Raw genomic sequence first — 57228 nt, 5'->3', positions numbered from 1 at the left:
TCATTTCCTTGGCGAGGAGCGGTTGCATGATGCCAAGGGCGGCGCGGTCGATGTAGTTCAGTGTGGTGGCGAAAAATACCAGGGCGAGCATGCCCCAGCGGGTTTTGCCGACGGCCATGGCATCGCGGATTTTTTCACCGATACCCGGGGGCGCCGCAGTTGTGCGGGAAGTTACTTCGGTTTGAAACATGGCTAAGGCCCTATTCTTGAAATTGTTATGAGCTGGCGGGTGACACGACCGGGGACGATTAAATTCCCAAGGCATTGGCTAACGGTGTTGCGGGCTCGTCCTATGAATGTGCAGCTAGTTTTGAGCAGCGAGCGAAACAGCGTCAATTGGCAAAGGCGGCTTTTGTTCGATAATCGAACACAAAACTAACTGGTTAGTACATTTGTGATTGTCGTGCTAATTTCACAAGCGAATAATTCGCTGCAGCACCCAGCATGGCCCCGAACAGGCTGATCAATCCGGTGCTTTAACAGGGCGGCCCGTAGCAGCCGCATTCATCCAGGAGCCCGCAGCATGCAGCGTTCGATTGCCACCGTTTCCTTGAGCGGCACCTTGCCGGAGAAACTCGAAGCCATTGCGGCCGCGGGTTTTGACGGTGTGGAAATCTTCGAAAATGATCTCCTTTACGATGATGGCAGTCCGCGCAACATCCGGCAGATGTGTGCTGATCTGGGTATCGCTATCACCTTGTTTCAACCGTTTCGCGACTTCGAAGGCTGCCGTCGTGATCGCTTGCAGCGCAATATCGACCGCGTCGAGCGAAAGTTCGACTTGATGCAGGAGCTGGGCACCGACCTGGTTCTGGTGTGCAGTAACACCGCTACGGATTCGCTGGGCGATGAACGTATTCTTCTGGATGACCTGAGCCTGCTCGCCGAGCGCGCCGGCGCTCGAAACCTGCGGATTGGCTACGAAGCGCTGGCGTGGGGGCGTCATGTCAACACCTGGCAGCAGGTGTGGAACCTGGTACGCCAGGTCGATCATCCGGCGCTTGGCGTGCTGCTCGACAGCTTCCATACCTTGTCACTCAAGGGCGACCCCAGTGCCATTGCGCAGATTCCCGGCGACAAGATTTTCTTCGTGCAGATGGCTGATGCACCGCTGTTGGCCATGGATGTGCTGGAGTGGAGCCGACATTTCCGCTGCTTCCCCGGCCAGGGGGAGTTTGATCTGGCCGGATTCCTCGCGCCAATCCTGCGTAGCGGTTACACCGGGCCGTTGTCGCTGGAAATCTTCAACGATGGCTTCCGTGCCGCGCCGCCTCGAGCCAACGCGGCGGATGGCCTGCGCTCGCTGCTGTACCTGGAAGAAAAAACCCGCAGGCTGTTGGAAAAAGACGTCGAGCCGATCAACACCGACATACTCTTCAACCCACCTTCGGCAAGCCGCTATGACGGCGTTGAGTTCCTCGAGTTCGCGGTAGATGAAGCCCAGGGTGCACGGCTGTCCACCTGGCTGGAGAACCTCGGCTTTGCCCATCTCGGTCAGCATCGCTCGAAAGCGGTCAGCCTGCTGGGTCAAGGCGATATCAAGATCGTGCTCAACGCCGAACCCTATTCGTTCGCCCATAACTTTTTCGAGGCGCACGGCCCTTCGCTATGTGCCATGGCGTTACGGGTCGAGAACGGCAGTGCGGCGTTGGAACGCGCGCAGATGTACAAGGGGCAGCCATACCGTGGCCTGGTCGGTCCCAACGAACGCGAGATTCCTTCCGTACGTGCGCCGGATGGCAGCCTGATCTATCTGGTTGAACCGACCGAGGCGGGCAAGTCGATCTACGACAGCGATTTCAAGTTGGAGCCACAAGCGATGCCGGGAGGAGGCTTGCAGCGCATCGATCACATGGCGATGGCGTTGCCTGCGGACAGTCTCGACAGTTGGGTACTGTTCTATAAAAGCTTGCTGGACTTCGAGGCCGACGACGAAGTGGTGCTGCCCGATCCCTACGGCCTGGTCAAAAGCCGGGCGTTGCGCAGCCAATGCAGCACCGTGCGTTTGCCGCTGAACATCTCGGAAAATCGTAACACGGCGATCTCCCATGCACTGTCCAGTTATCAGGGCTCAGGGGTGCACCATATTGCATTTTCCTGTGAGGATATCTTTGCTGAAGTCAGCCGCGCCAAGGCGGCTCAGGTGCCGTTGTTGGATATCCCGCTCAATTACTATGACGACTTGGCGGCGCGCTTCGACTTCGACGATGAGTTCCTCAGCGAGCTGGCCTATTTCAACGTGCTCTATGACCGCGATGCCCAGGGTGGCGAGTTGTTCCACGTCTACACGGAGCCGTTCGGCGACCGCTTTTTCTTCGAGATCCTGCAACGCAAGAAGGGTTATGTCGGCTATGGCGCGGCCAACGTAGCGGTGCGACTGGCCGCGATGGCCAAGTCCCGTAGAGGTGCCGTGCGCCAGGCCAGGCTCTGAATGAGACTTCCTTCCGGGAGACGCTCAGCCCATAATCGGGCGACTCCAACGCGGTCGTGAGCCCAGAATGACGAATTTCGCCGATGCCGGTGCACCTCAACCCCTCGAAGCACGGCACAAAGGCCGAAAAAACAACCCGGAACAAACCCGCAAGGACATCCTCCAGGCAGCCATTGTCGAGTTTGTCAGCCTGGGTTTGTCCGGGGCGCGGGTCGACGCCATCGCCGAGCGCACGAAAACATCGAAGCGCATGATCTATTACTACTTCGGTAGCAAGGAACAGCTCTACGTTGAAGTCCTCGAGAAGCTCTACGGCGACATCAGGCGAACAGAAAGTCAGCTGCAGCTGGCCGAGCTGGAACCACTGCAAGCCATCCAGCGCCTTGTGGAGTTCACGTTCGATCACCATGACCGCAATGTCGATTTCGTACGCATCGTCGGCATCGAAAACATCCACAACGGTGCCAACGTCAAGCAGTCCCCGGCGATTCGCTCGATGAGCCATCACGTCCTGGAGACAATCAAGGAAACGTTACTGCGCGGTGAAGCCCAAGGGGTTTTTCGTCGGGGCGTAGAGGCCATCGATTTGCATATGCTGATCAGTTCCTTCTGTTTTTATCGAGTCTCCAACCGGCATACCTTCAGTGAGATATTCCAGATCGATCTCTCCGAGGAACAGATCAAGCATCGGCACAAGGCGATGATTTGCGAGTCGGTGCTGCACTACTTGCAGGCCGGCATCTGATATTCACGCTCCCGCGCGAAGACCCGCGGCGGCGCGATTGATAGACGCACCGCCTCGGTTTTTCGGGCTCAGCTGTTCATGCTGTTAAAGTGCGCCTGCATGCGCTCGGCGTCGGCCGGGCACTCAGTGAACAGCTCGAAGGCCTTGACTGCCTGGAACACGGCCATGCTGCCGCCATCCAGCGTGCGGCAACCCAAGGCGCGAGCCTGTTTGAGCAGCTCGGTTTCGAGTGGGAAGTAGACGATCTCGGCCACCCATAACCCGGCGTGCAGAAGTGTCACCGGCAGTGGCGTGCCAGGCAGTTTTGCCATGCCCACCGGGGTGGTATTGACCACGCCATCGGCCGCCGCAAGGGCTGCTGCTAGATCCCGACCGACAATTGCCCGTCCAGCTCCGAAGTGTGCGTTCAGGTTATCAACCAGAGCCTGGGCGCGACTCGGATCGACTTCAAATATCGCCAGTTGCCCGACCCCTTCGGACAGCAACGCATGTGCCACCGCCGCACCGGCGCCGCCGGCCCCCATCTGTATCACACGGTGACGTGCGGCCTGGGCAAGACCACGGCGAAACCCCTCGGCAAACCCAAGGCAATCGGTGTTGTGGCCGATACGCTTGCCCTCCCTGAACACCACCGTGTTGACCGCGCCAATACCGCGCGCCTCGTCAGAAAGCTCATCGAGCAAGGGGAGGATGGCCTGCTTGCAGGGATAGGTGATATTGAGCCCGGTGTAACCCATCCGTTCAGCGCTCTTGAGCAGTTCGGGCAGCCCGTTGACGTCGAGTTTCAAGGCATCCAGATCGATCAGCCGATACACATAGCGAATGCCCTGGGCATCACCTTCCTGTTCGTGCATGGCCGGTGTACGCGAGGCTTGGATACCAGCACCAATCAGGCCGGCCAGTACGGATTTCTTGTTCAGGTTCATGGTGATCAGACTTTCAATAAGTGGGCGAAATGTTCAAGGGCGAGACGGTAGCCGTGGGTTCCCATTCCGCAAATCACGCCGACAGCAATGGCCGAGACAAATGAGTGATGGCGGAACTCTTCACGTTTGTGCACGTTGGACAGGTGCACTTCGATCACCGGTAACTCTGCGGCGATCAAGGCGTCGCGGATCGCCACGGAGGTATGGGTCCAGGCTGCCGGGTTGATCACGATGCCTCCACAGCGACCTCGGGACTGATGAATCCAGTCGATGAGTTCACCTTCATGATTGGTTTGGCGAAATTCGATTTGCAGACCGTGAGAGGCGGCCGTGCGTTCACACAGATCGGCGACATCAGCCAGTGTTTCGTAGCCGTAAGTGGCCGGCTCACGAGTGCCCAGCATGTTCAGGTTCGGGCCATTGAGCACCAGGATTACATGAGTCATTGCAATGACCTCCATTGTTTTTTCACGCATCGGCAGAGGCAGCCAAGCAGGCGTCGTGAAAATGTACCAAATGGTTAATTTCGTCAACGGGGTGGCGCATCGATGTTGAGCCTGAGCGAAGGCCGAAAAGCCAACGAGAGGGCACACGTCGGCCGCAAAGCGTGATGGGCAGGGAGGTTTGGCTCTGGTGCCGGGTTTGGGAGAGCCGTTTGAGTCAGAGAAAACCTGTGCGGTTATCGCCCATCTACGGCACCTCATGGCCCTGTGCCGAGCTCAGAAGCTCGAACCAGTGATCTTTCGTCAGCGTTAGCTGGCAGGCATCTACCGACTCACGTAGCACCTCGATGCGTCTCGAGCCCGAGATGAGCAGTGGCCGGCTGGGCAGTGCAAGCAGCCAAGCCATCAGGACCGTTGTAGCAGGCGCACCCAGTTGCTCTCCCAGGTGTGTCAGGGTCTCCCTGACTCGGCTGGCCACGGGGTCCGAATCGGTAAAAATACGCCCGCCACCGAGCGGCGACCAGAGCATGGGCGCGCACCTGAGCTGTTGAGCCTGGTCGAAGGTCCCATCATAGAGAGGGGCCAGTTGCAGCAGCGAACATTCGACCTGGTTGGTCACCAGTGACAGACCGTTGGCGACCATTCTGTCCTGGAGCAGGGCGAACTGGGAGGGGGTAAAGTTCGAGACACCGAAATCCCGTACTTTTCCTTCCTGATGCAACGCGTTGAAGGCCCGTGCAACCTCATCCGCATCCATCAACGGATCGGGACGGTGGATCAGCAGCACATCCAGGTACTCGGTATGCAGGGCGCGCAGTGAGTGCTCGGCCGAGGCGACAATGTGCTCGAAACCGGTGTCATAGGTCTTGAGTCGATGCTCCGGCCGCCGAGACGAGAGCAACTTGATTCCGCACTTGCTGACCAGTTGCATCTGTTCGCGCAAATGCGGGGCGGCGGCGAGCACTTCGCCAAACAAGGCTTCAGACTGATAGTTGCCGTAGATGTCCGCGTGATCGAAGCTTGTCACTCCGAGTTCGAGCGCGGCTTCAATCAGTTGCCGGCGCTCATGGACGGACAGCGACCACTCGCTCAAACGCCACATGCCAAAGATGATCCGTGAAAACTCCGCCCCTTGTGGGGTGAGGGATACTCGTGATGAGGTGCTCATTAATATTTCCCTATCATCCTTGCTCATGACGTTATGGACCAGGCAGCCCTTCGTGACACTCGGATTCAACTGAGCGGGAAGCCAGGCGCAAGCGCTCAGGATTCAGCATCGGCCCAGCGTTCGCGTATCTTGAGGATTTCAGGCAGGCAGTCCAGAAATATCCCTACCAATTCAGGGTCGAAATGCTGGTTGCATTGCTGGCGTATCAGTCCTACGGCGTCCTCGACAGACCAGGCGCGTTTATAGGGCCGCTCACTTGTGAGGGCATCGAACACATCGGCTATGGCGACCACACGGGCGACATGGGGAATATCTTCACCGGCGAGTCCACTGGGGTAGCCGCTGCCGTCCCATTTTTCGTGATGGCTCAGCGCGATAATTTGCGCCGTATGCAGCAGCCCTGAAGGGTGGTCACCGATAATTTTGGCGCCGATCACGGTGTGCTGGCGCATGATCTGCCATTCATCGTCCGTGAGCTTGCCAGGCTTTTGCAGGATGGCGTCCGGGATACCGATCTTGCCGACGTCGTGCATCGGCGCGGCATGCAGTAAATCATCCGCTGCGTAGCGGCTATAGCCCGCGGCCAGGGCCAGCGTCTGCGCATAGTGGCTCATGCGTATGACGTGCAGGCCGGTCTCGTTGTCCTTGAACTCGGCCGCCGTGCCCAGGCGCTGGATGATCTGCAAGCGTGTATCGCGCAGCTCCTGTGCCTGCACGAGCGACAAGTGGGTGCGCACGCGGGCTTTGACGATACCGGGATGGTAGGGCTTGCCTATGTAGTCGACCGCGCCCAGTTCCAGGCCGCGTGTCTCGTTGTCGACCTCGCTCAGCGCGGTGACGAAGATCACGGGGATGGCGCTTGTGCAGGGATCCTGCTTGAGTGCTGTGCAGACGTCGTAGCCTGAAAGGCCTGGCATCATGATGTCGAGTAAAATCAGGTCCGGGCGATCAGTGCGCACAAGTTCCAGGGCCTTGTACCCGTCTTTGGCGAAGAGTAGTCGGTAGTCATCCTGCAGCGTGTGGCGCAGGACCTGAAGATTGATTGCCTCATCATCGACCAGCAGCAAGGTCGGGCGTTGGTCTGTCATTCGCTTCATAGCCGGCTCACGCTTGGGGTTCCGTGGCATGGGTGGTGACGAGCTGCAGCAGCAGCGTGTGAGCGTGGTCTAACTCAAAGGTATCAACCGCAGTCCGCAAAGCTTGGACTTGCGCACGTTCGCCGAGACTTTCCAGGCCCGTGCACACCTTCTCCAGTACCGCATCGTTCAATTCACTGTGCTCAAAGCATGTCAGCAGAGTCTGCATGTGGGCGAGGAGTTCGGGCTCCAGCATGGGCGGTTGAGGTACTTTGTTATCGACGACGAGTGCCTCACTGGCCTGTAGCTCCTTGGCGGCTGACTGCAGCAAGAGGCGCAGTTGGGTGATTTGCGGTCGTGCTTCCTCGCGCCATCCTGTCCTGACCATGTCCTCCAGTGTGCTGGCCAACTCAGTCACGGCCGGTAGGGCAAGATTACCCGCTGCGCCGTGAATGCTATGGAGACTGAGCAGTGTCGCCTCCCAATCAACTGAGCGGTCTGCTTCATCCGGGAGTGGATGGTTGACCGCCGTTGCGCTCAGGAACTGGTCAAGTGCTTTGGCCAATCTCGTTTTACTGCCCCATAGCGAGGTGCCGGCTATCCAATCGATCAGCAGGGATGGCGGTGCGGTTCGATCCTGCTCGCGGGAGGACGAGGGGCGACGTTCGAGGTTCAGCACCTGCGCGATCTCATCGAATAACCGTGGCGCGTCCAGTGGCTTTACGGCAAAGCCGTCCATTCCGGCCTGGCGTGCGGTTTTCCGGTCCTCGGCCATCACGCTGGCGGTAAGCGCAATGACGGGGGTGTGAGGGCGAGAGTGGGTGCGTTCGTACTGGCGGATCAGCCGGGTGGCTTGCAGGCCGTCGGTGCGAGGCATATGGACATCCATCAGCACCAGGTCGAAGTGTTCAGTCCTGAATTTCTCTACCGCCTCATCCCCATCATGAGCCATCACGATGGTGTGTCCGCCGACGCCCAGTGTCAGTGTCAGGAGCTCCAGGTTTTGGGCGACGTCGTCGGCGATCAGGATCTTCAGGGGCGGCAGTGCCTGATGGTAGGTCGTGGGTTTAAGGGCCGGCGGTTTTTGTCCGATGGGCAGGGGCAGCAGCACGTGGAAGGTGCTACCGCATCCGAGCGCGCTTTCGACCTCGATACGGCCGCTCATCTGCTCGACCAACTGGCGCGCGATCGTGGTGCCTAACCCTGTGCCACCGAAACGACGGCTGATGGAAGCATCGGCCTGCGTAAACGGCGCAAATATCGACTCGGCCTGCTGGGGCGTCATACCGATGCCCGTGTCCTTGACCTTCACATGCACACCGTCGGGCTCATGGCTGAACGAGATATCGACGCGACCGTGTTCAGTGAACTTGATGGCATTGCCGACCAGGTTGGTCAGTATCTGCAGGATGCGCAGCGGATCGCCGCGGAAATATTCATTCATGTCGCTCGGGTAGTGCGTGGAGAGGGTCAGGTGCTTGGCGTGTGCCCCCAGTCGCAGGGAGGACTCGATCTGCAGTGCCAGACCTTTGAGCGAGAAATCTATGGCCTCAAGTGCCAAGCTGCCATGTTCCATCTTCGAGGTGTCGAGGATGTCGTTGATCAACCCGAGCAGGGATCTTGATGATTGCCGTACGGTGTTCAGGTGGTTGCGTTGGATCGATGTCAGATCCCCCTGCAACAAGAGCTCGGTGAAGCCGATGATGGAGTTCATCGGCGTGCGGATTTCGTGGCTCATATTGGCCAGAAAGGTACTTTTGGCCGTGGCCGCGCGTTCGGCCCGTTCAGCGGTCTCGCGCAGCGATGCCTCCAGTGTATGGCGTTCGGTGATGTCGGTCACGAAACCGACGAACAGCAACTCGTTGGGCAGATCAACACGGCCGACGGCCAGACGCATCGGCATCAGGCTACCGTCTTTGCGCAAGCCCATGACTTCTCGACCTATTCCGATGATCTTCGGTGTGCCGGATGTCTGGTAATTGTGGAGGTAACTGTCATGCCGAGACTGGTCGGGTTCGGGCATCAGCATCTTGATGTTACGGCCGAAGACTTCCTCGGCCGTCCAGCCGAACAGCCGTTCCGCCGAGTGGTTGAAGCTCTGGATCAATCCATGGCTGTCGATGGTGATGATGCCGTCGACGGCGGTGTCGAGGATGGCACGCATGCGTGACTTGCTGTCCTCGATCTTGAGATTGTTTTCCTCCATCGTCTGGTACAGCTTGCGTGAGTGCATCAGTCCATTGAGCGCAAATACCAGCACAGTCACCGTGACGGTGAAGGTGGAAAGCGCAAACGAGGCGAAGGTCGCGTTGATCAGTACGCTGGCGGTGGCGTTGTCCGGGGTGCCGATGAAGCGTACGGCGGCCATGCCGGTGTAGTGCATGCCGGCGATCGCCGAGCCCATGAAGGTGCCACTGATCAGTAACCGCCTGATTGAGTTGAGCGCGGTGTGTTGCAGCCCGTAACTCACCCACAGCGCAAACACCGCGAGGCTGATGGCCAGCAAGATAGAGAGGGCAAAGGTGAGGGGGTCATAGCGCATCTGCAACGATGTTTGCATCGCGGCCATCCCGATGTAATGCATCGTGCCAATGCCCAAACCCACCAGGGTGCCGCTCATGACCAGGTGCGGCAGCGTCACTTCACGCCTTGTCAGCATCAGCAAGGCGAACCAGGACGCCACGCAGGCGGGTAGCAGGGAGAGCAGGGTCAGGGCGGTGGCGTAGTTGACGTGGGTGTGGAGGTCGAATGACAGCATGCCGATGAAGTGCATGGTCCAGATGCCGCCACCCAAGGCGATTGCGCCAGTGCTGATGGCGACGTGCCGATACCAGGCGTTTTCAGCTTTGCGCGCGATCTGTGCCGTTTGCAACGACATCGTCGCCGAAAAGATCGACACCAGAATCGAGAGCAGCACCAGGCCCGAATTGTGGGAACCGTGCACATAGGGCATATCGATTGACGTGTCGATGAAAAAGGCTTTTAACCCTTCCATATGGTGTTCATCTCTTTGTAAGGAGGGTCATCGATTCCATGAGAAGGCGTCCATGGGAAGCCGTTCATTGGATTCGCCTTTTTCGAGGCGCAAGTAGCAACTTCCTGTGTCGGCGACCTCTTTAAGTTCTTGAATGCTTTTCGAGTGGGAAGACTCACCTTGAAGCGAGGATGCGCTCGCCAGGGGGATGCAACTGATCGGTTTGCTTTTCCTGCTGATCAGCTCGGCAGTCTGCATCTTCCTCCCTCATCACTCTGTTGCTGCAGCGATCCACGACTACTTGTATCCTTGTTCAAGAAAAGGACGAATGGCTGCCGCTATTGCCTTGGTCCAATAGTCGCTGAAACGGAAAACCGGACTTTCCATAAGGTTGTAATGTGAAGCGTGATACCCATCTGGTTGTGCTTTTGCTGTTGGTTATCGGTTGCTCCCTGGCATCACTGACGGTCTGGAAGGTGTTGGCCTCTCGAGATCGAGCGCTGGAAGAAGTGAACGTCCATGGCTTGAACCTTACCCAGGCGCTTGCTACTTATTCCGAAGGCATCGTCCGCCAAAGCTCGCTGCTTTTGCTCGGGCTGGTCGAACGGCTGGAAACCGAAGGTAGCGGGCCTGCGCAGATTCAACGGCTGAGTGCATTGGTCAGCCGCCAGGAGCCGCTGATGCCACAGCTCAGTAGTATTGCGATCTACGATAATCAGGGGCGCTGGTTGATGTCCTCCAACCGGCCGATTCCAGTCGGGGCGAACAGTACTGATCGTGCCTATTTCATTCATCACCGTGACGATCCATCCCGTGAGATCTTTATCGGTCCGCCAATCCAGAGCCGATCTAATCAGGAATGGGTGATCACCGTCAGCCGCCGTTTCAATAATCCTCACGGTGCCTTTGCCGGGGTAGTGGCGGTCACCTTGGGGATCGAAAACTTCCTGCGGTTGTTTGGAACGATCGACCTAGGGCAGGAGGGCGCTATCGGCTTGTCCTATACCGACGGTACGTTGCTGGTTCGCTATCCTTTCCGTGAGCAGGACATGGGACGCAACTTTTCCAAGTCGCCCATCTATGCAAAGTATCTTGTCGATCGATCAGTCGGCACTGCGTCGTTTACCTCCAGTCTGGACGGCGTGGAGCGGCTCTACGCTTTCCGAAAGAGTGACCGGCTGCCGCTGATAACGACTGTGGCACTAGGCAAGCGCGAAGCCCTCGCCGCGTGGCGAACGGAGGCACTGCTGTCGGCGGTGGTGGTGACGGGGTTGTTGGGGCTCACCGGTGTTATCGGCTGGTTCTTGATCCTGGATATCCGTCGGCGAACCCAGGCGGAAGATCAGTTGCGTGGAGCTCAGCAACAGTTGCTCTCATCGAATCGGCAGCTTGAGTTGCTCGCGATGAAGGATGCCCTGACCGGTTTGGCAAATCGGCGCTGCTTTGATGAGAGCCTCGCCATGGAGGCTCGGCGAGCACAGCGTGAGGGTACGACGCTGGCATTGATGATGATCGATATCGACTACTTCAAGCGCTTTAACGACTCGTTCGGGCATGTGGCAGGAGACGCATGCCTGCAGACGGTTGGCAGAATCTTCGAGGCGTGCGTAAGGCGACCGTCAGATCTGGTGGCACGTTATGGCGGAGAGGAGATGGGCATCATCATGCCTGACACCGACAGTGACGGTGCCGCGGTGGTGGCGCAACTTATCCTCGACCGTTTGAAGCAAGAAAACATTGCGCACAACACCAGCCCATTCGGACGGCTGAGTGTGAGCATTGGGATTGCCACAGCCACGGGGTCTCAACTGGACCATTTGCAAGGGTTGATTGAGGTGGCAGATCAGGCTCTCTATAACGCCAAGGCGTTCGGACGTAACCAGTTTGTGAGTGGCGGGTTGTGATCTGATTGATACAACAGGGCTATATGGAAAATGAAAGTGAAAATATTATTCATCGCGTCGCTGGGCATTTTATCGCTCATTCAAGCATCACTGTCTTTTGCGGATAACGCCAATGGAAAAAATCTCTATTCACAGAGATGTGCCATGTGCCACGGAGCAGATCTCAAGGGAACAGGACCATTGGCTAATAAAAGCAATCCTCCTGCACCTGACCTCACAACATCCGTTTTCAAAAAACGACTAAATGATTATCCGGGCGTTATTGTGTCATCGATAATACTTCGTCCAAATGGAGACTTGATTCCAAAAACGTTGCGAGAGAATGGTGTAAAACTATCGCCATTCGCTTGGAAGGTTCAGGATTTTCGCGATCTAAATCAATATATGAAGGGTGTAATTTCAAAAAGTCGATAATTTTTAGAGGTTGGAGATGGATCGCTCACTTAGGTGTGTTTGCCATTGGCTTACCGAGATCCGTCTAGCCGCTCCAGCTGACAGCATGCCTGCTGGCGCGGACATAATAATTATCAAACTCACCACTTTCGACGAACTCAAAGCCATGACGAATGTAAAAGCGATTTGAGGCGTTTTCTTTGAGTTCAACTGACCCAGAGCAAGGCGGGTGAGCCTTGGATCGAGACCGTTTCACAATTAATCCGCCCCCTTTCATCCTGGAACCAAATACTTAGAGCGATTGCGCCAGGAACTCGCTGATCACACCAAGCACTTGCTGCTGGATCAGCGCCCGCGGGCGGCCCCCATCACCATCCCGGCAGATGATCCCGTCACCGGGGTCGTTTTGCTCAATCAGTTGCACAGCGTCCGGTTTGCAGGGGGCCATGAAGCTGAAGTGGGTGGCGTCGCTGATTTCCAGGTAGCGCACTGACGCTTGAGGCAGGCGCCTGGCCAAGTCCGCTGACTCCAACCTTGCCGGCAGTTCTTCCGAGGGCCAACCAGCGGCAATCACCAGTACTGGTCGGTGCAGGTCCGCAAGGCTTTTATCGGTGAAGCCTCGGGACAGGCCGAGGTCCAATGAAACGATGGCGGCCACGCGCGGGTCGCTTAAATTACTCGACAAGCGCTGCCGGGATTCGGCGGTGGCCCCGGCCTGAATATCTTGATAAACCTTGCAGCCGGCAAGTACAGGATGAGCCGTGCAGTCCTCGGCAAAGCGTTGCGGATCCTGCGTGTGGGGACCCCGGCGTTTACGTACGGCCAATAAAATCGATCAGAGAACAGGCTGCATCCAGCCGACACGCTGTCATCAAGCTCCCGGCCGATAGACTTTTCATTCTCCAGTAGCTGGGCGGTCTGTCGCAGATCGTAGCAGCTGGTTCAGCCAGCTGACCATCAGGCGGGTAGAAAGCGGCTCACCCTGGTCTGCAACAGCTCGATCACTTCAGGCGCCATCATGTAGCCGAAGCTCGTCCGCTAGAACCAGGTTTCCATTTGCACCCCCAGTTGCCAGACGCCTCCAGACCTGAAGCCCTTCTGGCCGAAATCATCGGTTGAGCTGAAGTTATCGAGGTTCCTCGACCAGTTCATATAGGTGGCGAACAGGCGCAATTCAGGGCGGGTGAAGAAGTCGCCGGTTTGCAGCTTGAAGGTGGGCGCCAAGGTGAGTTTCCAATAGTCGCCGTCGGCTGTATGGCGGCCGGCATAGCCCCGCGCATCCAGGTCCATGGTCTGCCAGCTCAGCTCATATTGCATTTCGAAGTTGCGGCTCAGTTCATTGGCCAATCGCACGTTGAGCGTCAAGTAGCGATAGTCGTCGCCGGGGACATAGCGATCCTGGCTATGTTCGGCAATCAGGGTCGGTGCGATGCGCCAATCGTCATTCAGGCGAGTATGACCATAGAGTGCCAGCCGCAACGTCTGGGCCTGCTCAAGCAAGTCGCCATCGGCGCCAATGTTGTTGACCTCCGCTCCCAGTCCTTTGCCGTACAGCAACGCGGCTTTGAAATAGCCTTCACGACCGAAAAAGTCTGGTCGATGGTAGGCGAACAGGCCATGGGAGCCGCTTTCGGCAGGGCTGAACCCCGCCGCATTCAGCCGGGTGCCGCCGTCCATCAGCCTGGCGTCGTTCTGGCTTGAAGTAATACCATTGAGCATGAGCTGCCAGCGACCATCATCGAAAAATTGGTTGAGGGTCGCGACATAGCTCCGGATGTCCTTGTTTTCCTCTGTACCGAAATCACCGTAGGAACGGCTCATCAGGGAGGCATTGATGCGCCAGTTATCGGCAAGGCGGACGTCGTAGATCCCGCCACCGGTCCCGGCCAGGAACACAATGCCCCGGTCAAGCCAATGGATGTCGTAATTGTCTCGATCAAAGCGCTTGCCGGCCCATAAGGTCGCGTCGCGCAGCATGGGGGTGTTCTGGAATGACGCCAGATGGCTGAGCTCGGCATAGGACTGGCGCACGTTGAGCGAGCTTTGCGCCGCGGTCCAATCGTTGGGGGTTTCCACACCGTCCGCGATCTCAAACAGATACTTGGAGCGCGTGCCGTTATCGGCTTGGCTTTGCTTCGAGAATTTCGCCTCTGCGTAGGTGTCCACCTCATTGCCAAGGCGCCCAACCGACCCACCAATCGATCCGGCGGGGGTGATGTTGGGGCCGCCCCGACCGGCGCCGCCGCCATCGGTCATCATCCCGGAACGGGCATACGCGCTAAAGGAGAAACCTTGCGCGACGTCCTGGATCGAATCAACCGAAGAGGCGAGGGTCGAGGTGCGCTGCTCCATGGACTGCTGGCGTGTTTCAATCTGGGCGACTCTCTCGCCTGGAGGCAATTGCGTTGCCGTGGGTGACGCGGCATTGACGGCGAGCTGACTCTTGAGGCGCTCGACCTCCCTGTGCAATTGGACAACGTCGGTTTCAGCCGTCGCCGCCCGCTTCTCGGCGGCGGCGGTCCTGGCCTCCAACTGAGCGAGACGCTCCTCAACGGTCAAGGCCGGTTCGGCAAGCAGGTTGGTGGTTGAAAAAAGCAGGGCAAAGATACCCAGAAGCGGCGTATTACGCATGCTGACCCTCTTGTTTTTGTATTGGGGCACTACACACCTTTCAAACGAGTCCTTGTCCCTGGTCGAGCAGGCATTTGCGAGAGATCGCAAGTGTTCCTGGAGTCGCCGGCAGCGCGGCTTTTACCCAGGTTGCTTATCGCGATATCACCGGCAGTTGCACTCAACCCACTTGACAACGAGCCCGTCCAGGACGCGTAATGTGTTGCGATGTTAACGTTAACTAAAATAAAAACAAGAGGACTGTTCCATGTCGATCTCAATGAAACGTGAGTACTGGCTCATCAGTGGTTTGCTGTATTTCTTCTTCTTCTCGTGGTCATCCAGCTATTCGCTGTTCTCGATCTGGCTGCATCGAGTCATCGGCCTGAATGGCACGGAAATCGGCTTTGTTTTCGCGGCCAACGCCATTGCGGCGCTGCTGATTCAGCCGTTCTATGGCGCGCTGCAGGATCGGCTTGGCCTGTCGAAAAAACTGCTGGTGTGGATTGGCATCCTGCTCTGCGCGGCGGCCCCGTTTGCGATTTACGTATATGCCCACCTGTTGGCTCAGAACGTGGTGTTGGGGGCTGTGGTCGGAGCGGCTTTTCTGGCCTTGGCCATGCTCGCGGGCGTGGGCGTGATCGAGTCCTACACGGAGCGATTGTCGCGTCACGCGGGCCTTGAGTTCGGGACCACCAGAATGTGGGGTTCGCTGGGCTGGGCCAGCGCGACGGGTGTGGTTGGCGTGGTCTTCAACATTGACCCGGATATCGCGTTTTACCTGAGCAGCGCTGCCGGCGTTGCGTTCTTGTTGATCCTCTCCAGGCTGGATTTGAGCCGCTTCAGTCAACCCGGCGTAGCCGGAAAGGGGGCAGCGATGCCCGTGCGCGTGCACGATCTCTGGAAGTTGCTGAGGCTACCGCGTTTTTGGGCATTCAGCTTGTACCTGACCGGTGTGTGCGGGATCTACATGATCTACGAACAACAGTTTCCGGTGTATTTCTCCTCTTTCTTCCCGACCCCGGAGGAGGGTACCCGTGCTTATGGCTACCTGAATTCATCGCAGGTGCTGCTTGAGGCCGTATTGATGTTGTTCGCGCCATGGGTGGTCAGCCGTACAGGCGCCAAGTACGGACTGATTCTGGCGGGCAGCATCATGTTCGTCCGGATTCTGGGCTCCGGGCTGGCCATGCAGGCCTGGACCGTCGCCGCCTGCAAGATGTTGCATGCGTTGGAAGTGCCCATCCTCCTGGTTTCGGTATTCAAGTACATATCGCTCAACTTCGATTCGCGCCTGTCCGCCTCGATCTATCTGGTGGGCTTCCAGTTCGCCCAGCAATTGACCGCGATGCTGCTTTCGCCTCTGGTGGGCTACGGCTACGACCATGTCGGTTTCTCGAGTGTTTACGTGCTGATGGCTGGCCTGGTCGGCGGGTGCCTGCTGCTGTCATGGACCTTGTTGCGCACCGATCCAGCCGGCACCTCTTCTCCCGCCAAGGTTACCGAACCGCTGGAGCTTCCGGCCATTGTTCAATCCGCCACTCGTTACGAACCCTAGTAAGGATCACACCATGCACGCTGCACTGCTGGATGAAGCGCATCGCGCCATCGAAAGAACAATACCCGAACGCGGCGATGACTATCGCCTCGGCTATCACCTGTCGCCTCCGGCGGGATGGATGAATGATCCGAACGGGCTGGTTCATTTTCGCGGTGAATACCATGTGTTCTACCAGCATCACCCATACTCTGCGCACTGGGGCCCGATGTACTGGGGGCATGCCAAGAGCCGCGACCTGGTGCATTGGGAGCATTTGCCCATCGCCTTGGCGCCCAGTGATAGCTACGATCGGGACGGGTGTTTTTCAGGATCGGCGGTGGTCATGGATGACAGGCTTTATCTGGTCTACACCGGGCACACCTGGTTGGGTGTTTCGGGGGATGACCGGAACATCCGCCAGGTCCAATGCCTGGCCAGCAGCACAGATGGCCTCTCGTTCACGAAGCACGGGCCGGTGATCGAGACGGCACCGGATCCGGACATCATGCATTTCCGCGACCCCAAGGTCTGGCGGCAAGGCGAGCAATGGTGGATGGCCCTCGGGGCGCGCCAGGGAGACGACCCGCAGCTGCTGCTCTATCGCTCCGAAGACCTGCGTCACTGGCAATACCTGGGCTGCGCCCTGAAAGGTGCTCGCGAGTCGGACGGCTACATGTGGGAGTGTCCGGATCTGTTCGAGCTCGGCGGGTGCGACGTCTTTCTCTATTCGCCGCAAGGTTTGAAACCCGACGGCTACGATAACTGGAACAAGTTCCAGAACAGCTATCGGCTGGGCCAATTGGATGACCGCGGGCATTTGAGCGAGTGCGGCAAGCTGTACGAGCTTGACCACGGTCACGATTTTTATGCCGCACAGACACTGCTGGCGCCAGACGGGCGACGTTTGCTTTGGGCGTGGATGGATATGTGGGACAGCCCGATGCCGAGCCAGGCGCAACACTGGTGCGGCGCACTTTCGTTGCCGCGCGAGTTGAGTCGCGACGGTGAACGGTTACGCATGCGGCCGGCCCGAGAACTGAAAGCACTACGGCGAGCCAAGCGAACGCTGCAGATCGGCGTGATCGAATCACGCTGTTGCCCACTCGAGGTGCGCGGGGCGCTGCTGGAGTTTGAGCTCGAACTGGACCTCGCGGGTAGCACCGCCGAGCGCTTTGGCCTGGCGCTGCGCTGCAGTGAAGACCAGCAAGAACGCACATTGCTGTACTTCGATGCCATGGCCCGACGTTTGGTGCTCGACAGGCAATGCTCGGGCGCCGGCGTAAGCGGTGTTCGCAGCGTACCGGTGGCGCCAGGGCAGCAGCAGATCGCCCTGCGGGTCTTTCTTGATCGCTCGTCCATCGAGGTGTTCGTCGACGATGGCACCTATAGCCTGACCAGTCGGATTTACCCACGGCCCGACAGCCTCGCCGTCAGTGCATTCGCGGTCAATGGGGCAGGGCGGTTCGGGGAAACTGCTGTCTGGGATCTCGCCGATCTGCGGCTCTGATGACAGCGGATGTGCCATGGGTGCCGCCGGCCGCCGGTCATGGTGTTGTTATGCATTTACCAAGCATGACATGATGCCCGGCCAGACAAGCAATGGCACCCGCGAATGGCTTCAGTTAAAGATGTCGCACGGCTGGCGGGGGTTTCCTTCATGACCGTTTCCAGGGCACTCAACACCCCGGAAAAACTGAACCAGGAAACCCTGGCGAAGGTTCGTCAAGCGATTGAGACCCTGGGTTATGTGCCCAGCCTTTCAGCTCGCAAGATCCGTGGTGGTCACTCCAGTGGCAAGACCATTGGCGTCTTCGCGCTTGATACCGCGACAACGCCCTTCGCCGTGGAAATGCTCCTTTCAATGGAGCGCACGGCGCGGGAAAACGGCTGGAACGTTTTCATCCTCAACGTGTTCGAAGCGCCGCCGAACCAGCAAACCATCGATCTGATGCTGTCGCATCAGCCCGACGGAATCATCTTCAGCGCCATGCAGTTACGCACGGTCGAAATCCCCCAGGTATTGCGCAGCCTGCCTCTGGTACTGAGCAACTGCATCAGTTCGCAAGCTGGCGTTGCGTGCTACATACCGGACGATGAAGAGGGTCAGTATCTGGCGGTAAAAAACGCATTGAAGCGAGGCTACCGGCGTCCGCTGTGCATCAGCCTGCCGCAAAGCAGCCTGGCCTGGGAGTGGCGTCAGCGCGGGTTGGTTCGCGCCCTCGCCGAGGTCCGCCTGTCGGTCGACGATATTCCCCAATACAACCTGTCGACCGATGATGCCTATCAGGAAACAATGGTCGCGCTGGAGCTGCAATTGCGCGGCCCGGATAGCAAGCCGGCGTTTGACCTGCTTATCTGTGGTAACGACCGGATTGCGCTGGTCGCCTATCAATACCTGCTCAGCCGTGGCCTGCGTATTCCAGAGGATGTGGCGGTCCTTGGCTACGACAACATGATCGGGGTGGCCGAGTTGTTCTATCCGCCGCTGAGTACCGTGCAACTACCGTACTACGAGATGGGGCGCCGTGCCGCCGAGCATGTGATTCAAGGCCGGGACGACCCTTCGACTCACAGGGTTGCATGCCCGCTCGTCGAGCGTGAGTCCTGGTGACGACGCTCATCTACGAAACGCCATATTTCCAGCCCAGCGCGCAATCCTGCGATCACTCATAAACCCTCGGAAAGCTGACCAGCCACGGCACCAAGCAGTGGTTGGTCAAGTTCGTTCAATTAAAAACAAATGTCCCTATATATGGGATGTATAAATATATATTGAGATTTGTTTAAGCCAGGGTCTATAGTCGCCCATCAGCTCTACGCACTCACTGTCCAAAAATAAATTCAGGTGAAGCGATGCAGGCGCAATTGATCGCGCTCGATTGGGGGACCACCTCCCTTCGGGCTTACAAACTCGCTGCTGGCGGCCAGGTGCTCGAACAGCGCTCGCTGTCGTCGGGGATCATGCAGTTGCCCAGTGGGCCGCGGATGATCGCCGGCCAGATGTGCACCGATGGTTTCGAATTGGCGTTCGACGACGCCTGCGGCGACTGGCTGGAGGCGCAGCCCGAGCTGCCAGTGATCGCCTGTGGCATGGTCGGCAGTGCCCAGGGCTGGCGCGAAGCCGCTTACTGCGACACCCCGGCGAATGTCGCCAACCTCGGTACCTCCTTGCAAACCTTGCGCAGCCTGCGCGGCGTCGAGGTGCATATCGTGCCCGGCGTCATCCAGCGTTCACCGCTGCCGAATGTGATGCGCGGCGAAGAGACCCAGGTCCTCGGTGTCCTGCAAAGCCTGTCGGCGGGTGCTGGCGACAATCTGCTGATCGGCTTGCCGGGCAGCCATTCGAAATGGGTCGAAGTGGCCGACGGTTGCATCGTGCATTTCGACACCTTCATGACCGGCGAACTGTTCGCCATCCTCAGCGAACACAGCATTCTGGGCCGTACTCAACAACGCGGTGCGACCTTTGATGGCCTGGCGTTTGATCGCGGCGTACAGGTGGCATTGTCCACTGACGGCGAGATCGGCCCGCTTTCGACCTTGTTCAGTGCCCGTAGCCTTGGCCTGACCGGCGAGCTGAGTGCCACCGAGCAAGTCGACTACCTATCGGGTTTGTTGATCGGTCACGAACTCGTGGCCCTCGCCGACGTACAGCGTCGTCGACGCAACGGCAGCCACTTGCCCTCGATCATTCTTATCGGCAATTCCCAACTTTGTGCCCGCTACAGCCGGGCGCTCGATGCCTGCGGCTTTGCCTCGGTGAGCCTGGCCGAACAGGCCACCGAGCGCGGTTTATGGCACCTGGCCGAAGCGGCCGGGCTGCTCGGCTGAGCGTCTGCGTTCAACTACCAGGAGGTCTGACATGCTCAAGCAAGCACTGGCGAAAAACGGGCTGATCGCGATCCTTCGCGGCCTGCGTCCGCAAGAGGCGGCGGCCATCGGCGAGGTGCTTTACCAGGCCGGTTTTCGCGTTATTGAAGTGCCCCTCAATTCGCCTGAACCCTACGAAAGTATTCGCATCCTGCGCAGCCTGTTGCCTGCCGATTGCCTGATCGGCGCCGGTACGGTGCTGACCCCGGAACAGGTCGGGCAAGTGAAGGCGGCCGGCGGCCAGGTGATCGTCATGCCCCACAGTGACCCCAAGGTCTTGCGCGGGGCCAAGGCGGCGGGCCTGTACCTGTCGCCGGGTGTCGCCACGCCGACCGAAGCCTTTGCCGCGCTGGCCGAAGGCGCCGATGTCCTGAAGATGTTCCCGGCCGAGCAAATGGGCCCGGCGGTGGTCAAGGCCTGGCTGGCGGTGCTGCCGGCAGGAACCTTGCTGATCCCGGTCGGCGGGATCACACCGGACAATATGCGGGTGTTTGTCGAGGCGGGCGTCAGCGGTTTCGGCCTCGGTTCCGGGCTGTTCAAGCCGGGCCTGACACCTGACGAAGTGGCTGTCCGCGCCAAGGCTTATGTGCAGGCCTGGAACGCATTGCGTTAAGACTTTCCGGCGCCGTGGGCGCTGCCTCTGAACAAGAGAGACAACACGATGAAAATCACCAGACTGACCACCTTTATCGTTCCACCACGCTGGCTGTTCCTCAAGGTCGAAACCGACGAGGGCGTGACCGGCTGGGGCGAGCCCGTGGTCGAAGGCCGCGCCCATACCGTCGCGGCGGCCGTGGATGAGCTGTCGGACTATCTGATCGGCAAGGACCCGCGCAATATCGAAGATATCTGGACCGTGCTCTATCGCGGCGGTTTCTACCGTGGTGGCGCGGTGCATATGAGCGCCCTGGCCGGGATCGACCAGGCGCTCTGGGACATCAAGGGCAAGGCGCTCGGGGTCTCGGTCAGCGATCTGCTGGGCGGGCAGGTTCGCGACAAGATCCGGGTGTATTCGTGGATCGGTGGCGACCGTCCGGCCGACACCGCCCGGGCTGCCCGGGAAGCCGTCGAGCGGGGTTTCACCGCCGTCAAAATGAACGGTACTGAAGAACTGCAGTTCGTCGACAGTTTCGAAAAAGTCGACCTGGCGCTGGCCAACGTCGCCGCCGTGCGCGATGCGGTGGGGCCGAATGTCGGTATCGGCGTGGACTTCCATGGCCGGGTCCACAAACCCATGGCCAAGGTGCTGATGAAGGAGCTCGACGCCTACAAGCTGATGTTTATCGAAGAGCCGGTGCTTAGCGAAAACTACGAAGCTCTCAAAGAACTGGCGCCGCTGACCAGCACGCCAATTGCCCTGGGTGAGCGCCTGTTTTCCCGTTGGGATTTCAAGCGGGTGCTCAGCGAAGGTTATGTCGACATCATCCAGCCGGATGCTTCCCATGCCGGCGGCATCACCGAAACCCGCAAGATCGCCAATATGGCCGAAGCCTATGACGTGGCCCTGGCGCTGCATTGCCCGCTGGGTCCGATCGCGCTGGCGGCGTGCCTGCAGCTGGACGCGGTTTGCTACAACGCGTTTATCCAGGAACAGAGCCTGGGCATCCATTACAACGAAAGCAACGACCTGCTGGACTACGTCAAGGATCCGCGGGTGTTCGATTACGACAAGGGCTTCGTAAAGATCCCCAACGGCCCGGGCCTGGGCATCGAGATCAACGAGGAGTACGTCATCGAACGCGCGGCCATCGGCCACCGCTGGCGCAACCCGATCTGGCGCCATGCCGACGGCAGCTTTGCCGAGTGGTAAGGCCATGGATCAGACAGGAGGATTAGTCATGCAATGGCAAGCGGTGAGCGAACAGCGCTTCATGTTGGCGGAAGGCCCGTTCTGGGACGGCCCGACCCAGGCCCTGTACTGGGTGGATATCGCCGCTCGATTGGCCTGTCGCCTGAGTGGCGGGCACTACCAGCAGTGGCAGTTGCCCGAAGCCGTATCGGCATTCATCCCGTGCGAGGGCGGTGATGCCTTGGTGACACTGGCCAGTGGCGTTTATCGCCTTGATCTCGACTCGCCGTCGCAGCAGCCGGCCCTGAGCCTGTTCTGCGTGGCCGACCCGGTGAGCGGCAACCGTGCGAACGAGGCCCGTTGCGATGCGCAGGGAAGACTGTGGCTGGGCAGCATGCAAAACAACCTGGCCGCCGATGGCAGCGACTTGCCGATCACTCGGCGTTCAGGCGGCTTGTTCCGGGTCGATCCGGATGCTCGCGTCACCCCGCTGCTGGAGGGGCAGGGCATCGTCAACACCTTGCTCTGGGACGCCACGGGCACGCAGCTCTACTGCGCCGATAGCCTTGATGGCCAACTCTATCGTTATGCCATCGAGGCCGATGGTTCCCTGGGCGCGCGCAGCCCCTGGGGGCAACCATCCAACCGTGGTGTGCCGGACGGTTCGGCCATGGACAGCCAGGGCTATGTCTGGAATGCCCGCTGGGGCGGTCATTGCCTGATTCGCTATGCCCCCGACGGCACGCTCGACCGGGTCATTGAGTTACCCGTCGAGTACCCCACCAGCTGTGTTTTCGGCGGGCCCGATCTGTCCACGCTTTACGTCACCAGCGCCCGGCCGGCGAGCAGCAGGGAAGGGAAAGATGGGGCTCTGGACGGCGCGTTATTGATGGCCGACGTTGGCGTGAAAGGCTTGGCCTGCCAGCGTTTTTCCGGCTGAACATCTGACTGACAGGAGTATTTGAAATGGCTGAAGCGCTGTCTTTACCCGAGGTTCCGGAGCCCACCTACGGCGACCGATTGAAAGATAAAGTGGTGGTGGTGACCGGGGCGGCCCAAGGGATCGGCGAGGCAATTGTCGCCTGCTTCCAGGCACAACAGGCGCGGCTGGTGATTGGCGATATCCAGGGTGAGAAAGTCGAGCGTGTGGCGGCCCGCTGGCGTGAACGTGGCGCCCATGTCCATGCCCAGGCCGTGGACATTACCTCCAAGGAACAATGGCGTTCCCTGGTGGACCTGGCCATTGAAAAGTTCGGGCGCGTTGATGTACTGGTCAACTGTGCCGGCGTGAATGTGTTTCGCGATCCGCTGGAGATGAGCGACGAGGATTGGCGCCGCTGCTTCGCCATCGACCTGGACGGCGCCTGGTTCGGTTGCCGCACGGTATTGCCGCACATGATCGAGCAGGGTATCGGCAACATCATCAATATCGCCTCGACCCATTCCAGCCACATCATTCCGGGCTGCTTTCCCTACCCGGTGGCCAAGCATGGCCTGCTCGGGCTGACACGGGCGCTGGGTATCGAGTACGCGCCCAAGGGCATTCGGGTCAACGCCATTGCCCCGGGCTATATCGAGACCCAGCTCAATGTCGACTACTGGAACGGCTTCGACGATCCCCACGCCGAACGGCAACGGGCCTTCGACCTGCACCCGCCACGACGTATCGGCCAGCCGGTCGAGGTGGCCATGACGGCGCTGTTCCTGGCGACCGACGAGGCACCGTTTATCAACGCCACCTGCCTGATGATCGATGGCGGCCGTTCAGTGCTGTATCACGAGTAACGCCCAGCCGGCCGTTGGGCCGGGCAGTCTTTCCGTACGTAACGAACCAATAACAACAAGAGGGTTACTTATGTTTATTCAGCGCAATATCCGCTCTCTGACCTGCGCCGCCGCGCTGGTCGCCGCCAGCAGTTTCAGCGGTTGGGTCTCGGCCGAAGAAGTGAAGATCGGCTTTCTGGTCAAGCAGGCCGAGGAGCCCTGGTTCCAGACCGAATGGGCCTTTGCCGAAAAGGCCGGCAAGGACAAGGGCTTCACGGTGATCAAGATCGCCGTGCCCGATGGCGAGAAGACCCTGGCGGCCATCGATACCCTGGCCGCCAGCGGCGCCAAGGGGTTTGTCATCTGCCCGCCGGACACCTCGCTGGGCCCGGCGATCATGGCCAAGGCCAAGATTAACGACCTGAAAGTCCTGGCCGTCGATGACCGCTTTGTCGACGCCCACGGCAAGCCCATGGAAGACGTTCCTTATGTCGGCCTGGCGGCGTTCAAGATCGGCCAGAAGCAAGGCACGGCGATGGTCGATGAAGCGAAAAAACGCGGCTGGGACTGGAGCGCCACTTACGCGGTGATCAACACCTTCGACGAACTGGACACCGGCAAGAAGCGCACCGACGGTTCGGTCGACGCACTCAAGGCCGCGGGCCTGCCGGCGGACCATATCCTCTTCACGGCGCAGAAAACCCTCGATGTCCCTGGCAGCATGGACTCCACCAACTCGGCCCTGGTCAAGCTGCCGGGCACGGCGAAGAACCTGATCGTCGGCGGCATGAACGACAGTGCCGTGCTGGGCGGCGTGCGGGCCACCGAAAGCGCCGGTTTCAAGGCGGCCAATGTGATCGGTGTCGGCATCAACGGCACCGATGCCATCGGCGAGCTGAAGAAGGCCGACAGCGGCTTCTACGGTTCGATGCTGTTGAGTCCCGATACCTCGGGTTATGAAACCGCCAGCCAGATGTTTACCTGGGTCAGCACCGGTAAGGAACCGGCCAAGTACACCGCCCTGGATACCGTGACCTTGATTACCCGCGCCAACTTCCAGCAAGAGCTGACCAAGATCGGGCTGTGGAAATGACACGCCTTCGGCGCAAGGGCTGGACCTTGCACCTGACGTCCACCCTGTGGGTTGCGCAGTGCGCGGCCCGGTGCGGGAGATAGGTTATGTTGGAACACTCGAAGGCGGCCGCGAGCCTGCGCTTCAACGGCATCGGCAAGGAGTTTCCCGGGGTACGGGCGCTGGCGCAGATCAGTTTCGAGGCGCGGCCCGGCAGCGTGCATGCGCTGATGGGGGAGAACGGCGCGGGCAAGTCGACCCTGTTGAAGATCCTCGGCGGGTTCTATTCGCCCAACAGCGGCAACCTGCAGATCGGCGAGCAGGTCATGAGTTTCAGGTCGGCGGCCGACAGCATTGCCCATGGCGTCGCGGTGATCCACCAGGAACTGCATCTGGTGCCGGAAATGACCGTGGCCGAAAACCTGCTGCTGGGACACATGCCCTCGCGCCTGGGCATGGTCAATCGCCGGGAAATGGTGCGCAGCGCCCGCCAGCTGCTCAAGGGCCTGGCCGACGAGATCGATCCCGATGCGCGGTTGGGCAGCCTGTCCCTGGGCCAGCGGCAAATGATCGAGATTGCCAAGGCCATGTCGCGTAATGCCCATGTGATTGCCTTCGATGAACCCACCAGCAGCCTGTCGGCGCGGGAGATCGAGCGGCTGATGCTGATTATTGCCCGGCTGCGGGATGAGGGGCGGGTGATTCTGTATGTCTCCCATCGCATGGAAGAGGTGTTCCGCATCTGCGATGCGGTGACGGTGTTCAAGGACGGCCGTTTTGTCTGCACCTTCGAGGATATGCAACAGCTGAGCATCGACCGGCTGGTCAGCAGCATGGTCGGGCGCGATATCAAGGACATCTACGACTACCGTCCTCGCCCGCAAGGTGGCCAGGCCTTGCGGGTCGAAGGCCTGCTCGGGCCGGGCGTATTGGAACCGGCGAGTTTCAGCGTGAACAAGGGCGAGATCCTCGGGCTGTTCGGCCTGGTCGGCGCCGGGCGCACCGAACTCTTGCGGCTGTTGGCCGGCCTGTCCCGCAGCAAGGCTGGACGCCTGGTGCTGCATGAGCAGACGGTGGCGTTCAAATCGCCGCGTGATGCCATTGCGGCGGGGGTGCTGCTGTGTCCGGAGGATCGCAAGAAGGAAGGCATCGTTCCCCGTGCCAGCGTGGCGGAGAACATCAATATCAGCGCCCGGACTCATCACGCCGGCTTCGGCTGGCTGATCCGCGGCGCTTGGGAGCGGGACAATGCCCAACAGCAAATCGCCGCGCTGAGTATCCGCACGCCTTCGGCTGCTCAACCGATCCTCTACCTGTCCGGTGGCAACCAGCAGAAGGCGATCCTGGGGCGCTGGCTGTCGATGCCGATGAAAGTGCTGCTGCTCGATGAGCCGACTCGTGGCATCGATATCGGTGCCAAGGCCGAGATCTACAAGATCATCTACAACCTCGCCGAGCAGGGTATTGCGGTGATCGTGGTGTCCAGCGACCTGATGGAGGTCATGGGCATTTCCGACCGCATCCTGGTCATGAGCGAAGGCGCGATTACCGGTGAACGGTTACGCAGCGAAGCCGACGAAGCCAGTCTGTTGCAACTGGCCCTCCCGCGTTCGCGGGACTGAAAACCTATTGAGGTGTCTATGTCACAGGTCAAAAATACACACGCATTCTGGCTCGGCTTCAATCAGCGCAAGTTCTTCGATGATTGGGTGATGCTGCTCGCAGCCATCGGGATCTTTGTGCTCTGCGCGCTGTTTATCGATAACTTCATGTCCTCCCTGAACATGCGCGGCCTGGGCCTGGCGATTTCCACCACCGGGATTGCCGCCTGCACCATGTTGTTCTGCCTGGCCTCGGGGCACTTCGACCTGTCGGTCGGTTCGGTGATCGCCTGTGCGGGGGTGGTGGCCGGGATTGTCATTCGTGATACCGACAGCGTGTTTTTCGGGGTCTCGGCGGCGCTGGCCATGGGGCTGTGCGTGGGCCTGATCAACGGGATCGTGATCGCCAAGCTGCGGGTCAACGCACTGATCACCACCCTGGCGACCATGCAGATCGTGCGCGGGCTGGCCTATATCTTCTCCAATGGCAAGGCCGTCGGGGTGATGGACGAAGGCTTCTTCGTCTTCGGCAACGGCCAGCTGTTCGGCGTGCCAGTGCCGATTTTGATCACCGTGCTGTGCTTCATCTTTTTCGGCTGGTTGCTCAACTACACCACCTATGGTCGCAACACCATGGCCATCGGCGGTAACCCGGAAGCCGCGCTGCTGGCCGGCGTGAACGTGGACCGGACCAAGATCATCATCTTCGCCGTGCATGGGCTGATCGGCGCGCTGGCCGGGGTGATCCTGGCCTCGCGCATGACCTCGGGCCAGCCGATGATCGGCCAGGGTTTCGAGCTGACGGTGATTTCCGCCTGTGTGCTCGGCGGGGTTTCCCTGAGCGGCGGGATCGGGCTGATCCGCCATGTGATTGCCGGCGTGCTGATTCTGGCGATCATCGAGAACGCGATGAACCTGAAGAATATCGACACCTTCTACCAGTACGTCATTCGCGGTTCGATTCTTCTCGGGGCGGTGATCATCGACCGCCTCAAGCAACGCTGAGGGCGCGGGGATGAACAGTACGCCAGTGCCGGAATTGACCTGCCGGGAAAGTCTCTTCGGTCATCTGGAGGACGGTACGCCGGTGCACAAGTATCAGCTGGGCAACCGTCACGGCATGCAGGCCAGTGTGCTGACCTACGGCGGCATTCTCCAGGCGCTGCTGGTGGCGGACAGAAACGGCCGCTACGAGGATGTGGTGCTGGGCTTCGACGATATCGCGGGCTATCAGCGGCATCATCGTTTGTACCTGGGCGCGCTGATCGGGCGTTACGCCAATCGGCTGGCGGGAGGTCGGTTCGAGTTGTCGGGGCGGATTTATCAGGTACCGCTCAATGACGGCGCCAATGCCTTGAATGGCGGCCCCGAAGGTTTCGACAAGAAGGTCTGGGAGGCGCAGCCCGTCCAGGGCAGCGATTGGGTGGGTGTGAAGCTCAGTTACCTGTCCGTCGACGGCGAAATGGGTTTTCCCGGCAACCTGCGGACCCAGGTCACCTACAGCCTCGACGATGACAACCAGCTGCGCATCGAGTATCAGGCGGTCAGCGATGCACCGACGGCGGTCAACCTGACCCAGCATGCCTACTTCAACCTGGCCGGCGCGGGTAACGGCGATATCCTCTCGCAGGTGGCGACGCTCCATGCCAGCCATTACCTGCCGGTAACGGAGCAACTGATACCCCTCGGTGAGATGGCGCCTGTGGCCGGTACGCCGATGGACTTTCGCCAGGCCACTCCGATTGGCCGGCACATCACCGATAACCATCCGCAATTGCGCATCAGCGGTGCGGCGCAGCAGGGTTTCAATCATCACTGGAGGCTGGATGCCGAGGGTGATCTGAGCCGATTGGCCGTCGATATCCACGATCCCCAAAGCGGTCGCAGGTTGCAGTTGCACACCACCGAGCCCGGGGTGCAGTTCTATACCAGCAATGCCTTCGACGGCAGCGCTCAGGGCAAGGCGGGCAAGCCTTATCCGCGTTGGGCCGGTTTTGCCCTGGAGACCCAGAACTGTCCCGATGGCATCAACCAACCCGGTTTTCCCCGGGCCTGGATCGAGGCGGGGGAGGTCTATCGCCAGACCACCTTGATCCGCTTCTCGGCGCAGTGAGCGGAAGGCCTGAAAAGTGACATGCAGGCGGGCCAGTGAGCGGCCATAATGGCCTTCGTTTTCGTAGACCCTTTTATAAGGCTGCATATGCTGGACGACACCCTGAAAAACGCCAAGGACTCTGCACCCACCGGCACCCAGACGCTGCTCCGGGGCTTGGGCGTGGTGCAGGCGGTGGCCAACGGCGCCCGGGATCTCAAGGAGATTGCCCGGCTGATTGGGACCACGCGCAGCACCACCCATCGCCTGGCCAGTTGCCTGGTGGACGAGCGCTATCTGCGGGTGGTGCCGCAAGTCGGCTATCTGTTGGGACCGAAGCTGATCGAGCTGGGTTTCCAGGCCCGCGAAGCCCTGCCGCTGGTGACCCTGGCTACGCCATTCCTGGATGAATTGTCGGCGCTGACCGGCGACACCATCCACCTGGCCATTCGTGAAGACGATGACGTGCTGTACCTGCACAAGAATCCGGGGCGCAATGGTCCGGAAATGCGTTCGCGGGTCGGCCATCGCATGCCGCTGGCGCGGACCGGGATCGGCAAGGCGCTGATGCTCGATTGCTCGCCGGAAGAATGGCAGCGCCTGTATCAGATCAGCCTGCCGGTGGGCGGCAAGAACGCCCTGTGGCCCCAGCATGTGGAACAGACCTGGGAGCAGTTCCGTGCGCGCATGCAGGAGTATGTGGCGGGGGGCTATGCCTTCGACCTGGAAGACAATGAACCGTCGATCCGTTGTGTGGCCGCGCCTATACGGGATGCCAGCCGGAAAATCGTTGCCGGTATCAGTATCGCCAGTACGGTGCCCTATATGCCGCTGGAGAAAATGGCCGAGTTGATCCCGCGGATCAAAAGCGCCGCCGCACGGATTTCCGCGGAACTGGGTGCCAAATCCTGAGTGGTCCGCCTTTCACACCACGAAGCGATTCACCAACTGATTGAGATTGACCGCCAGTTTTGACATCTCATTGCAGGCACTGGCCGTTTGGCTGGCGCCTGCGGAGCTCTGTGCGGCAAGCTCGCGGATACTGACCAGGTTGCGATCGACCTCACGGGCCACGTGGGCCTGCTCTTCAGAAGCGGTCGCGATCAGAAGACTACGTTCATTGATCTGAATCATGGCGCTGGCAATCTGATCCAGGGAGCTACTGGCTTCTTGAGCCACGCCAAGGGATTCGGTTGCCAATGCTTTGCTGGTATTCATGGCTTCCACGGCGTGCTCCGAATCGTTCTGAATCGCCGCAATCATCTGCTCGATCTCTTGGGTCGATTGCTGGGTTCGGTGGGCCAAAGCCCTGACCTCGTCGGCAACCACCGCAAAACCACGGCCTTGTTCACCGGCTCGTGCGGCTTCAATGGCGGCGTTCAACGCCAGAAGGTTGGTCTGCTCCGCGATCGCCCGAATCACCTCGACGACTTTATTGATACCCTGGGCCTGATTTGACAGACCTTGAATCTGCTCGCTGGTGTTTTCAACATTACCGCTCAGCTTTTGAATGGATTTCAATGTCTGAGCCACCCGCTTCAGGCCAACCTCGGTAAAGCCCTGGGTGCGCCTGGACTCTTCGGAGGCTGACTCCGCGTTACGCGCGACCTCATCAACCGCAGCACTCATCTCGGTGACGGCCGTAGCGGCTTGATTGACTTCGTCGTTCTGTGAAACAAGGCCTCGGCTGGACTCCTCGGTGACCGCTGTCATTTCCTCGGCCGCGGAGGCCAGTTGGGTGGAGGACTCGGAGATATGCACAATGGTATTGCGAAGGTTTTTCTGCATCTGCGCCAGTGCCTTCAACAGTCGTCCGGCTTCATCGGTCCCGCTCACCCGTACTTCCTTTGACAGGTCGCTACTGGCGATACGCTCGGCGACGGACAAGGCATCGCTGATGGGGGAGGTGATGCTCCTGGTCAGAACTATTGCCAACCCGACAGTCAGAATCACTACACCTGCAATCAGACCGACAACCAGCCAAAGTCCCGTGGAGTAGAGATGGGCTGCATTTCGACCCGCCAGTGCCGCGCCCTCGTTATTGATGTCGGTCAGGTCTTTGATCTGCCCCTCCATCAAGGTGGTGATAGGCCGGATGCTTGTCGCATTCAGGCTGGCTATCGCGGGCAAGTCAGCGCGTTTCATCAGCGGTTCGAGACTGTCCAACTGTCTGGAATACGCCTCGGCGGATGCCTTTACCTTCAGATAAAGCGCGCGCTCCTGGTCGCTCGCAACCAGAGGCTCATAATTGGCCACCGCCTCCATGAAAGCCTTTCGGAAGCCCGGGAAGGCTTCAGCCGTCTTTTGAATACCTTCGGGGTCAGCAATGCTGCGCTGGACTTCGAGTCTCAGGCGCATCACCCCAAGGCTCATCAATGCCGTTTGTCGGACGCTGGGCATCCAATTGACTTCGACATCTTTTTCCGAGTCCCGCAAGCCGCCCATCTGCACCACCGCGACTGCGCCGAGGATAAAAACCAAGGCAATGATCAAGGCGAAAAACAGCGCTGAGCGCGGGGCTACATTGAGATTTCTAAGGCGCATACGGGCTTCCTCGTTTCCAGGAAAATGCTTGAGCTGTCCAAGAGGCTAGTACAGGTGGGCCAGGAAGTCGGAAAAAACGAGGTATACGCCAGCATTCAATGGGGAGCCGCCAGCGCGCACTGCTGCTCTTGGGGCAGCAGCAGTGCGATCCTTTGGCCAAGGCTTCTGTTTTTCCCCGCGTTACACCATCAAGGGGCCAAGCGCACCGCACCTCGGGGGGAATTGGCTGGTTGCAACCTGAATACATGGAACAGCACCGTCAGCAGCACCAGGAACGCCGGTCCTATGTAGAGTGCCACGCGGGTGTCCGGGAAATAGGCCATCAGGCCCACCACCAGCACCAGGAACGCCAATGCCAGGTAGGAGCTGATCGGGTACAGCCACATGCGGTATTTCAGGCCTGCACGTTCCACCGCGCTCAGGCCTTTGCGAAACCTGAGCTGGGCCAGCAGGATCATCGCCCAGGTCCAGATCGCACCAAAGGTGGCAATCGAGGTGACCCAGACGAAGACCTTTTCCGGCACCAGGTAGTTCAGCAGTACACCCAGCAACAAGGCCGCGATGGACAGCAGCAGCGCATTGCGCGGCACACCGTTGCCGGCGGTTTTGCCGAAGGTTTTTGGCGCCTGGCCGTTCTGTGCCAGGCTGTAGAGCATGCGCCCGGTGCTGAAGATCCCGCCGTTGCAGGAGGAGAGCGCCGCGGTGATCACCACGAAGTTGATGATGCCGGCAGCGGTCTTGATGCCCAGCCGCTCGAAGGTCATGACAAAGGGGCTGCCCTGGGTACCGATTTCGCCCCAGGGGTAGATCGACAGGATGACGAACAAGGCCCCCACGTAGAACAGCAGGATGCGCCAGAACACCGAGCCGATCGCCTGGGGAATGGTCTTCTCCGGGTTGCGCGCTTCTCCGGCGGTCAGGCCGATCATTTCCACGCCCAGGTAGGCGAACATCACCATTTGCAACGACATCAGCACGCCGGTGACGCCGTTCGGCATAAAGCCGCCATGGTTCCACAGATTGGAAATCCCCAGTGCCACGCCATCGTTACCGAAACCGAAAGCGATCACACCGATCCCGCCCACCACCATTGCAATGATGGTGACGATCTTGATCAGGGCGAACCAGAACTCGAACTCACCGAAGGCTTTCACTGCGATCAGGTTGACCGTGCCCATGCTGACCAGGGCGGCGAGGGCCCAGATCCAGCGCGGTACATCGGGGAACCAGACGCCCATGTACACCGCCACCGCGGTGATTTCCGCCACGCAGGTCACCAGCCACAGGAACCAGTAGTTCCAGCCGGTGAGAAATCCCGCCAACGGGCCCAGGTAATCTTGTGCGTAACGGCTGAACGAGCCGGCGACGGGGTTATGTACCGCCATTTCGCCCAGGGCGCGCATGATCACCAGGATCGCCAGGCCGCCGATGATATAGGACAGCATGATGGCCGGACCGGCCATTTGAATGGCCTTGGCCGAACCGAGGAATAGCCCGACACCGATACAGGCGCCGAGGGCCATCAAACGAATATGTCGTTCACCCAGTTCACGTTTGAGCGGACCGCCTTGAGCAGTCCCCCCGTTGGGCAGATGGTTGTCTGCGCGCATAGAAATACAACCTCATCTTGTTATTGGATATAAACCACCGCGCGTTGGAAGTACCGACGGGTAATCCGTACTCGCTCAACCAGGTCGACCTTATGGGACGACCGGCCTTGCAGGGCAAAACCTGCGAGATCAGTGGGAGGCGCATTATAAAAAGCGGACTTCAGGCTTTTCCACTGTATAAGTGGTTGATTTAAGAGATAAGTATCGGAAAGTTGCACTTTGATGGAGATGCGTTAGCGGGTGTTATCTGTTTTATCAAGTAAGAAATAATGCTGAATATTGCAGGGTAATGGCGTGCAGGTATATGGACCGACACCGTCAGGTGTTGACGCCTTACGTACTCCCGAGCCCGTATCCCGAGTCGACTCAACGCGCCACGGTGTTCGTTATGTTCAACGTCGTGCAGAAAGTTGTTGCGGCGCCAGAAACGCATCGTGGAAGTAATTACGGAATGCGTGCATCGCCGGGCTGAAATCACGTTCGCGATGCCACGCCAGGCCGACGCTCATCGGGGTGACCTTGTCGGTGACCGTCAGGGTTTCGATGCGTTTGCCTTCCAGGGACCAGGGCCGGTGGACCAGGTCCGAGAGGATTGCCACGCCGCTGCCATTGGCAACCATGCTGCGTACGGCTTCCACCGAGCTGGTACGCACCCGCACGTTGGGTTGTTGGTGCGCGTGTTCCCAATAGCGCATGGCGCTTTGCTCGGCTTCATCGACGGTCAACAGGATATAGGGCTCTTTCGCGACATCGGCGAGGCTGACGGCCGCGCGTTCGCACAGTGGGTGATGGCTGGGCAGCCAAAGTCGACGTTCCGAGTTGAAGAGAATTTCCGAAACGATATCCGGGTGAGTGAGGTTTGCAGTGAGCACCACGGCCATGTCGAATCGACCTTCCAGCAGGCCCTGTTCGATGGCTTGCCGTTCTTGTTCGTGGACCTCGATGGCCACGTCCGGATGCCAGTGTTCAAGCCGTTGCAGATGGTGCGGCAGGAAGTAGCCGATCACGGTATAGCTGGCGGCCACCCGTAACAACCCACTGGCGCGAATGTCGGGCAGCGGACTGTTGAGGGCGTCGTCGACGCTGCGCAAAATCACGTAGGCCCGGTTGAGAAAGTGCCGCCCGGCATCGGTCAGGCTCATGCCCTGGGCCGAACGCTGGAACAACAGCGTGCCGAGCATGGCTTCCAGTTCCTTGATCGCCGTCGTGACGGCCGACTGGGAAATATTCAAATGAATCGCTGCTTGGGATATTTGCCCGATCTCGGCGGTGGCGACGAAATAACGGATCTGGCGCAGGGTCAGTGACATGAGCACTCCGAACGATGGGGTATCTGTTTTTCAGAAGATACCCTATCTGTTAATAGATCTTCCCAAGGGGGTGCCTGGAATCTAACGTGGCCTGCATGAAGTCACAAGTGTCAGGAGCAAGCGGCATGCAGGCAGTAGATTTCAACTCGGACATGGGCGAAGGTTTTGGCCCATGGACCATCGGCGATGGCGTCGACCATGAACTGATGGGCTTTATCAGCTCGGCCAACATCGCGACCGGTTTTCATGCCGGCGACCCCAGCACCATGCGCCGTACCGTCGAGCAGGCCAAGCGCCTGGGCGTGGGCATCGGCGCACATCCGGGGTTCCGCGACCTGGTGGGTTTCGGCCGTCGGCACATCAACGCCCCGGCCCAGGAACTGGTCGACGACATGCTTTATCAGTTGGGTGCCCTGCGTGAACTGGCTCGGGTTCAAGGTGTAGCGCTGCAACACATCAAACCCCATGGCGCGCTTTACATGCACCTGGCCCGGGACGAGGAGGCGGCTCGTCTGCTGGTGGAAAACCTCCAGCTTCTGGAGCCTGAGTTGCTGCTGTATTGCATGCCCGGCTCGGTGATCTGGCGCGTCGCCAACGAATTGGGTCAGCCGGTGATTCGCGAGTTCTACGCCGACCGGGAGTACGACCTCAGCGGTTCCATCGTCTTTACCCGCAACGTGCGTGCTTACGATCCGGCCCAGGTCGCCGCCCGGGTGGTGCGTGCCTGCCAGGAAGGCGTGGTGCGCACGGTCGAGGGACAGGATCTGGCGATCGAGTTCGACTCCATCTGTTTGCACAGCGATACGCCGGGGGCACTGGCATTGGTTGAAACCACTCGCAAGGCGCTCGATAGCGTCGGGATCAACGTTCGCGCACCGCGCTGACCTTTTACGAAACACCCGGCGCCGAGACGCCAGGGTTTGAACACTCTTTCATTTTTGCCTGCCTTTCTACAACTATTCCAAGAGGAACAGACATGGCCGAACACTCTGTAATTACCCCATTGCCCGGGACCTTCTATCGCAAAGCCACCCCGGAGTCGGCGAATTTCGTCGAGGAGGGCGCGCAGGTCAGCGCCGATACAGTGATTGGCTTGATCGAGGTCATGAAGCAGTTTTCCGAACTGACCGCCGGGGCAGCGGGTCGCCTTGGCGTATTTCTGGTGGAAGACGGCGATCCGGTGGAGCCGGGTCAGGTCATCGCAACACTCGACGGCGAGTGAGGGGGCGATCATGACTCAAGGCATTCGTAAACTACTGATCGCCAACCGTGGCGAGATCGCCGTGCGGATTATCCGCGCTGCCCAGGCGCTGGGTATCCCCACCGTTGCCGCCTGCAGCGAAGCGGACATCGATTCCCAGGCCGCGCGCATGGCCGACGAGGTGCACGTTCTCGGCCCGGCCCGCGCTGATAAAAGTTACCTCAATGTCGCGGCATTGCTGGGCGCCTTGCGCGCCACGGGGGCCAACGCGGTACATCCAGGCTACGGTTTTCTCTCGGAGAACGCGGACTTTGCCGAGGCCGTCCTTGGGGCCGGCGCTATTTTCGTTGGACCCAGCCCGGACACCATCCGGCGCATGGGCGACAAGGCTGAGGCGCGGCGCACGGCTCAAGAAGCCGGGGTACCGGTGGTCCCAGGCTCGCCCGGCGAGCTGTTCGATGTCGAGTCGGCACTGAAGGCGGCAGAGTCAGTCGGTTTCCCGCTGCTGATCAAAGCCTCGGCCGGTGGCGGCGGACGGGGTATTCGCCTGGCGGAAAACCCACGGCAACTGAGCGAGGAATTTCTCCGTTCCCAGCGCGAAGCCCTGGCGGCGTTTGGCAATGGCGCGGTGTATCTGGAGCGCTTCATCAGCAAGGCCCGGCACATCGAGGTGCAGGTGTTGGGCGACGGTCAGCACGCCGTGCACTTGTTTGAACGTGAGTGCTCGCTGCAACGTCGGCGCCAGAAGATCTTTGAAGAAGCGCCATCGCCGGTACTCAGCCAGCAACAACGCGAGACGCTCTGCGCCAGTGCCGTGCGCCTGACGGAGTCCCTGGGCTACAAGGGCGCCGGGACGTTGGAGTACCTGTATGACGACACGACGGGTGAGTTCTTCTTTATCGAGATGAACACGCGAATCCAGGTTGAGCACCCGGTCAGCGAACTGATCACCGGTATCGATCTGGTGCAGGCCATGTTGCGCATTGCCGGCGGTGAGCCCTTGGGCTTCAAGCAGAGCGATATCCGGCTCAACGGTGCCGCGCTGCAAATGCGCTTGAACGCTGAAGACCCCGCGCGGGATTTCTTTCCCAGCCCGGGTCTGGTCGAGGCACTCGTCTGGCCGCACGGTGAAGGCGTGCGTGTCGACACTCATCTGTATCAGGGTTATCGCGTTCCACCGTACTATGACTCGCTGCTGGCCAAGCTGATCGTGCATGGCGCTGATCGCGCCGAGGCGTTGGCCCGGGCCCGAACAGCGGTGCAGCAGACCACACTCGCCGGTATGGCCAGCACCTTGTCACTGCACGGCGAGCTGTTGGAGCAACCGTGGTTGCACCGTGCCGACTTTCACACCGGCACCCTGGAAGCCTGGCTGGCCGAGCGCCGCAGTGGAGGTGAAGCATGAGTCATTCGATCCGCTACAGCTTTGGCGCTGACGAGCATCTGTTTGCCGAAGTCAGCGACAGCATGTCTCTTGAAGCATTCTTCAAGGGCATGGCGGTCACTCGTGCAGTGGAGCGTCTGGCGCTCGAGGGTGTGCTCGATGTATGCCTGGCCAATGCCTCATTCCAGATCCGGTTTGACCCGGACCGCATTGCCCCTCATACCTTGCTCGAAGCCGTAAAGAGGGCCGAGGTCGAAGCGGTCGCCGAGCGCACCCTGCACACACGCATCATCGAGATTCCGGTGCTCTACAACGACCCCTGGACACACGAAACGCTGATGCGCTTTCGCGACCGTCATCAGGACCCGAGTGTCACCGACCTGGAGTACGCCGCGCGGATCAACGGCCTGGCGGACGTCGACGCGTTCATCGCGGCCCACAGCGGTGCACCCTGGTTTGTCTCGATGGTCGGTTTCGTCGCGGGGCTGCCGTTCATGTTCCAGATGGTTGAGCGTGAGCGTCAGTTGCAGGTGCCCAAATACCTGCGCCCACGCACCGACACCCCGAAATTGACCCTGGGGCACGGCGGTTGCTTTGGCTGCATTTACTCGGTACGCGGCGCCGGTGGTTATCAAATGTTTGGGGTCACGCCGGCACCGATCTATGACCCTCAGCAGAAGCTGGCCTACCTGAAAGAGCACATGGTGTTTTTCCGCCCCGGTGACATCGTGCAGTTCAAACCGATGAGCCGCGAGGCGTATGACCAGGCGGTGGACGAAGTGGAGGCCGGGCGTTTCGATCTGCGAATTCGTCCGCTGGAGTTCTCGTTGGACGCCTTTCTGGCCGATCCCGTGGGCTATGCCAAGTCGTTGCAGGAGGTGCTGGCATGATCAAGGTACTCAAACCCGGTCTTGCCACGTCCGTCCAGGATCTGGGCCGTGAAGGTTATTACCACCTGGGCATTCCGCCTTCCGGTGCGCTGGATCAATACGCCCTGAGTGCCGCCAACCAATTGGTCGGTAACCCGGCAGGTGCCGCCGCGCTGGAATGCACGCTGCTGGGTCCGGAACTGGAGTTTCAGCAAGACGCCCTGGTGGCGGTGTGCGGTGCGCACATGACGCCGCGGGTCGACGGCGTGGAGAGGCATCAAGACACCGCGTTCACGGTGAAGGCCGGCCAGGTACTGCGCTTTGACTTCCCCAGGGTTGGCGCTCGCACCTATCTGGCCGTGGCCGGCGGCATTGACGTACCGCTGGTCCTCGGCAGTCGATCTACCTATGCGCTGGGCGCGCTCGGTGGTTTTGAAGGGCGCAGGCTGTTGGCCGGCGATGAGCTGCCCGTCGGCATGGCCGGTGGCAAGGGCCGCGCCGGAACCAGTTTGCCCATGGCGTTACGGCAGTCGTTGGGGGGCGAAATCACCCTGCGCGTCGTGCCGGGTCTGTACTACGAACGCCTGACCGACTCCGCGGCGAAGAGCTTTTTCGCCGAGCCGTGGACGGTAGGCTCGGAAGCCGACCGCATCGGTTATCGCTTCAAGGGCGGCAGCGCCCTGGGTTTTCAACCCCGTGAGCAACCGTTCGGGGCCGGCTCCGACCCGTCGAACATCGTCGACAGTTGCTATCCGATCGGCTCGATCCAGGTGCCTGCCGGGCTTGAACCCATCGTCCTGCACCGCGACGCGGTGTCCGGTGGTGGCTACGCGATGATCGGCACGGTGATCAGTGCCGACCTCGATTTGATTGGCCAGATGCAACCGAACCAGAAGGCCCGCTTCACAGCGGTCACCCTGGAGGAGGCGCTGGAAGCGCGACGATCCTATAAGAAAAAGCTCAGTTGCCTGAGCAAGCTGTTCCCTTCCTGATTCTGCCCGCCGCATCGCGTGGGTAATGCCAAACGGTAAGCCAATACCACACGTGGGTGTGGTGGCGGCTGCCCGCGCTTCAATCCTTGACTGGTCCTGGAGTTCACGCAGATGGCTGCTTTATCGCAATCGAGTCAAACCGGGCAAGACCCGGCCAATCATCCTGTTCCGCCGACAGCGCGCATGGGGCGACTGTCCCTGACCATGGCCTGGTGGGCCGTGTGCAGTGCGATGTTCTACATCGTGGTGGGCGCTTCGCTGGCGTTGTCTTACGGCGCTCGCAACGCGCTGATTGGCATGGTCCTGTCGGTGATCAGCTATGGACTGGTCAACAGCGTGCTCAGTCGCTTCGCGATCCGCAGCGGTCTGTCGGTGGCGTTGTTTTCACGGTTACTGTTCGGCAGTACGGGGGCCTGTCTGGCAACGTTGATCTTCTTTTCAACCGCCATCTATTACGCAGTGTTTGAAGGTTCGGTTATTGCCGTGGCCCTCCATCATCTGTACCCGGAACTGGTCTATCCGCTGGCCGCATTGTTGGTGGTGTTGTACAGCGTGCCGATGATTCTGGGCAGCGTGCAGCACTGGTTGGACAAGCTCAACGGTGTGTTGCTGCCGGTGTATCTGGGCGGCTTGCTGGTGGCGGTGGGCTTGTCGATCGGTCGTTATGGCTATCAGCCGCAATGGCTGGATTTCGGCCCGGCAACGCCCAATGCGTTCGGCTGGTGGGATTGCTTCGGCGCCTATATGGGCGTCTGGGTCTTGATGCTGTTCACCTTCGATTACGCCCGTTTCGGCAAGCCTGAGGATGCGCAGTATCACGGTCGCTGGAACTTCGGCATGCCGTTCTATGGGGTGACCTTTCTGCTCAACGGCGCGGCGGGCATTTACCTGGTCAGCAGCATTCCCCATGAAGGGGCACTGAACGAAGTCTCGGTGGTGATGGCGATCCTGCAGTTGATGGGCCTGTGGGGGCTGTTGTTTGTCTGGGCCACGCAAACCCGGATCAACACGGCCAATTACTACTTGGCGACACTGAACATGCAGGCATTCTTTGGGCGTTTTGGCATCCGCGGTTCGTACCTGATGTGGGCGCTGGCGGTCGGGGTGATCGTTTATGGCTTGATGCTTGCCGACGTATTTGCCTACTTGCTCAAGGCATTGGCCTATCAGGGCATTTTCGTGGTGGCCTGGGTCGGCGTGGCATTGGCGCAGATTCTCTACGGCCGCAGTGATATCGCGGCGCTGGAACGCGTTGCGACATTCAATCCAGTGGGCTTGACGGCCTGGTTTGGCTCGACTGCCCTGGGGCTTGCATTAATGTTTTCCGGCAGTGCCCTGAGCAGTTTTTCCGCACCCTCTACGGTAATAGTTGCGTTTGCCTTGCAGGCGGGTTTGTCCCATCAACGCCGATTGCGGTTGGCCTGATAAGCGAAATGAGCGGTAAGCCAGGCTTTTCGCTCATCCGTAGAGCTCGATCAGGCCAGGCGATCGGCCAGCGCCAGGGCCTGTTCGGTGGTGTTCTGGCGAGAGGCCAGGTCGACGTCAGGCCCGAGAATGGTTTTCTCTACATAGAGCGAATGCACGTCGGTCACACCAATAAAACCCAGCCAGGCTTCCATATAAGGTTTCTGGAAGTCCATCGGTTGCGCGGTCGGTTCGGAATAGTCCATGCCGCGCGCATACACGTTCACGGCCGTCTTGTTATGCAGCAAACCCCGCAGGCCGTGTTCCGGGCTGAATTCAAACAGTACGTCTTTCTGCGAAACCACGTCGATAAAGTGCTTGAGCTTGTAGGGTACTGCGAAATTCCACAGCGGAACGGAGAACACCAGTACGTCAGCCTGATGCAAGTGAGCCGCTAGATCTTTCAGGGGCGTCCAGGCGGCGTCCTGTTCCTCGGTCAATGGGGTGCCGCTCAGGCCGGCATATTTGGCATCCATCACCGGCCCGTCAAACTCCGGTAGGTCCAGGTTCCACAGGTCCAGGGTGACGACTTGGGTATCCGGCGCGTTGCGCTGATAGCGAGCAATGAACTGGCGGGCGATTTCCAGGGAGGCGGAGCGCTGTTTGCGCGGGGAGCATTCGATATGCAGAAGGACGGTCATGGCGGGCCTCAGGGAAGGGGAGAGAAGACCCGAGCATTGCAACATAGCGCTACTTGAAATATAAATCGTGTTTTACAGACTTATTGATCACGTATCAGCATATGTTCGATGCCTTGTTGCTCAAGACCTTCGTCGCGGTGGTGGATGAAGGCGGCTTCAGTCGCGCCGCGGCCCGCCTGCACCTGACCCAGTCGGCCGTCAGCGGTCATTTGCGGCGCCTGGAAGAGCAGGTGGGCAAGCCGCTGCTCACCCGCACCACCCGCTCCCAACAACTGACGGCCGATGGCGAACGGTTGATGGCCTATGCCCGGGGTATTCTGGCGCTCAATCGGGATGCCTGGGCCGAGCTGACCCGTTCGGCGTTTCAAGGGAGTTTGCGCATCGGTGTTTCGGAAGAGTTCGCCGATGCCCGTCTGTTGCGGGAGTTGCAGGCCTTCGCCGCCGACTATCCGGGCATGCAGCTCAAGGTGCAGGTCAGTATTCCCGGCTCTTTGCTGACCCTGATGAAGCAGGGCGAACTGGATCTGGTGGTCGGTTCGTTGTGTGAGTCCAGCGAGCCCGGCCTGGCGTTATGGCAGGAACCTCTGGTCTGGGCCTGGTCCGCACAACCTTTAGGCACCTTGCCGACACCCTTGCCCCTGGCCCTGTTCCCGGAACCCTGTCCTTACCGGGAGGCCGCGTTGACGCGCCTGGCCCAGGCCGGCATCACCCAGCGCACGGCCATGCTCTGCACCAGCTATGCCGCGTTGCAGGCTGCGGCCCTGGCAGGCTTTGCCATCGCGCCGATGACCCTCAGCCAAGTGTCCCAGGGGTTGGCAGTCCTCGGCGTCGAGCATGGCTTGCCGCCGCTGCCCGATGCCGAGTTCCGTTTATTCAGTGCGCCGGAGGCGGACCCGCTGATTATCGAGGCGATTACCCGGGTGATCATCCGCTACGGCGCCAGCCGTCACTAGAGGGCAGTTCCAAGGCGGGGAATGCTCCCCCTGAATATGAAGAATGACTTATGGGCAGGCGAGGCGTCAGCCCCCTGCAAAGGTTGAGGACTGACGCCTTCACGGGCGGGTTTTACCAATCGACCGCGTAACTCACGCTCAAGGTCCGGCCTTCAGCATTCGGATAAGGCGCGCGAGCATTGGCCTGGGCGAACATGTTCTGGTAGTTGCGGTTCGCCAGGTTGTAGACACCACCTTCCAGGCGACCCACCGGCAACGCTACCGAACCCAGCAGGTCGAACAACGTGTAGCCCTTGATATCGCGACCGTTGTTGTCCTTGAAGGCCGCGTCGTAGTCCGACAGGCGCATGCCTTGCAGGCGCAGGTTGTAGTCGCCGTGCTCATAACCGACGAAGGCAGTGGTCTTGGCCGGGGAAATGCGTGTGGCCGGCAGGTCGATCCATTTGCCGTTCTGATCGGTCTCGCCCTTGGCGTAAGCGTAAGTGCCGCCCACCGACCATTGATCCGTCACGTTGTAGCTCAGGCTGGTTTCCACGCCGCGCACGCGTTCCTTCTGGTTGATCAGACGCAGCACGCGGTTGTTGGCGTCATAGAACTGGGTGACGTCCGAGGTGTTTTCGTACGCGGTGACGCTGGCCTGCCACTTGTCCCAGTTGCCACGCCAGCCCAGTTCATAGCTGTTGACCTTGATGGCCTGGGCGTTGAGGTCATGGATGTTGTAGGTACTGCTGACGTCACGCAGGAAGCGCTGGATATCCGGCAGGGAAAAGCCCTGGCTGAAGTTGGCGAACAGGTCCTGGTTTTCGTTCAGGTGATAGACCGCCCCGAGGTTGTACAGCGTGTCGTTGTAATTCAGGGTGCCGCCGGGCAGCGTTGCGCGATTGCCGGTCTGGACGATTTCGCCATAGGCGATGCTGTCGGCAATCTCGCTCTCGATCCATTCGCGACGCACCCCACCACGCAAGGTCCAGTCGCCGACGTCGTAGGACAGCTGGCCGAAAATGGCCTTGGTGGCGGTCACGGTGTCCGGGCCCATTTCAAAGGTGGTACCGGTCTTGGTGTAGGTCAGCCCATTGACCCGGTACTGATCGCCGCGTTGGCGCGAGGTTTCGTGATCATAGTCGGCGCCCCAGACCAGTGTGCCGGTGGCCGGGCCGATGTCCGGCATCTTGCTTTCGATCGCCGCCCGCAGGCCGTAGACATCCTGGATACTGTTGTTGTCGGAGACTCCGGCCAGGCCCCGTGACAGGTCCGGGAAAAACAGCGCATCAGCACGCCGCCAGTAGCTTTCGACCTGCAGGCCCTGACCGTGGAAATCCTTGTCGGTGTAGTTGAGGTTGACCGCCTGGTTATGAGTGTACGGCTGGTCATCCAGCTTCAGGCCTTTTACCGCGACGGCATTGTTGGTGATGCGCGGGTCCTTGGTGTAGTCGGTGTCCTGTTGGTCCTTGTAGTCCTGCAGCGACAGGCTGATCTTCTTGTCGGCATCCAGCGCGTAGCCGAAACGACCTTGCAGGTCGTAGGTGCTGGTGTCCATGTTGCTGCCCTGGGACGTGTCCTGGGGAATGCGGTTGCCGTTGCCGTCGAACTGGTCGTTGCGTTGCACGGTGTTGGCCGACACGTACCAGTCCAGCGCGTCCTTGTGCCCCGTGGCGCTCTGGAAGGCTTCGTAGGAGAAACCCTTGTTGTTAAGGTTGTTGCCGGTGGTCATGCCGATCTTGCTGCTGAAGGCCAGCTCTTCACCCTTGTTGCGTTTGGTGATGATGTTGATGATGCCGCCCGACGCGCCCGCACCGTAGACGCTGCTGGCGCCGGAGACCACTTCGATGCGTTCGATGCTTTCCGGGGCGATGCTGTTGAGCTGGCGGAAGTTGTCCCGTGTCGCGTTCTGGGAGACCCCGTCGATCAGGATCAGGGTGTTGCGTCCGCGCAGGGTCTGGCCAAAGTTGCTCATGCCACCGGTGGAAGGGGAGATGCCCGGCACCAGTTGCCCGAGGATATCCGCGACCCGCCGACCGGCACCGGTCTGCTGGCGGATCTGCTCTTCGTTGATCACCTGTACGGAGCCTGGAATCGAGGCGATGCTGGTTTCGCTGCGGGTGGCGGAAACCACCATTTCCTGCAGTTGCAGGGTCCCGGGTGCCGACTGGGCGGGTTCGCTCTGATCGGCCCAGGCCGGTGTGCTCAGCGAGCCGATAAAGGGCAGGAGGATGGAAAGTTGTATTTTTTTCATGGCTCTTTCTTTGTTTGATTCGCAGAAGTGTGGGTCGATAAAACGCCGGTTTCCGGCGTTCGTGAAAATGATCGGATGGCGCGGATACCCAGGGCGGCAATGGCGTAGGTGAGGGCGACGAGCCAGAAGCTGTGGGCCACGCCGACGATCCCCATGCCGATACCCCCCAGCAAAACCCCGCACAACGCGCCGGCTTTGGCGGCGCTGTTGCCCAGGCCCAGGGCAAAGCCTTGCTGGCTGGGGGCAACGGTGTTGGCGATCAAGGTGTAGGCGACGGGCAGCAGCGCGCCTTGCCACACGCCCCACAGCAGTCGGCTGGCGAGAAAGCCCATCCATTCGCCGGCCACGGCGGTAAAGGCCAGGGTCAGGGCACAGGCCCAGGCAACCCATTCGATGACACGCAAGGTGTGTGCGGGCTGATGGCGGTCGAACAGTCGCCCCCACAGCGGCGCGGACAAGGCGAGGGTGGCGGCACTGGCGGCATAGCTGGCGCCGATCAGCCATCCAGGCGCGTGCAGGACGTCCGCCACGTACAGGGCATAGAACGGTTGCGGCATCATCTTGGCGGCCTGGATCAGCACGATGACCCCGAGCATGGCCCCCAGCCAACCCTTGGGCAGCGCCGCGTGCGCCGGTTTTTGCTTGGATGGCACACGTTGTGTGTCGCTGGGCAAAAACAGGCTGATCAGCGCACACAGCAGGCAAATCGCGGTGGCGCTGTAGCACAGCAAGGCGAACCCCGAGACATCCATCAACCAGCCGCCCAGCACCGGCCCGGCCAGCGAACCGACCGCCGTGGCCGATTGCAGGCGGGCGAGAACCTGTCCCCGCCCGCCGGCGCCGCAGCAGGCCAGTGCGTAGGCCTGGGCCGCCGCGATAAATCCGGCCAGGGCACCTTGAACCACCCGGATGCCCACCAGCAGCCAGGGATCGAAGGTGATCGCGGCCAGCGCCTGGCACACCGCCAACGCCAGCAGCGCCCGAATGATCATCGGCTTGTGCCCGGTGCGGTCGCCCAGTCGCCCCCACATCGGGGTCAGGATCATCGCCGCCATCATCGGCCCGGCATACACCAACGAAGACAGCAGGCCGGTGTACTGGGCCCCGGCGGTGCCGAGCAGCTTCTGGATCTGCAGGGGCCAGAAGGGGCCGCTCATTTCCATGGCCCCCATGGACACCAGCTGAATCCCGACCAGCAACCGCAGTGCCGTGTCGTTAGCTGCCATCGGCGTTGACGCTCAGCGGGTTGCGCAGACGCCCGACGATATCGGCGTGACTTTCAAGCAGGCGCATGCGCATAAACGACTTGGCGGGCCAGTCCTGTTCTAGCAGGGCCTGGCGCTCGGTGCTCCAGCGCTGTGGTTCGACCTGATCGCGCAAGTCGTCGAAGCACTGGCGGACCTGGGTTGCCAGTTCACTCCAGAGCAGGGCCTGGGGGATGTCGAAGTGGCGGGCGCTGAGCAGCACCAGTTCGCCCAGATGACACATGAAGACCGTATGCAGCAGCTTGTCGCGCACGAAGCCGGCATCGTCATACAGGGTCATCTTCGGATCATGCAGTTCGATGTCCAGGCCCTGTGCGTGCAAGGTCTTGCGGTCGATCCGGATATCGCCGAAGTCTCGCAACAACAGGCGGCTCAACTGTCCGTCCGCGGCCATGATCATGAAGCTGTTTTGCTGGTGAGCCTCGAACGCGACGCCGTAGCGCAGGTACATGCCGAGCAGGCCAGGCACCGCAATCGACACGTAGTCGCGGAAGAACGATTGCATGGCGGCGCTATCGTCCGTGCCCTTGGCCAGGCGCACCCACTGCCTCAACAGCGGTTGGCCGTGCTGGTCGATGGCAAACAGACTGCCGACCGGAATAGCCATTTCGCCCGACTGCAACTGGCTCAGCGGGTTGTCCCGGTACAGTACGGCCAGGTGGCGGGAACGTTCGTCGTCAACCGGTTGTGGCTTGAAATGCACACCGATGCGTTCGGGAACGATACCGAGAATGTTCCGGATCCCGGGCTCGCGCGCCAGGATGCTTTGCATCAGCTGGCTGATGCGCGGGCCCATGCGCGCCGAGCGTGGCGAAACGGTGCGCTGCACGCTGGTCAGTCGCAGTGACACCGGCAGCTTGACCATCGGCGCGTCACGGCGGCCTTCAGGCAATACGGTGCGGAACGACATGGTCGGGTGGGCGGTGAACGCGACGATATCGGTCAGGACCAGCAGGCGGTCACCGATTTCGTTGGCGAAGGTCTGCGGCAGCTCCTGGCGTGCCTGCCAGGGATGGGCCGGCAGTGGCAGGTAGTCGCCGGCTTCAAGGCCCTGACGGGTCAATTCAGCGGTCAACTGTTGCGCGGCCTGGGGGAAGTGGGCTTGCCACCACTGCCAGTAATCCATGGTGCCAGCCAGTGATTCGACATGGGCAAACTGGTGGTGCAATGCGCAGAGCATCACCGGGAAACGGGCTTCGAATTCCGGTGAGAAGTCGATGACCTGGTCCGTGCTCAAGCCCAGTTTGGTCTTGTAGTTGGGGTGCCAGGGGTGGCCCAGCGTGCCCCACTGTTCCAGCAGGGAAGTGGGGTTGGCGATGCTCGGCTCATCCTTGAGCCAGGCCAGCAGATTGTCGCTGTGCGCCGGGTCCATGGATTCATGCAACTGGAGTGTCCAGCGCTCGTGGAAGGCCAGGCACAGGGTGTCGTTGGCGAAACTGTCGTCGAGTTCTTCGTTGAGGCGGCGCAGCACCTCGGCGTCGGCAGGCGACTCGAGGCCATGGTTGAGCAGGCCCAGCAGCTCCGAGGGAAACTGGATCTTGTGCGGAGGATGATCATCGCCGTACGCCGTGATATCGCCCCGCAGGTCCCAACTGCTCATGCGTCCAGGGAGCAGATGGTCGAAGCACAGGCGGGTGCGGTCGGCGAGGGTCAACCAGCATCGAGGGGGCTCGTCGTATTCGAGCGCGCCGGCGTCCAGCAGACCTTCGCGGAACAGCGCCTGGATCAAGCGCTGGAAACTGCGCTCGGCGGCAGGTGCAAGGGTGTTGACCAGCGCGTCGAGAGTGATGTGGTTGGCTTGGAAAAGAGGGGTGCCGAGCGCTTCGCTCCAGCGACTCAGCAGGGCTTGCGGTTTCTTGCTGTATCCATTTTTCAAGTCTGACTCCTTGTGCACGGTCTTGAGTGAAAGCACGCGAAGGATAGCGAGTTAAAACACGAAAACCAATGATAATCATTGTTATTAGTATCTTTAAGTTTGCATTGTCCCAGGATGGGCGGTCATTTTTGTTTCTATAAAACCGCTCTATCCCGCGTCTTTTAAGGGCTTCGAGGATTTTCTCGAGGCCTGTCGGATCCACTCGCCGGGAGGCGTGCAGTGACGTCCTACACAAAAGCAGGACTGTTCTGCTATCGGTTTTGTGCGGTCTGGCCGCCTTCCCGGATGTCAGGAAGCTGCCCGGGAATCGTCGAGCACACAGGGATTTTCGGGACCGCCTGCCTGGCCACTTATGCTACAAATGACGCCTTATCCCGTTTAAGGGCCTTCAGCCTATGCGGTTATGTTTTTTTGACGGACTGGACCGCATCGAGATTGCCGACAGGGCCGGGTTTGCTCATGACCCGTTCGATACGAGGACGGGTAACCGAACCTACGACCAGCGAGCGGTCAGAATGGACCTGGGTGAGACGTGGCAGGTGGAGCGTTTTGTTCGCCGATATTTCCAGGGTGCCGGAGAGATGCATCGTCTGCGCTCCTTGCTCTCCAGCCAGTTGGCGCATAGCCATCGCTTACCCGACGCGGAGGTGCTGAGACAATTCTCTCGCAACCTCCAGAATGGGCATTTGTGTGCCTACGTTTATCCCTACGTCCCCATGGCGCGCACCCGGGTACCGGCGTCGGAGGCCGCGGGTCGGATTGATGCGCCGGCCGCAAGGCCCGCGGTTCGCCGTCCGGCAAAAAAGCTCAGTGTGGAAACGGATACGCCGGCACCTGTCTTGCCACCTCCCGCTCAACCCGAATCCGAGCAACAAAAGGAGACCAAGGCTGTACAGGATAATCAGGCCGCGACACTGGTGGCGGCCGCCCAAAGCGCAACGCCTTTCTGTGAGATATGTGAGCGCATGAAAGCGACGCGTCTGGCCGTGGGGGCGAAGGAATGAATTCAAGCGCACTCGATCCGTTGATGACGCTGCTATGGCCGAATGCAGAAGACTTATCCGACGATGGTGTCTATTACGTGCTCGACGGGGCGCGTGATCCCGAGATCCTGAAATGGCTTCGGCTCAGCGGGCTCGAGTTCTTGTGCCTGTATTCGGGTCAGATGACGCCGAGTCTTGAGGCGGCGGCCCCTTACCTTGTCCAACTGACGTCCACGTCGCCTGCCACCCGGGAACTGCTGGATCGAGGTTGGGGCCGCGCTTGGGGGATATTCATCTTTGCCCCGGCAGCATTGCCGATGCCCGCCATACGTTTACATCTGAAGAAATTTCTTCGCGTGCGAACCGAAGATAAAAAGCTGCTGATGTTTCGGTATTACGATCCACGGGTTTTGTCGATCTTCCTGCCCACCTGCACCGATGAGGAGTTCACGAAGTTTCTCGGGCCATTGAACCGTCTGCTGGTTGAATCGGACGAAGGGGCGCGATGGAACCTGTTCGATCTGGAGGATCAAAGGCTGCGGATCGTGTCAGGAGCGCATTGATACATTACGTCGGGTGCCTCCCACCCATTTCGATAGCTTGGTGCCTTAGGCTTGGGCGGCTGGCAATTTCCGCTCATAACGCGTAAAACGCCTCTCCAAGCCCTCGTCCAGAGGGCTTTGTCATCTGTATCCCCGCACTCCAATCCAAAGAATCCAAGCATGAACCTACGCCGTATCGCAGTGGGGCTGTCCGCCCTTGTGTTGTTTTCTGCCAGCGCCGCACAAGCGCGCAACCTGCTGGATCTTATCGATCCACCCAACCAACACGAGAAACAAGGGCACCGTTCGGGCTCCATCAGCCAGGGCGCGGCGATCGACCTGTATTCGAGTCAACAGCAACAGGCTTCATTTGACGGCTGTGCCGACTTGTTCCCGGGTGCCAAGCCGATCAGCACCGCCAGTGTGCCGGCCACCATGAAACCCATGGCCCTGTGTTCCGACAGCTTTGCGGTGCTCTACTCGCAAACCAGCAAGACCCCGCTCGTGGTGGTGGAACGCCTGAGCGCGGCCCAGCTACAGGATGCGAAGGGGGAGGAGCGTACCAACCAGTTCTACCCGGACCCGCGCATCCCCAAGGGCGCGCGAGCGGAACTGAGCGACTACCGGGCCCAACATCCGGCCGTGGACCGTGGCCATCAGGCGCCGGCGGCCGATGCGCCGAATGCGAATGCCATGGCGCAGTCCTTTGCGCTGTCGAACATGGTCCCGCAGGACCCGACCAATAACCGCAAGATCTGGAGCAAGGTCGAGGCCGATGTCAGAAAGTTCGCGGCGCGTGCCGAGGGCAATGTGTTTGTCTTTACCGGTCCGATCTTCGACGAGGGCCATGGGACCATTGGCGATGACCAGGTCTGGGTGCCCACCCGCTTGTTCAAGCTGGTCTACGACGTATCGTCCAGGCGCGCCTGGGCCTATGTACTGCCGAACGCGGAAACCCGTATCGAAAAGCCGATGGACTATGAGACGTTCGTGAAAACCACCGGGCTCAAGCTGCTGGATCAGCTGCCGGTTTCGGGCTCGGTGGTTCGTTCTTGAACGGAGTGTCCCATCATCGGATACGGGGTTCGCAGGCGTGTGATTCAGGTTTTCACATCAAATAGCTGGCGGCCGATGCTGAACGCAGAGGCCAGATGCACCATGGGATTTTCTGTCTCGGACTCAAGCATCAGCTCCGAGGTCATGACCTTGGCACCGCAGTAGTTGAAGATGCCATGATCAATTTGCGTCTTCATCGCGGTCGCATAGCCATGCCTGTCATAGGTGTCCGGGTCTGCTCCGCCAACCCCCAGCAGGTGAATGGGAAGGTGACCGAGTTTCTTGATCAGCGGGGCGTTGGGGCGAAACTCAAACGCCCAGCCATTCGAGAACACCCGATCAATCCACCCCTTGAGCAGGGCTGGCATCGACCACCAGTAAACGGGGTAGACAAGGACCAGCGCATCCGCCCGGTCAATCCGTTGCTGTTCAACGCGAATATCAGAGGGCGGTAGTGCCTCGTTATGGTGAACCGCCAAGTCCCCCGCGGTGAAACGCGGATCAAAGCCTTCAGCGTGGAGGTCGGCGATGGCATAGGTGCTGCCTTGATCGGCCGTTGACAGACCTTCTCCAATTCTAGCTGCTATCCCATGGGTGAGGGAGTCCCGGTCATGGTGGGCGACGACGATGAGTGCATGCATTTGTATCTACCTCCTGGAGGTTGAGGTTCGGAGTAGGGGATTATATACTTTTGGTAAGTTTTTAAACCTACTATTGGTATATAGTGATGTCAAGCGCTGAAGGGGAAGCACAGGGGCGCTCGTCGCCCCGGGTACGTATGCTGCGGGAGGATCGGCTGCGTCAGCTGCTGGAGGTGGCTTGGCAGTTGGTGCGCAATGAAGGCACCGAGGAACTGTCGCTGGGACGGCTGGCCGAGCGCGCAGGGGTGACCAAACCGGTTGTGTACGACCATTTCCAAACCCGGGCGGGGCTGTTGGCGGCGCTCTACCAGGATTTTGATGCGAAACAAACATCACTGATGGACGCGGCTCTTCAGCAGCTCAAGCCCGAGCTTTCCGATGCTGCGCGCGTTATTGCAACGTCGTACGTCGATTGTGTCCTGACCCAGGGCAACGAAATCCCTGGCGTTATTGCCGCGCTGGTGGGGTCACCGGAGCTCGAAAAAATCAAAAGGCAATACGAAGCGATTTTCTTGGCAAAGTGCCGAAGTGTTCTGCTTCCTTACGCCGGCGGCGGTGAAATTTCCCATGCCAGTCTTCGAGCGATGCTGGGGGCGGCCGAGGCGCTGTCGCATGCGGCGGCGACCGGCGAAATCGAAGCCTGGCAGGCTACCGACGAGCTCTTCAAGACGATAGTGAGCATGGTCGAGAGGGCCAGTCAGCTGCGTGCTCATAAAGTCCAATTGTAGTGACCCATGACTTTGTGCGGGACATCGAGCCGGCGCTGTTTCCTGCAGCGCCGGGGCGTGTTCGCCTCGCGTAAGATCAGAAAAACAGAATGCCGATCCTCCCTGTCATTGAGGCGAGGGCCTTGTCAGCTCAAAATACATGATGTAAAACATCTATTAAATAAAGGTTGTAACTAATCTATTCTGTCCTTCCCCCGACGAGATGCGGCACGTCCCGCAAGCCTGAGGAACACTCCATGCTGTCTACATTGGTCGCAAACCGCCTGGCGCGGCGTCAGGTTCACTATGGCTGGGTGGTGGCCGCCGTCACTTTCCTGACCATGCTGGTGATGGCCGGCGCCATGGGGGCGCCGGGGGTGTTTATCGTGCCCCTGGAGCATGAGTTCGGCTGGAGCAGTGCGCAGATCTCCGGGGCCCTGGCGATTCGTTTCATGCTGTATGGGCTGATGGGGCCTTTCGCGGCGGCCTTCATGAATTACTTCGGCCTGCGCCGGGTGGTGCTGGTGGCGCTGGTGATCGTGCTGGGCGGCATGATCGGGTCGATGTTCATGAACAGCTTCTGGCAACTGGTACTGTTATGGGGCGTGGTGGTCGGCGTCGGCACGGGACTCACCGCCATGGTGCTTGGGGCCACGGTGGCGACCCGCTGGTTTTCCCATCGTCGCGGCCTGGTGGTCGGGTTGCTGTCGGCCAGCTCCGCCACCGGCCAACTGCTGTTCATGCCACTGATGGCGTCCTTGACGGAACACTATGGCTGGCGCTTGGCGCTGAGCTTCATTTGCTGCGCCATGGCGGTGGTCGTGCTGGCAGTGCTGGCCCTGCTGCGTGATCGTCCGGTGGACCTGGATTTGCCGCTGTATGGGGAGAAAGAGGTTCTGCCGGCACCCGCCCACCGGGGCAGTTTGCTGCAGATGCTGATCAGCCCGCTGAAGGTGCTGCGCGACGTGTCGGGCAGTTGGACGTTCTGGGTGCTGTTCCTGACGTTCTTCGTCTGCGGGGCCAGCACCAACGGGCTGATCCAGACCCACTTTATCAGTATGTGCGGCGACTTCGGCCTGGTTGCCACCACTGCGGCGGGTATCCTGGCGATGATGGGGATCTTCGACTTTTTCGGCACCGTGGGCTCGGGCTGGTTGTCGGATCGTTTCGATAACCGCTGGCTGTTGTTCTGGTATTACGGCTTGCGCGGCATTTCGCTGATGCTCCTGCCGTTTACCGACTTCACCGTGTTCGGCCTGTCGTTTTTCGCCGTGCTTTATGGCCTGGACTGGATCGCCACCGTACCGCCCACGGTCAAGCTGGTGGCGCAGAAGTTCGGCGGCGAGCGGGCCAATATCGTCTTCGGTTGGGTGTTTGCCGGCCATCAACTGGGCGCGGCCTTTGCCGCCTACGGCGCCGGGCTGACGCGGACCTTGCTGGCCACCTACACGCCGGCGTTTTTTATCGCCGGGATGCTCTGCGTGATCGCCGCGTTGATTGCCCTGTCGATCCCGGTGATGCTGAAAAAATCGGCGGTGCGTTCGCAATCTCCAGCCTAGCGGGGTTAGCCAGGGCAGCAGAATGCCCTGGCTGTTTCCTCTCATTGCCTTCAAACACTCAAGGCCAGGTAGTCGGTGTATCCCTTCTGGCTGCCGCCGAAGAAGGTGGTGTTGTCCGCGTTATTCAGCGGCGCATCAGCCTTCAAGCGCTCGACAAAGTCCGGGTTGGCCAGAACCATCTGACCGTAGGCCTCCATGTCCGCAAGTCCGGCAGCCAGGTCGGCGCCAATCTGCTCCCGCGGGCGGCCAGGGCGGTTGACGATCAGGGTGTTGTCCCAGGCCTTGCGGATGTCCGCCAGAAGCGCGTCGTCGCCTTTATGCAGGATATGGAGGTAAGCAAGGCCGAGCTTGTTCAGTTCGGTCACCAGGTAGCGGTAGAGGTTCGGACCTTCCTCACCTTCATCGATACCCCACATCGTGATGCCGGGCGAGAGGCGGAGGGCGGTTTTGTCGGCACCGATTTCCTCGGCGATGGCGGTCACGACCTCAATGGCAAAACGCGCGCGGTTCTCGATCGAGCCACCGTATTCATCGGTTCGGGTGTTGGCGCTGGGGGCCAGGAACTGTTGGACCAGGTAGGCGTTGGCGCCGTGAATTTCGACACCGTCGGCCCCGGCTTCAACGGCCCGGCGCGCGGCGAAGCGGAAATCAGCGACGGTCTGACGTACTTCCTCGGTGCTCAATGCCCGTGGCACCGGGATGTCCTGCATGCCTTTGACAGTGAACATGGGCGTATTGGGTGCGATGGCGGACGGTGCCACGCCCTGGCGATGATGGGGCGTGTTATCGGGGTGGGACATGCGACCGGCATGCATCAACTGGATAAAAATATGCCCACCGTGGGTGTGTACCGCGTCGGTGACTTTCTTCCAGCCGGCCACATGGGCATCGCTATAGATACCCGGTGTGGTGAGGTAACCCTGACCATCGTCGGACGGCTGTGTACCCTCGGTAACGATCAGGCCGACGCTGGCGCGCTGGGCATAATATTCGGCCGCCAGTTCCCCCGGGGTGCCATCGAACTCCGCGCGGCTGCGGGTCATGGGCGCCATGACCAGGCGGTTTGAAAAGGTGGCGTTGGCGACGTGTATGGGGCTGAAGAGTGAGCTCATGGTGCGATCCTCGAAAGTGTGTGTTGCTGGAGACGCATCATCAGCTTTATTATTTTTGGGATAAATACGGCATTCCGGATTTGATTGATCCATATATGGAGCAATTGGCGTGGAACTTCTGAACGATATGGCGTTGTTTGTCGAGGTCGTCAAAGCGAAAGGCTTTCGCGGGGCGGCCGAGGTGCTGGGCATGCCGAACTCGACCCTGTCCCGGCGTATCAGTGCCCTGGAGAAGGCGATCGGCTTGCGGCTCCTGCATCGGACCACGCGCAAGGTCGAGGTGACTGAAGCCGGGCAGATCTACTTCGAGCGCTGCAAGCGCATTGTCGATGAGGCCCGGTTGGCCCATGAGCAGCTTGGCGAGATGCTTGCGCAACCCAGCGGGGTGCTGCGGGTCTCGTTCCCCGTGGACTTTGCGGTCACTTACCTGGCGCCCCTGATCGCCGAGTTTGCCGGCCTCTATCCGGGGATCACCTTCGATCTGGATCTGACCTCCCGGCGCGTCGACCTGGTGAGCGAGCCCTTCGACGTCGCCATTCGGATTGGCGAATCGCAAGACTCGCAGCTGATCGCACGACCCCTGGCCTCCCTGGTGTCCTATCTGTACGCCTCGCCGCGTTATCTCGAAGTGTCGGGCGTGCCCGGCACACCGAATGATCTCGAACGGCATCAGTGCCTGAATATTCAGAAGGCCGGGGCCTGGACGCTGACTGACGGCGTACAAACCCTCTCGGTAGGGGTAGGAGGGCGCTTTATGGTCAACAGCGTCGGGATGCTGCGGCGGCTGGCTACGCTCGACCAGGGCATCGTGCTGATGAACGAGGAAATCATTGCCGATGAACTGCGTAACGGCCAACTGCGTCGTGTCATGCCTGAGTGGCAGGGCAAGCCGGTGACGGTTTATGCCGTCACCGAGACCCGCTTGCTGCCGGCCAAGACCCAGCGTTTCATCGAGTTTCTTCGCGCACGCCTGGCGTGAGCGTGGCGACCGCTAGGCCACCGGTGTAGACAGCGGCTGTTCGGGGGCCTCCTGATGGTGGGTGGTGCCAATGAACATGTACATCGCCGGCACCATGAACAGCGTCAGCAGGGTACCGATCGAGAGGCCGGCGAAGATCACCAGGCCCATGTCGTGGCGCCCGGCCGCACCGGCCCCGGAGGCCCAGACCAGCGGCACCACGCCCAACACCATGGCCGCGGTGGTCATCAGGATTGGCCGCAAGCGCACCGCCGCGGCTTCTTCGATGGCCTCGCGCTTGCTGCGACCGGCGCGCTGCAGTTCGTTGGCAAACTGCACGATCAGAATCCCATGCTTGGTGATCAGCCCGAGCAGGGTCACCAGGCCCACCTGGGTGTACACGTTGATCGAGGCGAAGCCCATGGTGATAAAGGCCAGCGCGCCGAAGAGCGCCGGTGGCACCGAAAACAGGATCACCACGGGGTCGCGGTAGCTCTCGAACTGGAAGGCCAGCGCCAGGTAGACGATCAGAATGGAGAACAGCAGGAGGCCGACGAATCCGCCCGATTCCTGCATGAACTGACGCGACTCACCCGACGCATCGGAGGTGTAGCCCGATGGCGCGACGTTGTGCAGGATGCTGTCCAGTTTCGCCAGCAGTTCACCCTGGGCCACACCACTCACGCCTGAAAGGGTCGCCGAGTTGAGCTGCTGGAAGTGGTTGATGGACTCCGCTTCCGTGGTGGTCTCGATATGCGCCACCGTGCGCGCCTGGATCATGGCGCCGGAGGGCGTGCGAATGTAGTAATCGAGGATCTGATCGGGGTTGAGACGGTCGACCTGCAGGACCTGGGGAATGACTTTGTACGAGCGCCCGGCGGTGGAGAAATAGTTCACGTAATTCCCACCCAGCGCCGCCGAGAGTGCCGCGCCGACGTCGGCCTGGGTCATCCCCAGGGCGGCGATCTTGTCGCGGTCGACGATCAGCTTGGCTTGTGGCTTGTCGATCTTCAGGTCCAGGTCCGAGAACCAGAACAGCTGCTGCTTCTGGGCCTCTGCCATGACCGCCTGAGCGACTTCATTCAAATTTTCGACGGACTCCGTCGTGGTGATCACAAACTGCACCGGCAAACCCTGGGCACCCGGTAACGACGGCAGCGGAAAGGCCGCCATCTTGGCGCCGGCCACCTGGTTCCACTTCTGTTGCAGGTCCAACACCAATTCCGCTTGCGAGCGACCACGCTCTCCCCAGGGCTTGAGCAGCACGCCGCCGAGCCCCTGATTGAGCGCGGGCACCCCGGTGAGCTGGAACATCTGCGCGTACTCGGGTTCGGTTTTCGCGATCTGGAAGACCTGGTCAGCCAGCCGCTCCATCTGCTGGGGAGAGGCCGTCGGTGCCCCTTTGATCTGCATGAACACCAGCCCCTGGTCCTCGGTCGGCGACAGCTCGCTCTTGGCGGTCATGCCGCTGGCGGCCACCAGCAGGAACAGGATAAAGCCAAAGGTGACCAGCACCGGCCAGCTGTCCAGCCCGGCCGACAGGACCCGGTGATAGCGGTGGCGTAGCCGGTCGAAATAGCGATCCAGCAGGCGGGCAAAGCGACCCTCTTCCTGTCCCGGTTTGAATAACCGTGAAGTCATCATCGGCGAGAGGGTCAGCGCCACCACGGCCGACACGGTCACGGCGCCCGCCAGGGAGAAACAGAACTCCTTGAACAGCGCGCCGGTGAGCCCCGTGCGCAGCCCGATGGGGACGTACGCGGCAATCAACACCACCGTCATGGCGACAATCGGACCGCCGAGTTCCCCGGCCGCGATCATGGCCGCTTCCATTACGCCTTTGCCTTCTTCCTTGATATGCCGGTCGACGTTCTCCACCACAATGATCGCGTCATCGACCACCAGGCCGATGGCCAATACCAGGGCGAGCAGGGTCAGCAGATTGATCGAGTACCCCAGCAGGAACATGATGAAGAAGGTCCCGATCAGCGACAGCGGTATTGCCACCAGCGGAACAATCACCGCGCGAAAGGAGCCGAGGAACAGATAGATGACGATCGAGACGATGATCATCGCCTCGACGAGGGTTTTCACCACCTCGTAGATCGAGGTATTGATGAACTCGGTGGAGTCGTAGACGATCTCGCCCCGGACGCCGCTCGGCAGTTGCGATTGCAGGTCGGGGAAAGCCTTCCTGACGCTGGCGGCGACCGTCAGGATGTTGGCATTCGGTGCCACTTTGATCCCGATGAACACCGAGCGCTTGCCGGAGAACGCGACGCTGGTGTCGTAGCTCTCCGCCCCCAGGGTCACCGTGGCCACATCTTCCAGGTGCACGAGCGCATCGCCGTTCTGCTTGATGACCAGCTGTTTGAATTCATCCACGGTGTGCAGGTCGGTGCCGGCGGTCAGGTCGACCGTGATCATCTGGCCTTTTGTCGAACCCAGGGCCGACAGGTAGTTGTTGTTGGCCAGGGCGACGGAAACGTCCTGCGCCGACACGTTGTGGGCGGCCAGCTTGCCCGGGTCGAGCCAGGCGCGCATGGCGAATTGGCGCCCGCCAAGGATCTCGGCCGTCTGCACGCCTTCGAGGGAGTCGAGCTTCGGCTTGACGACCCGCAACAGGTAGTCGGTGATGTTGTTGGTGGGCAGTACATCGCTGTAGAAACCCAGGTACATGGCGTCCGTGGTCTGTCCGACCGCCACCGTGAGCACCGGCTCCTGGGCCTGGGCCGGTAGCTGGTTCTTCACCGAGTTGACCTGGGTGTTGATCTCCGTGAGTGCCTTGCTGGCCTCGTAGTTGAGCCGCAGGGTCGCGGTAATGGTCGAGATCCCGGTAATGCTCGAGGAGGCCAGGTAATCAATGCCCTGGGCCTGGGCGATGGCCGACTCCAGGGGTTGGGTGATAAAGCCGGCCACGGTGGCGGCAT

Annotated in this window: 48 protein-coding genes and 2 pseudogenes (2 of these 50 only partly in view); 30 read left to right on the top strand and 20 right to left on the bottom strand. The window is 60.2% G+C overall.

All coding sequences use genetic code 11. From position 1 onward, the window contains the following. Positions 1-190, bottom strand: partial view of an MFS transporter gene (locus M5C01_RS16530; RefSeq protein ID WP_152740348.1) — the start only. Its footprint begins 1139 nt before the window's first position; 190 of the gene's 1329 nt are visible here — the first part of the coding sequence; the start codon lies at positions 188-190; its stop codon lies beyond the left edge, outside the window. Positions 191-523: 333 nt separating this feature from the next. On the opposite strand from M5C01_RS16530, the gene quiC reads away from it, so the two are divergent. After that, positions 524-2431, top strand: a complete 1908-nt coding sequence (gene quiC / locus M5C01_RS16525) for a 3-dehydroshikimate dehydratase QuiC (RefSeq protein ID WP_152740349.1) — start codon at positions 524-526, stop codon at positions 2429-2431. Positions 2432-2498: 67 nt separating this feature from the next. Further along, a complete protein-coding gene (locus tag M5C01_RS16520; RefSeq protein WP_103494875.1) occupies positions 2499-3176 on the top strand; it encodes a TetR family transcriptional regulator in 678 nt (225 codons plus the stop codon). 68 nt (positions 3177-3244) lie between these two features. On the opposite strand, the gene M5C01_RS16515 is transcribed toward M5C01_RS16520, so the two are convergent. From M5C01_RS16515 to M5C01_RS16495, 5 genes are all read right to left on the bottom strand, one after another. Then, positions 3245-4102: a shikimate dehydrogenase gene (locus tag M5C01_RS16515; protein ID WP_152740350.1), complete on the bottom strand. Its 858-nt coding sequence runs from the start codon at positions 4100-4102 to the stop codon at positions 3245-3247. Between the two features lie 5 nt (positions 4103-4107). Next, complete coding sequence (gene aroQ / locus M5C01_RS16510; protein ID WP_103494873.1) at positions 4108-4548, bottom strand: type II 3-dehydroquinate dehydratase; 441 nt, start codon at positions 4546-4548, stop codon at positions 4108-4110. Between the two features lie 244 nt (positions 4549-4792). Further along, on the bottom strand, positions 4793-5713 hold the full coding sequence (locus tag M5C01_RS16505; RefSeq protein ID WP_248746050.1) for an aldo/keto reductase: 921 nt from the start codon (positions 5711-5713) through the stop codon (positions 4793-4795). A gap of 95 nt (positions 5714-5808) precedes the next feature. After that, positions 5809-6801: an HD domain-containing phosphohydrolase gene (locus tag M5C01_RS16500; RefSeq protein WP_218586094.1), complete on the bottom strand. Its 993-nt coding sequence runs from the start codon at positions 6799-6801 to the stop codon at positions 5809-5811. Between the two features lie 16 nt (positions 6802-6817). Then, positions 6818-9784 (bottom strand): MHYT domain-containing protein, encoded by a 2967-nt coding sequence (locus tag M5C01_RS16495; protein ID WP_152740352.1) that lies wholly within the window; start codon positions 9782-9784, stop codon positions 6818-6820. Between the two features lie 377 nt (positions 9785-10161). On the opposite strand from M5C01_RS16495, the gene M5C01_RS16490 reads away from it, so the two are divergent. Then, complete coding sequence (locus tag M5C01_RS16490) at positions 10162-11667, top strand: diguanylate cyclase (RefSeq protein ID WP_177100618.1); 1506 nt, start codon at positions 10162-10164, stop codon at positions 11665-11667. Positions 11668-11697: 30 nt separating this feature from the next. Next, positions 11698-12081 carry a c-type cytochrome gene (locus M5C01_RS16485; protein WP_152740353.1) on the top strand — a complete coding sequence of 128 codons (384 nt, stop codon included), beginning with the start codon at positions 11698-11700 and terminating at the stop codon, positions 12079-12081. Positions 12082-12145: 64 nt separating this feature from the next. On the opposite strand, the pseudogene M5C01_RS16480 reads toward M5C01_RS16485, so the two are convergent. The 3 genes and pseudogenes from M5C01_RS16480 to M5C01_RS16470 form a co-directional block, all read right to left on the bottom strand. Then, a pseudogene (locus M5C01_RS16480) lies at positions 12146-12277 on the bottom strand (GNAT family N-acetyltransferase); the annotation flags it as partial. A gap of 75 nt (positions 12278-12352) precedes the next feature. Then, a pseudogene (locus M5C01_RS16475) lies at positions 12353-12850 on the bottom strand (dienelactone hydrolase); the annotation flags it as partial. Positions 12851-13098: 248 nt separating this feature from the next. Further along, the gene (locus M5C01_RS16470) at positions 13099-14691 is read right to left on the bottom strand and encodes a carbohydrate porin (RefSeq protein ID WP_152740355.1); all 1593 of its coding nucleotides are present in this window, start codon (positions 14689-14691) and stop codon (positions 13099-13101) included. Positions 14692-14938: 247 nt separating this feature from the next. Here M5C01_RS16470 and M5C01_RS16465 point away from each other — a divergent pair, with 247 nt between their 5' ends. The 13 genes from M5C01_RS16465 (at position 14939) to M5C01_RS16405 (ending at position 29310) form a co-directional block, all read left to right on the top strand. Beyond that, positions 14939-16228 carry an MFS transporter gene (locus tag M5C01_RS16465; protein ID WP_152740356.1) on the top strand — a complete coding sequence of 430 codons (1290 nt, stop codon included), beginning with the start codon at positions 14939-14941 and terminating at the stop codon, positions 16226-16228. Positions 16229-16241: 13 nt separating this feature from the next. Further along, a complete protein-coding gene (locus tag M5C01_RS16460) occupies positions 16242-17717 on the top strand; it encodes a glycoside hydrolase family 32 protein (protein ID WP_152740357.1) in 1476 nt (491 codons plus the stop codon). Between the two features lie 105 nt (positions 17718-17822). After that, positions 17823-18821 (top strand): LacI family DNA-binding transcriptional regulator, encoded by a 999-nt coding sequence (locus M5C01_RS16455; protein WP_152740358.1) that lies wholly within the window; start codon positions 17823-17825, stop codon positions 18819-18821. 242 nt (positions 18822-19063) lie between these two features. Further along, a complete protein-coding gene (locus M5C01_RS16450) occupies positions 19064-20041 on the top strand; it encodes a 2-dehydro-3-deoxygalactonokinase (RefSeq protein ID WP_152740359.1) in 978 nt (325 codons plus the stop codon). Positions 20042-20072: 31 nt separating this feature from the next. Beyond that, on the top strand, positions 20073-20693 hold the full coding sequence (locus M5C01_RS16445; RefSeq protein ID WP_152740360.1) for a 2-dehydro-3-deoxy-6-phosphogalactonate aldolase: 621 nt from the start codon (positions 20073-20075) through the stop codon (positions 20691-20693). Positions 20694-20741: 48 nt separating this feature from the next. Further along, the gene (dgoD, locus tag M5C01_RS16440; RefSeq protein WP_103494860.1) at positions 20742-21890 is read left to right on the top strand and encodes a galactonate dehydratase; all 1149 of its coding nucleotides are present in this window, start codon (positions 20742-20744) and stop codon (positions 21888-21890) included. Positions 21891-21918: 28 nt separating this feature from the next. After that, positions 21919-22809, top strand: a complete 891-nt coding sequence (locus tag M5C01_RS16435; RefSeq protein ID WP_152740361.1) for an SMP-30/gluconolactonase/LRE family protein — start codon at positions 21919-21921, stop codon at positions 22807-22809. A gap of 26 nt (positions 22810-22835) precedes the next feature. Beyond that, positions 22836-23654 (top strand): SDR family oxidoreductase, encoded by an 819-nt coding sequence (locus tag M5C01_RS16430; protein ID WP_152740362.1) that lies wholly within the window; start codon positions 22836-22838, stop codon positions 23652-23654. A 70-nt stretch (positions 23655-23724) separates the two neighbouring features. Further along, on the top strand, positions 23725-24726 hold the full coding sequence (locus tag M5C01_RS16425; protein WP_103494857.1) for a substrate-binding domain-containing protein: 1002 nt from the start codon (positions 23725-23727) through the stop codon (positions 24724-24726). A gap of 86 nt (positions 24727-24812) precedes the next feature. Next, positions 24813-26327, top strand: a complete 1515-nt coding sequence (gene araG / locus M5C01_RS16420; protein WP_152740363.1) for an L-arabinose ABC transporter ATP-binding protein AraG — start codon at positions 24813-24815, stop codon at positions 26325-26327. 18 nt (positions 26328-26345) lie between these two features. Beyond that, complete coding sequence (gene araH, locus M5C01_RS16415; RefSeq protein ID WP_103496638.1) at positions 26346-27311, top strand: L-arabinose ABC transporter permease AraH; 966 nt, start codon at positions 26346-26348, stop codon at positions 27309-27311. A gap of 10 nt (positions 27312-27321) precedes the next feature. Next, the gene (locus M5C01_RS16410) at positions 27322-28419 is read left to right on the top strand and encodes an aldose epimerase family protein (protein ID WP_152740364.1); all 1098 of its coding nucleotides are present in this window, start codon (positions 27322-27324) and stop codon (positions 28417-28419) included. A gap of 87 nt (positions 28420-28506) precedes the next feature. After that, on the top strand, positions 28507-29310 hold the full coding sequence (locus M5C01_RS16405; RefSeq protein ID WP_152740365.1) for an IclR family transcriptional regulator: 804 nt from the start codon (positions 28507-28509) through the stop codon (positions 29308-29310). 12 nt (positions 29311-29322) lie between these two features. Here M5C01_RS16405 and M5C01_RS16400 read toward each other — a convergent pair whose 3' ends face one another. The 3 genes from M5C01_RS16400 to M5C01_RS16390 all read right to left on the bottom strand — a co-directional run bounded on the left by M5C01_RS16400 (position 29323) and on the right by M5C01_RS16390 (position 33862). Further along, entirely contained in the window at positions 29323-30942 is a 1620-nt protein-coding gene (locus M5C01_RS16400; RefSeq protein ID WP_152740366.1) for a methyl-accepting chemotaxis protein, read from the bottom strand. Positions 30943-31130: 188 nt separating this feature from the next. After that, positions 31131-32552, bottom strand: coding sequence for an amino acid permease (locus tag M5C01_RS16395; RefSeq protein ID WP_152740367.1), 1422 nt, complete (start codon positions 32550-32552; stop codon positions 31131-31133). 392 nt (positions 32553-32944) lie between these two features. Beyond that, positions 32945-33862, bottom strand: coding sequence for a LysR family transcriptional regulator (locus tag M5C01_RS16390; RefSeq protein ID WP_152740368.1), 918 nt, complete (start codon positions 33860-33862; stop codon positions 32945-32947). A gap of 125 nt (positions 33863-33987) precedes the next feature. On the opposite strand from M5C01_RS16390, the gene M5C01_RS16385 reads away from it, so the two are divergent. The 6 genes from M5C01_RS16385 (at position 33988) to M5C01_RS16360 (ending at position 39733) form a co-directional block, all read left to right on the top strand. Further along, a complete protein-coding gene (locus tag M5C01_RS16385) occupies positions 33988-34746 on the top strand; it encodes a 5-oxoprolinase subunit PxpA (RefSeq protein ID WP_152740369.1) in 759 nt (252 codons plus the stop codon). 92 nt (positions 34747-34838) lie between these two features. Further along, positions 34839-35084, top strand: coding sequence for an acetyl-CoA carboxylase (locus M5C01_RS16380; RefSeq protein WP_152740370.1), 246 nt, complete (start codon positions 34839-34841; stop codon positions 35082-35084). Between the two features lie 10 nt (positions 35085-35094). Beyond that, positions 35095-36468, top strand: a complete 1374-nt coding sequence (locus M5C01_RS16375) for an acetyl-CoA carboxylase biotin carboxylase subunit (RefSeq protein WP_152740371.1) — start codon at positions 35095-35097, stop codon at positions 36466-36468. Then, the gene (locus M5C01_RS16370) at positions 36465-37337 is read left to right on the top strand and encodes an allophanate hydrolase subunit 1 (protein ID WP_152740372.1); all 873 of its coding nucleotides are present in this window, start codon (positions 36465-36467) and stop codon (positions 37335-37337) included. Before M5C01_RS16375 ends, M5C01_RS16370 begins: the two co-directional genes overlap by 4 nt. Beyond that, on the top strand, positions 37334-38308 hold the full coding sequence (locus M5C01_RS16365; protein ID WP_152740373.1) for a biotin-dependent carboxyltransferase family protein: 975 nt from the start codon (positions 37334-37336) through the stop codon (positions 38306-38308). The genes M5C01_RS16370 and M5C01_RS16365 overlap by 4 nt, the downstream gene beginning before the upstream one ends. 111 nt (positions 38309-38419) lie before the next feature. Beyond that, entirely contained in the window at positions 38420-39733 is a 1314-nt protein-coding gene (locus M5C01_RS16360; RefSeq protein WP_152740374.1) for an allantoin permease, read from the top strand. A 50-nt stretch (positions 39734-39783) separates the two neighbouring features. Here the strand turns inward: M5C01_RS16360 and M5C01_RS16355 are convergent, their stop codons facing one another. Then, positions 39784-40413 (bottom strand): NAD(P)H-dependent oxidoreductase, encoded by a 630-nt coding sequence (locus M5C01_RS16355; protein ID WP_152740375.1) that lies wholly within the window; start codon positions 40411-40413, stop codon positions 39784-39786. 101 nt (positions 40414-40514) lie between these two features. Between M5C01_RS16355 and M5C01_RS16350 the strand changes: the two genes are divergently transcribed. Then, complete coding sequence (locus tag M5C01_RS16350) at positions 40515-41366, top strand: LysR family transcriptional regulator (protein WP_152740376.1); 852 nt, start codon at positions 40515-40517, stop codon at positions 41364-41366. A 112-nt stretch (positions 41367-41478) separates the two neighbouring features. On the opposite strand, the gene M5C01_RS16345 is transcribed toward M5C01_RS16350, so the two are convergent. From M5C01_RS16345 to M5C01_RS16330, 4 genes are all read right to left on the bottom strand, one after another. Then, complete coding sequence (locus M5C01_RS16345; protein ID WP_152740377.1) at positions 41479-43599, bottom strand: TonB-dependent receptor; 2121 nt, start codon at positions 43597-43599, stop codon at positions 41479-41481. Further along, positions 43596-44825: an MFS transporter gene (locus M5C01_RS16340; RefSeq protein ID WP_152740378.1), complete on the bottom strand. Its 1230-nt coding sequence runs from the start codon at positions 44823-44825 to the stop codon at positions 43596-43598. Before M5C01_RS16340 ends, M5C01_RS16345 begins: the two co-directional genes overlap by 4 nt. Then, the gene (locus tag M5C01_RS16335) at positions 44815-46740 is read right to left on the bottom strand and encodes an IucA/IucC family protein (RefSeq protein WP_152740379.1); all 1926 of its coding nucleotides are present in this window, start codon (positions 46738-46740) and stop codon (positions 44815-44817) included. The genes M5C01_RS16340 and M5C01_RS16335 overlap by 11 nt, the downstream gene beginning before the upstream one ends. 401 nt (positions 46741-47141) lie before the next feature. Further along, positions 47142-47327, bottom strand: a complete 186-nt coding sequence (locus M5C01_RS16330; RefSeq protein WP_152740380.1) for a hypothetical protein — start codon at positions 47325-47327, stop codon at positions 47142-47144. Between M5C01_RS16330 and M5C01_RS16325 the strand changes: the two genes are divergently transcribed. The 3 genes from M5C01_RS16325 to M5C01_RS16315 all read left to right on the top strand — a co-directional run bounded on the left by M5C01_RS16325 (position 47322) and on the right by M5C01_RS16315 (position 49321). Continuing rightward, positions 47322-47744, top strand: a complete 423-nt coding sequence (locus M5C01_RS16325; RefSeq protein WP_152740381.1) for a hypothetical protein — start codon at positions 47322-47324, stop codon at positions 47742-47744. The genes M5C01_RS16330 and M5C01_RS16325 overlap by 6 nt on opposite strands. Further along, positions 47741-48286 carry a DUF4123 domain-containing protein gene (locus tag M5C01_RS16320; RefSeq protein WP_152740382.1) on the top strand — a complete coding sequence of 182 codons (546 nt, stop codon included), beginning with the start codon at positions 47741-47743 and terminating at the stop codon, positions 48284-48286. Before M5C01_RS16325 ends, M5C01_RS16320 begins: the two co-directional genes overlap by 4 nt. A gap of 159 nt (positions 48287-48445) precedes the next feature. After that, the gene (locus M5C01_RS16315) at positions 48446-49321 is read left to right on the top strand and encodes a DNA/RNA non-specific endonuclease (RefSeq protein ID WP_152740383.1); all 876 of its coding nucleotides are present in this window, start codon (positions 48446-48448) and stop codon (positions 49319-49321) included. 44 nt (positions 49322-49365) lie between these two features. Here M5C01_RS16315 and M5C01_RS16310 read toward each other — a convergent pair whose 3' ends face one another. Beyond that, positions 49366-49962 (bottom strand): NAD(P)H-dependent oxidoreductase, encoded by a 597-nt coding sequence (locus M5C01_RS16310; RefSeq protein ID WP_152740384.1) that lies wholly within the window; start codon positions 49960-49962, stop codon positions 49366-49368. Positions 49963-50048: 86 nt separating this feature from the next. Here M5C01_RS16310 and M5C01_RS16305 point away from each other — a divergent pair, with 86 nt between their 5' ends. Then, positions 50049-50690 (top strand): TetR/AcrR family transcriptional regulator, encoded by a 642-nt coding sequence (locus M5C01_RS16305; RefSeq protein ID WP_248764352.1) that lies wholly within the window; start codon positions 50049-50051, stop codon positions 50688-50690. 236 nt (positions 50691-50926) lie between these two features. Then, the gene (locus M5C01_RS16300; RefSeq protein WP_152740385.1) at positions 50927-52228 is read left to right on the top strand and encodes an MFS transporter; all 1302 of its coding nucleotides are present in this window, start codon (positions 50927-50929) and stop codon (positions 52226-52228) included. Between the two features lie 50 nt (positions 52229-52278). Here the strand turns inward: M5C01_RS16300 and M5C01_RS16295 are convergent, their stop codons facing one another. After that, positions 52279-53340: an alkene reductase gene (locus M5C01_RS16295; RefSeq protein ID WP_152740386.1), complete on the bottom strand. Its 1062-nt coding sequence runs from the start codon at positions 53338-53340 to the stop codon at positions 52279-52281. Between the two features lie 109 nt (positions 53341-53449). Here M5C01_RS16295 and M5C01_RS16290 point away from each other — a divergent pair, with 109 nt between their 5' ends. Further along, complete coding sequence (locus M5C01_RS16290) at positions 53450-54319, top strand: LysR family transcriptional regulator (RefSeq protein WP_177100559.1); 870 nt, start codon at positions 53450-53452, stop codon at positions 54317-54319. 12 nt (positions 54320-54331) lie between these two features. Here M5C01_RS16290 and M5C01_RS16285 read toward each other — a convergent pair whose 3' ends face one another. Continuing rightward, positions 54332-57228 carry the 3' portion of an efflux RND transporter permease subunit gene (locus M5C01_RS16285; RefSeq protein ID WP_103496621.1) on the bottom strand. 163 nt of this gene lie beyond the right edge of the window, so the window shows 2897 of its 3060 coding nt (coding positions 164-3060); its start codon lies beyond the right edge, outside the window; the stop codon is at positions 54332-54334.

The sequence above is a fragment of the Pseudomonas sp. MWU12-2319 genome (assembly GCF_023242525.1).
Lineage (GTDB): Bacteria > Pseudomonadota > Gammaproteobacteria > Pseudomonadales > Pseudomonadaceae > Aquipseudomonas > Aquipseudomonas gingeri_D.
Note: the sequence above shows the minus strand (reverse complement) of the source record. Positions and strands in the feature narration are given on the sequence as shown.

What these genes read in the sequence shown, in the direction of transcription:
- quiC (WP_152740349.1), top strand. Translation starts at nt 524, where the DNA reads ATGCAGCGTTCGATTGCCACCGTTTCCTTGAGCGGCACCTTGCCGGAG.
- M5C01_RS16520 (WP_103494875.1), top strand. Translation starts at nt 2,499, where the DNA reads ATGACGAATTTCGCCGATGCCGGTGCACCTCAACCCCTCGAAGCACGG.
- M5C01_RS16515 (WP_152740350.1), bottom strand. Translation starts at nt 4,102, where the DNA reads ATGAACCTGAACAAGAAATCCGTACTGGCCGGCCTGATTGGTGCTGGT.
- aroQ (WP_103494873.1), bottom strand. Translation starts at nt 4,548, where the DNA reads ATGACTCATGTAATCCTGGTGCTCAATGGCCCGAACCTGAACATGCTG.
- M5C01_RS16505 (WP_248746050.1), bottom strand. Translation starts at nt 5,713, where the DNA reads ATGAGCACCTCATCACGAGTATCCCTCACCCCACAAGGGGCGGAGTTT.
- M5C01_RS16500 (WP_218586094.1), bottom strand. Translation starts at nt 6,801, where the DNA reads ATGACAGACCAACGCCCGACCTTGCTGCTGGTCGATGATGAGGCAATC.
- M5C01_RS16495 (WP_152740352.1), bottom strand. Translation starts at nt 9,784, where the DNA reads ATGGAAGGGTTAAAAGCCTTTTTCATCGACACGTCAATCGATATGCCC.
- M5C01_RS16485 (WP_152740353.1), top strand. Translation starts at nt 11,698, where the DNA reads ATGAAAGTGAAAATATTATTCATCGCGTCGCTGGGCATTTTATCGCTC.
- M5C01_RS16470 (WP_152740355.1), bottom strand. Translation starts at nt 14,691, where the DNA reads ATGCGTAATACGCCGCTTCTGGGTATCTTTGCCCTGCTTTTTTCAACC.
- M5C01_RS16465 (WP_152740356.1), top strand. Translation starts at nt 14,939, where the DNA reads ATGTCGATCTCAATGAAACGTGAGTACTGGCTCATCAGTGGTTTGCTG.
- M5C01_RS16460 (WP_152740357.1), top strand. Translation starts at nt 16,242, where the DNA reads ATGCACGCTGCACTGCTGGATGAAGCGCATCGCGCCATCGAAAGAACA.
- M5C01_RS16455 (WP_152740358.1), top strand. Translation starts at nt 17,823, where the DNA reads ATGGCTTCAGTTAAAGATGTCGCACGGCTGGCGGGGGTTTCCTTCATG.
- M5C01_RS16450 (WP_152740359.1), top strand. Translation starts at nt 19,064, where the DNA reads ATGCAGGCGCAATTGATCGCGCTCGATTGGGGGACCACCTCCCTTCGG.
- M5C01_RS16445 (WP_152740360.1), top strand. Translation starts at nt 20,073, where the DNA reads ATGCTCAAGCAAGCACTGGCGAAAAACGGGCTGATCGCGATCCTTCGC.
- dgoD (WP_103494860.1), top strand. Translation starts at nt 20,742, where the DNA reads ATGAAAATCACCAGACTGACCACCTTTATCGTTCCACCACGCTGGCTG.
- M5C01_RS16435 (WP_152740361.1), top strand. Translation starts at nt 21,919, where the DNA reads ATGCAATGGCAAGCGGTGAGCGAACAGCGCTTCATGTTGGCGGAAGGC.
- M5C01_RS16430 (WP_152740362.1), top strand. Translation starts at nt 22,836, where the DNA reads ATGGCTGAAGCGCTGTCTTTACCCGAGGTTCCGGAGCCCACCTACGGC.
- M5C01_RS16425 (WP_103494857.1), top strand. Translation starts at nt 23,725, where the DNA reads ATGTTTATTCAGCGCAATATCCGCTCTCTGACCTGCGCCGCCGCGCTG.
- araG (WP_152740363.1), top strand. Translation starts at nt 24,813, where the DNA reads ATGTTGGAACACTCGAAGGCGGCCGCGAGCCTGCGCTTCAACGGCATC.
- araH (WP_103496638.1), top strand. Translation starts at nt 26,346, where the DNA reads ATGTCACAGGTCAAAAATACACACGCATTCTGGCTCGGCTTCAATCAG.
- M5C01_RS16410 (WP_152740364.1), top strand. Translation starts at nt 27,322, where the DNA reads ATGAACAGTACGCCAGTGCCGGAATTGACCTGCCGGGAAAGTCTCTTC.
- M5C01_RS16405 (WP_152740365.1), top strand. Translation starts at nt 28,507, where the DNA reads ATGCTGGACGACACCCTGAAAAACGCCAAGGACTCTGCACCCACCGGC.
- M5C01_RS16400 (WP_152740366.1), bottom strand. Translation starts at nt 30,942, where the DNA reads ATGCGCCTTAGAAATCTCAATGTAGCCCCGCGCTCAGCGCTGTTTTTC.
- M5C01_RS16395 (WP_152740367.1), bottom strand. Translation starts at nt 32,552, where the DNA reads ATGCGCGCAGACAACCATCTGCCCAACGGGGGGACTGCTCAAGGCGGT.
- M5C01_RS16390 (WP_152740368.1), bottom strand. Translation starts at nt 33,862, where the DNA reads ATGTCACTGACCCTGCGCCAGATCCGTTATTTCGTCGCCACCGCCGAG.
- M5C01_RS16385 (WP_152740369.1), top strand. Translation starts at nt 33,988, where the DNA reads ATGCAGGCAGTAGATTTCAACTCGGACATGGGCGAAGGTTTTGGCCCA.
- M5C01_RS16380 (WP_152740370.1), top strand. Translation starts at nt 34,839, where the DNA reads ATGGCCGAACACTCTGTAATTACCCCATTGCCCGGGACCTTCTATCGC.
- M5C01_RS16375 (WP_152740371.1), top strand. Translation starts at nt 35,095, where the DNA reads ATGACTCAAGGCATTCGTAAACTACTGATCGCCAACCGTGGCGAGATC.
- M5C01_RS16370 (WP_152740372.1), top strand. Translation starts at nt 36,465, where the DNA reads ATGAGTCATTCGATCCGCTACAGCTTTGGCGCTGACGAGCATCTGTTT.
- M5C01_RS16365 (WP_152740373.1), top strand. Translation starts at nt 37,334, where the DNA reads ATGATCAAGGTACTCAAACCCGGTCTTGCCACGTCCGTCCAGGATCTG.
- M5C01_RS16360 (WP_152740374.1), top strand. Translation starts at nt 38,420, where the DNA reads ATGGCTGCTTTATCGCAATCGAGTCAAACCGGGCAAGACCCGGCCAAT.
- M5C01_RS16355 (WP_152740375.1), bottom strand. Translation starts at nt 40,413, where the DNA reads ATGACCGTCCTTCTGCATATCGAATGCTCCCCGCGCAAACAGCGCTCC.
- M5C01_RS16350 (WP_152740376.1), top strand. Translation starts at nt 40,515, where the DNA reads ATGTTCGATGCCTTGTTGCTCAAGACCTTCGTCGCGGTGGTGGATGAA.
- M5C01_RS16345 (WP_152740377.1), bottom strand. Translation starts at nt 43,599, where the DNA reads ATGAAAAAAATACAACTTTCCATCCTCCTGCCCTTTATCGGCTCGCTG.
- M5C01_RS16340 (WP_152740378.1), bottom strand. Translation starts at nt 44,825, where the DNA reads ATGGCAGCTAACGACACGGCACTGCGGTTGCTGGTCGGGATTCAGCTG.
- M5C01_RS16325 (WP_152740381.1), top strand. Translation starts at nt 47,322, where the DNA reads ATGCATCGTCTGCGCTCCTTGCTCTCCAGCCAGTTGGCGCATAGCCAT.
- M5C01_RS16330 (WP_152740380.1), bottom strand. Translation starts at nt 47,327, where the DNA reads ATGCATCTCTCCGGCACCCTGGAAATATCGGCGAACAAAACGCTCCAC.
- M5C01_RS16320 (WP_152740382.1), top strand. Translation starts at nt 47,741, where the DNA reads ATGAATTCAAGCGCACTCGATCCGTTGATGACGCTGCTATGGCCGAAT.
- M5C01_RS16315 (WP_152740383.1), top strand. Translation starts at nt 48,446, where the DNA reads ATGAACCTACGCCGTATCGCAGTGGGGCTGTCCGCCCTTGTGTTGTTT.
- M5C01_RS16310 (WP_152740384.1), bottom strand. Translation starts at nt 49,962, where the DNA reads ATGCATGCACTCATCGTCGTCGCCCACCATGACCGGGACTCCCTCACC.
- M5C01_RS16305 (WP_248764352.1), top strand. Translation starts at nt 50,049, where the DNA reads ATGTCAAGCGCTGAAGGGGAAGCACAGGGGCGCTCGTCGCCCCGGGTA.
- M5C01_RS16300 (WP_152740385.1), top strand. Translation starts at nt 50,927, where the DNA reads ATGCTGTCTACATTGGTCGCAAACCGCCTGGCGCGGCGTCAGGTTCAC.
- M5C01_RS16295 (WP_152740386.1), bottom strand. Translation starts at nt 53,340, where the DNA reads ATGAGCTCACTCTTCAGCCCCATACACGTCGCCAACGCCACCTTTTCA.